A 47,294-nucleotide genomic window follows, 5' to 3' on the forward strand; every position below is an offset into this window, starting at 1 on the left:
CTCAACCACCAGCATTTCATGAGCGAAGCCGAACGCGTTCTTCGCATCCAGGAGAAGAAACTCGGCAGCGCCTGCCTGATCTCCATCGACCTCGATCACTTCAAGSAMGTCAACGACACACATGGCCACGCCATGGGCGACGTCGTGCTCAAGCGCACCGTAGCCATCCTCAAGCAGTTCCTTCGCCCGATCGACCTGTTCGGTCGCCTTGGCGGCGAAGAGTTCGCCATTCTCCTCGTCGGCTGCTCAAGCAGCCAGGCAGTGGCGACAGCCGATCGCCTGCGCGTCGCCATCGAAGCGACACCCGTCGAGGACGACGGGCGCGTCGTGTCGCTCTCGGCCAGCGTAGGTGTGGCCTCGACGGATCGATGCGGTTACGAACTACAGCGCCTCTGTCGTGAAGCCGATGCCGCGCTCTACCGCGCCAAGCGCGCCGGCCGTAATCGTGTCATCGCCGATTCCGAGAACGACACCGCTACGGCGGCCTGAGTCGCGCTAGAGTTTGCTGTGCTCCACCTGGCGCTCGCGTTGCATCAAGGTCCACTCCGCATGTTCCGTCAGTGCCGCATCGCCCAGCGACAGCAGGATGGCACGTTGTTGCACGGGGTCCTGGGTGCGGTCGAGGGCGGCCCGCGCGCTGGCGAAGATACGTTGCATGAAGCGGTACTGACGAATCAGCTCGCGGTCGGCTTTGCGATAGGAATAGGCTTCGCGCACGGCGGCGATGATCGATAGCACGGCCATGATGGTGACCAGGACCACTTTGGCTTCCTCGCCCAGTTTCAGGGCGAATGCGGCGAGAAATACGCTGATGGTGATGCCGCCCCACAGGCTAACGCGCCCGATGGTTTCCGTGATGTGGTGCACGCCGCTGCGTTCGGCACTCTTGCGCTCGTAGTAGTGGAGCTGTCCCGATGTTCCAGATTCGCCCACCCATTCGGCGATGACAGCGGCGAGATCCTCGTTGGTCGGGACATCCGGATGGGTCGACGGGTGGAGGCTGGCGGCGCGCATCACGTTGCGTATCCAACCCAGTTCGATGTTCTGCTTCTGCAGGAAATTGTCGTGCGCGAACTCATGGTCCGCACTCGCAACGATGCCCGCACGGCGCCAGCAGGACTGGATACGCAGGCCTTCCGCCAGCGCGCGATAGTCGAGGTACTTTCGATGCCACCCGCGTCGATGCGCGAGGATGGCGACAGCGCCGCCCGTGGCAAACATGACGAGGAACAGGTAGATCAGGAAGTTGTTTCCCAGCAGGTGCGCGTAGAAGGTAAAGGCGATACCCATGAGACCGGCCAGCGTATAGGTGAGGCGCATGGCCATGACGACGCGACGGCGGAAGTGCACTGCCAGCCAGTCGGCGGCGTGAAACAGCTGGTCGATCTCAGCCGTCGATCCGGTGGGTGCGCCTGCCATCTCGCGCGGTGCATCATCGATCGCCGCTGCGTGACGGGCGCACTCGTCGTTGAATTCCGCCATGCGCGAGAACATCAGCCGGAAGTCGTCCGGCAGCTTTGTCTGGAACGCCATGTTCTCTGCGCTGCGCCAGCCTGCCTGCAGCGGTTGGAGGCCCGACGCCGGTCCCTCGTCGTCGCGCGAGCAGACGATGTGATATAGCAAGCTCTCGTCGCTTCCCGTGAGCACGTGACGCGAATGAGCGTGTCGCAGCACCAGGCCCGGCGGTGTGCCGGTGAGGTGGTAATGCACGATCTGTGCGGTGCCACCGAGCCCGGCGGCTCCGTTGCCGTCCCAGATGGTGAGCAGCACGTGGCAGTGACTGGCAATGTAGACCCCCGCCTTGGCGTACTGACGGTCGCGTGCGGCGCCGCGGGAGCCGATCACATGGTGAGGCTGATCCATCAACCGTGGAAGAAGCACCACCTCGGCATGGCTACACAGGACATCGAAGTTGGCGCKGACGGCTGGCGTCGAGAAGTCGTCGACATACAGCGCCGGCGGTAAGGGAAGTGGGGCGATCAGGCGTGCGCCGGAGGACAAGGCCTCTTCGGCGATCAACTGGTCACCTCCCTCGGCCAGCGCCGAAAGCACCACCAGCGGCAGTTCGGGAAATTCCTCGCGTACCTGGGTAAAGAAGGCACGCACGCGCTGCCGGATCGGCTCGAGTTCGTCGGCGGGGATGTCGCGGTGGCCGGTAACGCCGATGACCAGCGGGGTCATGGCGGATTTTGCGTGTGCATGCTCCCCAGGCGGCGACCGTCGCCGGTCACCACCGAAGGAACCGATCGGGTCCCTGCCGCCTGGATCGGTGTGCTGTCGCATGGGCTCAGGTGTTCTTGATGCCCGGGTTAGTGGTCACCTTGGACGGGCCGCCTCCCCGCTCTTCGTCGGCGTCGTGCTCGCGCGAGGTCTCGGTCTCTTCGTCGAGGGGGTCGTTCGGTTCGTCCTGGTCTTGCGGGTTGCCAAGCTTGGACATGACGTACTCCCGTTGAGTGCATGGTGATGTGGGACGGCCCTGTTACTCCTTCTCTTGCAGTGGCTCGCCGCCGGTGGCCACGAGTAGTTCGTGCTGGAACGCCTGGTTGACCGGATAGTCGATGTGCTCGCGCCTGAGTACGCGCAACAGCCCTGCGTCGCGGTAGCCGCTGGCCCAGAGGCGTTGGATGACGGCTGTGGCATCCGGCCTGCGCGTCAGTGCCAACAACGTCTCGGCGCGAAGCGCCTGCAGGCGAGGGTCACCCTGACCGCTCTTCGCTGCCTGCACCCTATCCAGGGCTTCCGTACGGAGTTGCAGGGCAGCCTGCGTGTCCGTGGTGACGGCCGCGAGCGAGAGTCGTGCTGCGACACCCGCCAGTAGGGTCGAACGGTCGTCAGGCAGTTTTGCCATCAGCGGATCGAGCGCACGCAATGCCATCGCTGCGTGGTCGCGCGCGTCATCCTGCTGCCCGGCGTCACCGAGTTGCGCCGCGTGCTCCAGCTGGGCTTCGGCGTATTCACGCTGCCACGCGGCGTTATCGGGGTCATGCCGTGTCAGCTCGGCGAAGGTCGCGAGCGCCTTGGTGGTGAGCGCGGTGGCGGCAGGAAGATCGCCCGTGAGGCGGCGAAGGCGCGCCAGCTGCGTCGCATACAACGCCGCGTGATCCTGRAAGTCGGTATTGCTCGGGTCGAGCGCACCCAGTTGCGTCGCCATATCCACCGCTTGCTGCAGACGCGCCATGCCCGCGGCCACATCGCCGGTGAGCGCCTGTGTGCGTCCGAGGATGGCGTAGACGGTGAGCAGGTTGTCGCGGCGGCTCATGTTTTTCGGATCCGAGGCCGAGAGCCCGGACTGGATGCGCTCGTCCGCGCCGTACTGGGCGACCGCCTCGGCGAGGTCACCGCGCATGAGGGCGAGCTTGCCGAGGTTGTTGTAGGCGGAGCCGAGATACTCGAGCCAGTCGGGGTTATGCGGCTGGCCCGTCACCAGGTCCTGCATCTGGGCGAGCATGTGCCGATACTGGGCGGCGGCCTGGTCCAGCTCGCCACGCGCTTCCATGACGTGGCCGATATTGTTGTCGAGCGTGGCCCGCTGGAAGGCCAGCTGTGTATTTCCCGGCGCACGCACGGCGGCCCGTTGCAGCGTGGCCTGGGCGCTGGCGAAGCTTCGCTGGGCGTCATCGAGCTTGCCCTGTCGCCACTGCGTCATGCCGATGTAGGCCCAGACATCGGCGAGCGCCAGCTGCCGGTCGACGTTCGTCGGCGCGGCGTCGGCCAGACGCGTGGCCACGGCAAGCGCCGCCCGGTACGAGGTCATGGCGGCGGCCAGTTGGCCCTGGTCGAGACGTACGCTGCCGATCTTCTCCAGTGCCGAGGCACGCTGCTCCAGTGCCCGCTCGGTCACTTCGTCGAGCGGCTGGGCCTGGAAATACTTCATGGCCTGGTTGTCGACGGCTTCCATGATGTCCAGGCGCGATACCTGGGCCAGTTTGTCGTTGAGGTCGCCGAGCATGAAGCTGACCAAGTCCTCCGCTTCTTTCTGGCGACGTTCGGCGACATGGCTGGCGACCACCGCCGCATGCCGCGAGATGAAGGCGCTGATCGCCAGGGCCGTGGTCACGGCCATCACACAGAGGGCGACGGCGGCGAGGACGGTGGCGCGGCGCATGCGTCGGTGCATCTCGCGTTGCTTCAGGTCGTCGAAGCCGAGGCCGAGCATGCCGGCGACGAGTTTGATGAGGGCGTTGAGCTTGCCGTCGCTACCCTGCCGCACATCCGCGGCGATGGGCTCGATGGCCTGGCCATCCAGTCGATGGCGCAACGCCGGAACGAAGCATTCCTCGGCTTCGCGTCCCGGCAGGTCGGTGGCGTTCGGTTCGCCGGCGACGATAAGACAGAAGATCCGCTCGTCGCGGCCGAGGCGCTTGAACGAGAGCACTTCCTCGTTGACCCAGCGCGAGGACGCTGCCTGCGGCGAGCAGATCACCAGCAGGCATTCCGATTGCGCGAGTGCGGCGTTGACCGTGCGGCCGAGGTCGCCGGCACTGGCCAGTTCGTCGCGGTCACGGAACACAGGGGTAAGGCGTCGCGGGATGACACCCGCCGCCGTGAGCTGGCCGACGAGATGGTCCGGTATGGCGTAGGTTTCCAGGGCGCGGTGCAACCACGCCGCCCAGGCGGTGTCCTGGTGGCTGTAGCTGATGAAGGCGCGGTACCGGTAGTCCGGTCCCATGAAACCTTCGGTCGACACGCGCAGTACCCCGCAGGTCGGAAGCAGCCTCCCCCAGCGGCCCGAAAGCACACGCTAGCACCGAAGTGTGACGTAGCGCACATTTTCACGCCACCTGAACAACCCAGACCGTCTCCCTGCTTCCACGCCTTCGTCACGCAGCACCCTCGGCCAAAAACCGGCCGAACCCTGCTAGCCGGCCCCCCATGGCCGTCTGACACTCAGGTTGCCGTTGCACCCTCGCGACGGGGCGGAGTGGGGAAAGCAACATGGTTGGTATACGTCTGATCTTTCCGGTGGCCTGCGCCTTGGTTCTCGCCGCGTGTAGCGGACACGGCGCGGCACCCGCTGCCGGCCCGGCAGAGGTCGACGTGGCCGCGGTGGTCTACAAGCCGATCACCGACTGGCAGAGCTACTCCGGCCGCTTGCAGGCGATCGATCACGTGGACATCCGGGCCCTGGTCCCCGGCACCATCATGGCCGTCTATTTCAAGGACGGGCAGATGGTCAAGAAGGGCGACCCGCTCTTCCTGATCGATCCCCGCACGTATACGGCGGCGGTGGATCGCGCCTCCGCACAACTCGCTGCGGCGCACGCCCATGAGAAGTTCACCTCGGCCGATTCCCAGCGAGCGCAAAAGCTCCTGCAAGGCAACGCGATCTCCAAACGCGACTTCGACGACCGCTCCAATGCCGCCCTCGTCGCCACCGCCGACGTCAAGGCGGCCGAGGCCGCCCTCGAGGATGCCAAGGTCAACCTCGGTTACACGAGAATCTTCGCGCCGGTCGACGGACGCATGTCACGCGCGGAACAGACCGTCGGCAATATCGTCGCGGCGGGCTTTAGCTCGCCACCCCTGACCACCCTGGTCTCGGTCAATCCCATCTACGCCGGCTTCGACGTGGATGAGCAGACCTACCTCAAATACCTCAGCCAGGCAGGCGACCACGATGTCGCGGTGCGACTCGGGCTTGCCAACGAGACGGGCTTCTCGCGCACGGGCAAGATCGCCTCCGTCGACAACCAGCTCAACAGCACCACGGGCACCATCCGCGTGCGTGCCTCCTTCGACAACGCCGATGGCGTGCTGCTTCCGGGCATGTTCGCCCGCGTCGCCGTGGGCGGTGGCGCGGCGCATCCGGCCGTCCTGATCGACGACCGCGCGATCTCCACGGACCAGGCGAAGAAGTTCGTGCTGGTACTCGACGACAAGGACCACGCGCAGTACCGGGAGATTTTCCCTGGCCTGATGGTGGATGGCCTGCGCGTGGTCGATTCAGGCCTCAAACCGGGAGAGAAGATCGTGGTGAACGGCCTGCAACGCGTGCATCCGGGCGATCCGGTACACGCCAAGGTCGTTCCCATGGCGGGCGAAGATGCCGTGGCGAGTAGCCCCTGATGAATATCTCCCGCTTCTTCATCGACCGGCCCATCTTTGCCGGGGTGCTCTCGACGCTGATCCTCCTGGCCGGCGTGATCGCCATGTTCCAGCTGCCCATTTCCGAGTACCCGGAAGTGGTGCCGCCCTCCGTCGTGGTCTACGCCTCGTACCCGGGCGCCAACCCCAAGGTCATTGCCGACACGGTCGCCGCGCCGCTGGAAGAGCAGATCAACGGCGTGGAAGGCATGCTCTACATGCAGTCCCAGGCCAGCAGCGACGGCAACATGGCGCTGACGGTCACCTTCCGCCTGGGTATCGATCCGGACAAGGCCCAGCAGTTGGTGCAGAACCGCGTTTCGCAGGCACTCCCTCGCCTGCCGCCGGATGTGCAGTTGCTCGGCGTCACCACCATCAAGTCGTCACCCACGCTGACCCTCGTGGTCCACCTGATTTCACCCGACGCCCGCTACGACCAGACCTATCTGCGCAACTACGCCCTGATCAACGTGAAAGAGCGCCTGGAACGCCTCAATGGCATTGGCCAGGTGGTGCTCAAGGGATCGGGTGACTACGCCATGCGCATATGGCTGGACCCGAAGAAGCTGGCGGAACGTAGCCTCACGGCGTCGGATGTCGTGGCCGCTATCCGGGAACAGAACGTGCAGGTCGCCGCCGGTGTCATCGGCGGGTCGCCCATGGCCGGCGCGGTGCCTTTGCAATTGAGCATCAATGCCAAGGGCCGTCTGCAGAGTGAGCAGGAGTTCGGTGACATCGTGCTCAAGAGTACGAACGGCGCACTGACCCATATCCGCGATGTGGCCCGCGTCGAACTGGGCGCGGCGGAATTCGGCTCGCGTGCGTTGCTCGACAACAAGCAGGCCGTGGCGATGTGGATCTTCCAGCTGCCGGGTGCGAACTCGTTGCAGCTGTCCGAAGATGTTCGCACGGCGATGAAGGACCTGCAGAAAGACATGCCGCCGGGCGTCGAATACAGCATCGTCTACGACCCGACCACGTTCGTCCGCTCCAGCATCGAGGCCGTGATTCATACGCTGATCGAGGCGATCTGCCTTGTGGTGCTCGTGGTGATCCTGTTCCTGCAGACCTGGCGCGCGTCGCTCATTCCCCTGCTTGCGGTGCCGGTGTCGATCATCGGCACGTTCTCCCTGTTGTTGTTGCTGGGCTACTCGATCAACGCCTTGTCCTTGTTCGGCATGGTCCTGGCGATCGGTATCGTGGTCGACGACGCCATCGTGGTCGTGGAGAACGTCGAACGAAACATCGAGTCGGGGCTGTCTGCGCGAGAGGCCACTTACCAGGCCATGAGCGAGGTGAGTGGGCCGATCATCGCCATCGCGCTGACGCTCGTCGCCGTGTTCGTGCCGCTTGCCTTCATGTCCGGCCTCACCGGGCAGTTCTACAAGCAGTTCGCCATGACGATCGCCATCTCGACGGTGATCTCGGCGTTCAACTCGCTGACACTTTCGCCAGCACTGGCCGCCCTGCTGCTGAAGGGCCATGACGAACCGAAGGACTGGCTCGCCCGCGTGATGGATCGCGGACTGGGTGGATTCTTCCGCGTCTTCAACAAGGGATTCCACCGCGCGTCGGAAGGGTACGGCCATGGCGTAACCCGGGTCATTGCACACAAGGGCAGCATGCTCATTCTCTACGTGGTGCTGCTTGCCGGCGCGGTGATGATGGGACGAATCGTGCCGGGCGGCTTCGTACCTGCGCAGGACAAGGAATACATCATCGCCATCGCGCAGTTGCCCAATGGCGCCTCACTGGACCGCTCGGAAGTCATCACCCGGGAGATGGGCGAGATCGGCATGAAGCAACCGGGCGTGGACCACGCGGTGCAGCACCCGGGCCTGTCGATCAACGGCTTCGTGAACTCGTCCAGTTCGGTCGTGATGTTCCTCGCCCTCAAACCGTTTGCGGATCGCCACGGCACGGGCGAGTCGGCGGGCGCCATCGCTGCGGCATTGAACCAGAAGTACGCGGCTATCAAGGGTGCCTACATCGCCGTGTTCCCACCACCGCCGGTGCTCGGTCTGGGCACGCTGGGTGGCTTCAAGTTCCAGATCGAGGACCGGGGTGCGCAGGGCTATACGGCGCTCAACGATGCGGTAAAAGCCTTCCTGGCAAAAGCGGCAAAGGCACCGGAGCTCGGCCCCACGTTCACCAACTATCAGATCGACGTACCACAGCTTAAGGTGGACCTGGATCGCGACAACGCCAAGCAGCTCGGGGTGGCGGTCACCGATGTGTTCAACACCATGCAGGTGTTTCTCGGCTCGCAGTACGTCAACGACTTCAACCGCTTCGGTCGCGTGTTTCAGGTACGCGTGCAGGCGGACGCACCGTTCCGCGCCCACCCCTCCGATATCGGCCTGCTGAAAACACGCAATGCAGACGGAGAGATGATTCCCCTGGCGTCTCTGGTGAAGGTCTCGACCACGTTCGGTCCGGAATCCGTGGTGCGTTACAACGGCTATACCGCGGCCGACATCAACGGCGGCCCCGCACCCGGTTACTCGTCCGGACAGGCACAGGCCGCTGTCGAGCGCGTGGCCGCCGACACGTTGCCGCGCGGCTTCAAGCTCGAGTGGACCGACCTCACCTACCAGCAGATCATCGCCGGCAATGCCTCGCTGGTCGTCTTCCCGGTGAGCCTGCTGCTGGTCTACCTCACGCTGGCCGCCCTTTATGAAAGCCTGACACTGCCGCTGGCGGTGATCCTGATCGTGCCGATGAGCCTGCTCTGCGCGCTCATCGGCGTGTGGCTGGATCGCGGCGACAACAACATCTTCACCCAGRTSGGSYTGRTGGTGCTGGTGGGYCTSKCGKCGAARAACGCGATCCTGATCGTGGAGTTYGCCCGGGAGCTGGAGATACAGGGGCGCTCGATTGTCGATGCCGCGATCGAAGCGAGCCGCCTGCGTCTGCGACCGATCCTGATGACCTCGATCGCTTTCATCATGGGTGTGCTGCCGCTGGTGCTTTCCTCGGGCGCGGGCTCGGAGATGCGGCACGCCATGGGCATCGCCGTGTTCTTCGGCATGCTTGGCGTCACCCTGTTCGGCCTGATGCTGACGCCGGTGTTCTACGTGATCCTGCGCCATCTCTCCGGCGGCCATCGTCTCGAGGACAAGCACGGCAAGAACGGGCGCGTCATCGGCATCGAAGACGCCGGTCCGGGGAGTCCGACATGAAAACCCTGCCCACGTTCGTCTGTTGGGGTCTGCTGCTGGCTGGCCTGAGCGGCTGCTCCCTGGCTCCGAAGTACAGCGTGCCGCCGGCGGCGGAGTCGCAGGCATTCAAGGAAACCCTCAGCCCCGCCGAGGCCGGCACCTGGCAGACCGCCGTACCCGCCGAAGACGCCGCACGCGGGGAGTGGTGGAAGGTGTTCAACGACAGTCAGCTCAATGAGCTCGAAGGGCAAGCACTGGAGGCGAACCAGAACCTCGCCGCCGCCGCGGCGCGCGTACAGGAGGCGCGTGCCATCGAGGGCGTGACCGGTGCGGCGCGCTTTCCCAGCCTGTCCGCCGGCTTCGGTCCATCGCGCCAGCAGAACACGCCGGACTCGCTCGGCGTGCCGCCCGGTGGTCCGCGCCCCGACGCGCAGACGGTATGGCGTGCGCAGGCCAACATCTCGTACGAAGTCGACCTGTTCGGCCGCGTCGCTTCCTCCGTGCACGCGGCCCACGCGGATACGCAACAGAGCGAAGCCTTGTTCCGCTCCGTGCAGCTGGCCCTGCAAGCGGACGTGGCCCAGAACTACTTCAACCTGCGCGAACTCGATGCGGAACTGGCCGTGTATCACCGCGCCGTCGAGCTGCGTAACGAGGCGCTCACCTTCGTTCAGCATCGTGCGGAGGCCGGCGAGGTGAGCGATCTGGAACTTGCGCAAGCGAAGGCGGAACTCGCCTCCGCGACCTCGGACGCGATGACCGTGGAGCGGCAGCGTGCGGCGTCGGAGCACGCATTGGCCGTCCTGCTGGGCAAGGCACCGTCCGAGTTCTCGGTCGCGCCACGGCCGCTCGAGCCGGTGGTGATCCATATCCCTCCCGGCATGCCGTCGTCGCTTCTCGAACGGCGCCCGGATATCGCCGCCGCGGAACGGGCCATGGCTGCGGAGAACGCCCGCATCGGTGTCGCCCGCGCAGCCTACTTTCCTTCCATCGTGCTGACCGGCACCGGGGGTTACGAGTCGTCCGCCTTCAGCGATCTGTTCAAGTGGTCGAGCCGCAGCTTCCTGCTCGGTCCACTGGTCGGCACAGCCGCCAACCTGCCGATCTTCGACGGCGGCGTGCGCAAGGGCAACCTGGCCAATGCGAAGGCGCGTTACGAGGAGAATGTGGCGAAGTACCGCCAGCAGGTTTTGGTGGCCTTCCAGGAAGTGGAAGACAACCTTGCCAACCTGCGCATTCTCGAAGACCAGACGCGCGTGCAAGGCGACGAAGTGGCCGCATCGACGCGGGCGGCGGATCTCTCGAAACTTCAGTACGAAGACGGCTCCGTGGCCTATCTCAACGTCATCGATACGGAACGCGTGGTGCTCAACGCCCGGCTCACCGCGGTGCGCTTGCGCGGTATCCAGGCGACGTCGACCGTGAACCTGATTCGCGCACTGGGTGGCGGCTGGGGCGACGCGCCGACAGCAACCGCATCGCCCGCGACGGAATGATGCGACGCGGCAATGCCGATACCCCGATGATGTCCGTCCTATAATCAACGCATCCGCTTCAGGAGACCGCCACCATGGCTGCAACGACGTTGGGTGCGATGCTTCGAGTCACCGAGAGATGCGCGAAGGCCGACTGCCTGCGCGACCTCGAGCAACAAGCGAACCAGCAGGGTCCGTCCGCCGAGAAAGACCTTCGCCTGGTCCAGGAGTTTCTGGACACGGCGAAGACCCAGTTCACCACGCGGATCCTCGCCGGTACGGACGTTAAACCGATCCAGCTGGGGGCGGGCCAGAACACCACGGTCGCGCTGATCCTGCAGACGTTCCGCTGGGCGCCGGATTACGACATCCGCAATCCTTTGCACCCGTACAACGCCGCGTGGAAACCCTTCGTGACCTGGTGCGAGGAAAACGACCTCGAGCCGGTTCTTCGCAAGTACCACGACGCCAAGGGCAAGGAACACTGGTACACCCTCAGCGTGCGCTCCGCGCCGGAACGCGCGGCGGATCACGTCGCGGCCGCTGGTACCTGACGAGCGACCTTTCGTTTCCGACAAAACCGTGGCATTCGAGAAGGCAGCCGGGCGGACGGCGGCCACCATAAGCTGCGCGGCAAACCGTCGACGTCTTAAGGGGAGCATCATCGATGTACGCGATCGTCGTCTCGCTTGCCGTACTGGTGCTGGCGTGCGGAAGCCTCATCCTGGGTGGCTGGATCGCCCGGCGCATGCCGGAAGATCACCTCGTCTACGAAGCACAGAAAGCCGCCCAGTTCGGCATCAGCATGATGGCCACGCTGACCGCCCTGGTCCTCGGTTTCATGGTCACCTCGGCGCGTGCCACCTTCGACCGCGCCAATGACGGCATCGTCGGCGTGTCCACGTCGATCCTCCTTCTCGATCGCGCGCTCTCGGGCTACGGCCCGGAGACGGTGCAGATCCGTACGGACCTCCGTGCGTTCCTGGCTCATGCCACGGAGCGGGTCGCGCCCGATGGTGAGATGCAGAAGGTGGTTTTCCGCCTGCCGCATACCAGCCTCAGCCTGATCACCCAGCTGCAGGCTTCCATCCTCAACCTGAAACCGGATACAGACGCGAAGCGTTGGTTTCAGCGGCGTGCGCTCGACATTACCGCCGACCTCGGCAAGCAACGCATCCTGACCTCCGAGCACGAACGCTCGTCCGAACCCACGTTCCTGCTCGTCGTGGTCACGGCGTGGATCGTGCTGATCTTCATCGGCATGGGTACGTTCGCCATGCACAACGCGTCCGTTCGCCTCGTGTTGTTCTGCGCTGCGCTGGCGTTCTCCGGCTCGATCTTCCTGATCATGGAGCTGGAGGCACCGTATACCGGCGTTCTGCGCGTATCCGGCGAACCCCTGCTCCAGGCCGCCACGGAGCTTGCCCTGCCATGAAAGCCCTCCTGTCCGCCGCCTTCCTGCTTGTCGCCACCGGCGCCGCGTCGGATTCGCTCATGGTTCCGCAGGTGAAATTCAGTCCGCCCGTGGTCGCCACCTACCACTGCGCCACTGGCAAGCCGTTCACCGTGACCTACTGGAACGGCGATAACGGACAGAGCTTCGCCCTGATGCCGATCGCCGGCAAACCGAGGTTACTGGTCGACACGATGGCCGCCGATGGCGTGCGTTATGCCGCCGGGTCGATCGTGTGGTGGACCAAGGGCCGCGAAGGGAATCTCTACGATGCCCGCGTGGATCCGAACAAGCCCACGGTCGCAGGCTGCAGCTCGCGCTAAGCCAAGCCCGTAGAAGCCCAAGCCCGTAGAAGCCCAAGCCCCGCAGGAGCCCAACCCCCTGTGGGAGCCGCTTCAGCGGCGAAGCTTTACTCTTGCGCAAAAAGCCACGTATAAGCGAACCAGCCTTTCGCGAAAATCAACGATGAACATCACCCTCGACGAGATCCAGAACTTCATCGCGGTCGTCGATACCGGCTCCATCACCAAGGCGGCGCAGCAACTGGACCAGACCGTATCGGCGGCAAGCCGAACGCTCGGCCGGCTGGAAGAGAAGCTTCAGACTACCCTGCTCCGTCGCACCACGCGGCGCATCGAACTGACCGACGAAGGTGAGGCCTTTCTCGAACGCGCGCGCGATATCGTCGCTGCGGTCGAGAACGCCGAAGAGCAGATGGCGACGCGTCGCAGCCGTCCGGCCGGCCGACTGCGCATCGACGCCGCGTCACCTTTCATGCTGCACGTCGTGGTGCCCCTGATCGCTGGCTATCGCGAACGCTTTCCCGATGTCGACCTCGAACTGCACAGCAACGAGGGCTATATCGACCTGCTCGAACGCCGTACCGACGTGGCGCTACGCATCGGCAGGCTCAAGGATTCCACGCTGCACGCGCGCCCTATCGGCAGCAGCCGTATTCGCTGCCTGGCCAGCCCCGCGTACCTCGAAGCACGCGGCACGCCACGTAAGGTGTCCGAACTGGCGAAGCATTCGCTGCTCGGCTTCACCGAACCCGACACCTTGAATGACTGGCCGCTGCTGGACGAGAAAAAGCAGCCGGTACACATCAGGCCGACCATCAGCTCGTCCAGCGGGGAAACGCTGCGCCAGCTCGCGCTCGAAGGCAACGGCATCGTTTGCCTTTCCGACTTCATGACGCGCGAGGATCGCGACTCARGGCGTTTGGTGCAGGTGCTGCCAAAGCACACCATCGAGTATCGCCAGCCGATCAACGCGGTGTATTACCGCAACACGGCGATCTCGGCGCGCATCGCCTCACTGGTGACGTATCTCGTCGAAGCGATCGGCGAGAACGGCTTCGATCACTGACGCACCGGTGCTTCCCGAAGGACGGCTGACTCAAACGCCCGGCGGGTTCGAATCGATCACCTGCACCTTGCCACCCGTGGTTTCCGGCTGCACGCTTTCGTCCGTGGCCAGCAGCACGGAGCCCGGCGCCAGCAGGGGCACGATCTTCTCCATGAACTCGCGTGGCACGGAGACGCGGTCGACCAGCGCTTCATCGACCACCTTGCCCGCTTCGTCGCCGTGGCCGGGAATGCCGATGGTGATCCAGTTCGGCATGTGCAGCCCGGCGCGCTCCGGCGCGTCGGGCATATAGCCGGAAGCGACGATGAAGGCGTGCGTGCCGATCAGCGGATCCTTCACTTCGACACGGCTACGGCCGATCTCGATACCGTTGCGGAAGACGATGACGCGGCTGTCGGCCACGCTGAGTACCATCGAGATGGGACCGATGGGCGAAGCGTCCGGATTCCAACGGTACGGCACACCATCGGCCAGCGGTTCAAGTGGCAGGTCGCTGCCGTTGCGTGGGTCGATAGGGATCACCGCGCTGGGGTGAACCACGGTGACCGGCGCCGTCCCTGCCTCGGCGACGACCACCGTCATGCCCATGTTGGTCGCATCGAACAGCAGCCGCGCGAACTCGGTGGGCATGTGCACGCAGCCGTGCGATTCCGGGTAGCCCGGGAGGCCGCCCGCATGCAGCGCCACGCCGTCCCAGGTCAGGCGCTCCTGGTAGGGCATCGGTGCGTCGTCGTATTTCTTGGAGTGGTGGTCCTTGTCCTTCTGCAGGATGGTGAACACACCGGTTGGCGTTTCGTGACCCTTCTTGCCCGTGCTGACCGTGCTCACCCCGATGAGGATGCCGTTGCGATACGCGTACGCACGCTGCTCGGTGATGCTCACGATCACCGCCATCGGGCCGGGCGAGGCACCCCGCCCACCCCATATCCACTGCCCAGGCTTGAGGTCACCCGGACGGGTATCGGCGGGGCTGGACTGCCTGGCGCCCCAGACCGGAATGGGATTGGCGGCGAACGACGCCGTGGTGAGCGACACGAGCAGTACGACGGCGGCGGCAACGCGTTTCATCCGGATCTCCGAGGTTCCCCTTCGCGCAGAGCGTAAACCGAGTGTGGCCGAACGCGCGAGTATGGTTTTTTGCGCATCCTACGGAGCGGGAAGCTCCTGCGCTTGCATGTCCTCGCCTCCCGGCATTCGACGATGGCCAGCCTCGCCGGTGAGGATGCTCAGCATCGGCCCGCGCGCACCGGGCATCCTGCCCAGCGGTCCGAACAGCACATCGCGACACCAACCCAGCGCCGTGCGATCCGACTGGAACAGCGGTGTCAGCCAGCGGCTCATGCGCTGGTAGATGCGCACGTGACCGTGGCGATGGCGCCGGTAGATGTCCAGGGCATGATCGACGTCGTCGTGCTCGGCCAGCGCGTCGGCCAGCGCAGCCGCGTCCAGCAGGGCCATGTTCACGCCCTGCCCCAACTGGGGACTCATGGCGTGCGCCGCGTCTCCGATGACGACGAGACGATCGTGATGCGGCCGGCGCAGCACCACATCGCGATAGCGCGCACGGTTGAGCTGCTCGGAATGCTCCAGATGCGCCAGATGCGGTGCGAGCTCGGGCCAGATGCCGGCGACGGTGGACTTCATCGCCGCGACAGCGAGGTCGTCGAAGCTATCGACCCGCTCACCCGGCAGGCTGAAATAGAACGTCACCCACCGACCGTCATGGCCTGGACGCGTGCCGACCGGCAGCATGCCGATCATGGCGCGGGTGCCCGCATAACGTTGCAGCAGGTGGGTGGGCGTGGCCCAGTCGTCGATGCGCAGCAGGCACCACACGGCGCCCCACGGATAGAGCGATTCGCGGCTGACCTGGCTCTCGCAACGAGCGCGCAGCACCGAGTGCGCCCCGTCGGCTGCAATGGTCAGGTCGAAGGGGCCATGCGGCGTGCCGTCGTTGTCGACGACAAAGCGCGTCGCTGCGTCGTAGCCGGCGATGAAAACGCCCGTGCGCACCTGCGCTGCCTCGTGGTGCGCGTCGCGCAACAGCTCGAAGAGCGCACCACGCGTCATGCCCAGGCCGAAGCAGCCGGCGCGGCGGTCGCTGTAACGCATGGCCATGACCGGACGGCCCCGCGGCGTGGCGCCGTGCAACTCATCGATGCGTTGGCCCAGCGCCATGGCGCGGCCGGCCAGACCCAGGCGGTCCAGCACGGCGATGCCGGTGGGTTGCAGCAGGAAACCCGCGCCAACCGGTCCCAGCGTCGGGCTTTTCTCGAAAACGGTGACGTCGTGTCCCTGCGCGGACAGCAGGATGGCACTTGCCTGCCCTGCGGTTCCGTAGCCTACGATGGCAACTTTCATCCGTGGTCCTCCTTGATACCGGAGGATAGCAAGACCGATCCAGCGGCGATGCCCGCCGCGTGTCGAAATGCCCGCTTCCCGTTCGACGTGAAGAAGAAACCTGCGTTCACGTCCCCGACCGAGGTGCATGCGATGCCCCTGAAGCTCTACGCCCACCCCTTCTCGTCTTACTGCCAGAAAGCCCTCGTGGCCCTCTACGAGAACGGCACGCCGTTCGAGTGGAAGATGCTTTCCCCTGAGCAGCCCGAGGTTTACGCGGAGTTCGCCGATCTTTGGCCGCTGCGCCGCTTTCCGATCCTGGTCGACGGCAAGCGCACGGTCACCGAGGCGAGCACCATCGTCGAGTACCTCGACCTCTATCACCCGGGTCCTGCGCCGATGCTGCCGGAGGACCGCAAGGCCGCACTGGAGGTGCGCGCCATGGACCGGTTCTTCGACAACTACATTTCGACGCCGCAGCAGCGCATCGTGTTCGACGTGCTGCGCCCCGGCGGCCAGCGCGACCCCTGCGGCGTCACCGATTGCCGGCAGATGCTGGACACGGCCTATGCATGGCTGGACAAAGTCATGGCCGACCGCGAGTGGGCGGCGGGCGGGCACTTCAGCCTGGCCGACTGCGGCGCGGCCCCGTTCCTGTTCTACGCCGACTGGACGCACCCGATCCCGGATGTGCTCGCGCACGTGCACGCCTATCGACGACGCCTGCTTGCGCGCCCCTCGTTCGCCCGCGCCGTCGACGAGGCCCGCCCGTACCGGCCACTGTTTCCCCTTGGCGCACCTGACCGCGACTGATTCCGGAGAATGCTCATGAGCACCCAACCGCTCACGCCCGCCAGCGAACTGGCGAGCCGCAACACCGTCCGCATGCCGAACGAAAGCGACGAGTACCGCAGTGCGCGTAACGCGCTGCTTGCCGAAGAGATCGAATTGCGTCGGCACATCGAGCGTGTCGCAGCCATGCGCCGCGCACTGCCGCCAGGTGGTGAGGTGCGTGGCGATTACCGGTTTGAAGGCATCAACGGTCCGGTCGACCTCGCCGGACTGTTCGGCGACAAGCAGACCCTGGTCGTTTACAGCTACATGTTCGGCCCGGAACGCGAGCGCCCCTGCCCCATGTGCACTTCGTTGCTGAGCGCGTGGGACGGCGAAGCCCGCGACATGGAGCAGAACGTGGCGCTGGCAGTGGTGGCGCGTTCGCCGCTATCGAAGCTACTGGCCTTCAAGAAGGAACGTGGTTGGCAGCATCTGAAGCTGTACACGGACCTCAACGGCAGCTTCAGTCGCGACTATCACGCCATCGGCAAGGATGGCGGCGATATACCGGCGTTCAACGTATTCACCCGCCGCGACGGCACGATCCGCTTGTTCTGGGCCGGGGAAATGGGCGGTGACTCGGCGGATCCCGGCGAAGACCCGCGCGGCGCACCGGACCTCATGCCCCTGTGGACGGTGCTGGATTCGACGCCGGAGGGGCGGCGACCCACGTGGTATCCGAGCCTTGACTACACCGGCTGAAAAAACAGGAAGTCCATTCTGGACAATCCGTATCAAGGCCCCGATGATCGGCGCATGGTCGATTACCTTGCCCCCTACGTCCCCGTCGCCGACGCGATAGCCACCGTGTTCAAGCCGCATGCCGAGGTGGTGATCCACGACCTCGGCAGCGGGACGATCCGTCATATCGCCAATCGGATGTCGCCGCGGAAGGTTGGCGACGATTCGCTGGCCGAGTTGGAAGACCTTGGCGCGCTGGACGAGGCGGTGATCGGCCCTTACCCCAAGAGGAACGCGGACGGCCGGTCGTTGAAATCGATCACGGCCGTGTTGCGCGATGGCCGTCGTAAACCCATCGGCCTGCTCTGCATCAATGTGGACGTGAGCATGGTCGAGGCGATGCAGGCGATGTCGAAGGACTTCCTGCGCTTTGCCGAGTCAGCACCACGTCCCGCAGCACTGTTCCGCAATGACTGGCGCGAGGAGGTCAATGACATCGTCGGCCAGTTCCTCAGCGACCGGGGTACGACGCTAACCGGCATGGGTATCGTCGACCGCGAGGCCCTCATTACGCTGCTCGAGGAACGAGGCCTGTTCGATGTTCGCCACGCGGCAACGTACATCACACAGTTGCTCGGCCTTTCGCGCGCGACCTTGTACAAGACGCTCAAGGCCGTGCGCGAGGCGATATAGCCCTCAGGCTGCCTCATCCTCTAACACGAAGTAAGCCACCTCCTGCCGCAGGATCTCCGCGCTTTCGCGCATGGCGCGGCTGGCTGCGGCGGCTTGCTCCACGAGCACCGCGTTCTCGCGAGTGGTTTCATCGATGCCGTGGATGGCGCCGTTAACGCGGGCAATGCCGTCATTCTGGCTCCGTGTCGCGTCCATGACCGAGCCGACCAGGCCGGACAACTCGTTCACACGCTCGCCGATGCCGGTGAGCACGGCGCCCGCGCGGTCGACGGAATCCACGCCGGCCTGGACGGCTTCGTCGCTCTCGGCGATCAGGCTGCGGATGTCACGTGCCGCAGCGGCGCAGCGCTTGGCCAGATCACGCACTTCCGAGGCGACCACCGCGAAGCCGCGACCGTGCTCACCCGCGCGTGCGGCTTCAACGGCCGCGTTCAGTGCGAGCAGGTTGGTCTGGAAGGCGAACTGGTCGACCACGTCGAGCACTTCGGTCATGCGTTCGGTACTGCGACGGATCTCGCGCATGTTGCCGATGGCGTCCATCGCCACGCGGTGGCCTTCGTCGGTCATGGAGCGCGTCTGCGCTACGGCGCTATGCGCGGCCTTGGCATGGCTGAGTCCGCCGGCCACCGCGCTGGCCATGTCGTTCATCGATGCCGAGGTGGAACGCAGGTGCCCTGACTGGGTGCGCGTACGGTCGTTCAACGCATCGTTACCACGCTCGATACCGCTGGCCGCCTGGGCCACGTGGTCGGCGCGATCGCGCACCTGCACCACGACGTTGCCGAGCTGGGTATCCATGGCCGCCAGCGACGACAGGAGACTACCGATCTCGTCGCCGCGTCCCACGTCGATGCGGGCGCCCAGCGTGCCGCGCGCAATGGCGGCTGCGACCCCGGATGCCTGGCGAAGCCGACGGCCCAGCGAACGGATGATCGCGAGGTCCACGACGCTGGCCAGGAGCAAGGCGATACCGAGCAGGATCGCCGAGGTGATGCCACCGCGACGGATGTCCTCATGCTGCGCCTGGGCCTCGGCCTTGCCGCCATCCAGCGCCAGCGCGAACAGATTGGAAAAGTCGCTCTTGAGCGGACCCACGGCGGACTGCACATCGTTCGACAGCTGCAGTTGTGCGAGATCGTACTGCTCCGCCTTGAGCAGCTCGATCACGTCATCCACGGCCTTGTCCGCCGCCTTTCGGTGCTCGGCAGCGAGTGCCACTCCCTTGCTCTGCACCTTGCCCAGACCGCTGGCTACCAGCGATTTCCATTGCTTGTCGATGTCGTGGCGATCGCTGCCGATGGCGGTGACCGCATCATCGACCGAGGACGGCAGGCGGGTGAGCGTCGCATGCACGAGGGCGTCGAGCAGATCGTTGTAATCGTTCTGGATGCGGCCGACGTCGGCCACGGGCGCAAGCGTCTCGTCGACGACGGATTGCAGCCGCTGGTCGGCGGTGCGCAACTGCACGCCACCGACGATCCATAGGGCGAGAAGGAGAAGGATGGTGCCAGCCATGCGCATCAACAAACGGGCGCGGAGCGTCAGCACAGGCAACGGGATTCGGGGAAATCGCATGGCGTACTCGGGGGACGGGGATGCCTCCCTGTCGGCCGCCTGTTCGCCAACTTTAGCGTTATTTTTTGCAGGTTATGCTTTTATTTCAGTGGCTTGAATATCTCGTTACACGCCAACAGGAAGCTGCGCTTCGTAGGTCACCATGTGTAACCCGGTGCCCGTGTTTTTAGCCACGCGCTTCGCCGACGCCGCGAGACTCGCCACGGTCTCCGGGTCGACCGGATAGGCATCGACGAAGCACGCCACGCCGACCGCCACCGTGGTGACCGGAAAGAACCGCTGATGCCCGTGGCGATCCTCGCTGTCGATGCCCCCGCGCACGCGATCGGCCTCATCGAAGAGGTTGCCACTCATCGCATTGAACCGCAGGCGCATGCCTTCGCAACGTGCGACCCAATCGTCACCCTGGAAGATGACGAGGAAATCGTCTCCACCGATGTGCCCGACGAAGTCGGCATCCTGGCGAAGGTCGCCCGTGAGTGTGCTGGCGAGGAGGCGGATCATCTCGTCGCCGCGAAAGTAACCGTACTGGTCGTTGAAGGGTTTGAAGTTGTCGAGGTCGAAGTACGCAGCGGCGAACGGACGGCCTGTCTGCAATAGACGCACGATATGTTCGGTGACCGGCAGGTTGCCCGGGAGAAAGGTCAGCGGATTGGCATAGCGTGCGGCTTCCACGCGAATTTCGGTGACACGGCGCACCAGCGCTTCGCCGGTGCCCAGCCCGAGATAGCGCCCGTGCGAGGTAATGATGAAGCCGTCGCTCAGGTATCGCTGGTCTTCACCGCGCAGGATATCGGCCATGCTTTGCAACGACATCTCTTCGTCGCAGAGCAGTGGCTCCGGATGCATGAAGCTTGTGCATGGCTTGCGCCCGAACAGCTCGCGCGCAAACGGCTGCGCCATGCGCTCGGTAAACGTGCGCCGGTTGACGATGCCGACGGGGAGTCCTTCCTCGACCACCGCGACGGCATGCAAACGCGGATGGGCCGCGAACAGATCCACCACGTCTTCGTTTGATTGCGTCGGCGAAACACACGGTGCATCGATCAGCATGTGGCCGGCTGTGAACGGCCGTGCCGACACCGGACCGCGCGGCCGCGGCGGGACCGGCACGTGGGTGACGGACAGCGCAGCGATAACGTTCGCCGGTGCCTCGATGGTCGAGCCGGGGGACGGCCGCGCTATCAGGAAGCCCTGCGCATAGGGAATGCCGAGCTCACGAAGCATGAGAAGGTCCGCTTCTTCCTCGACACCTTCACCCACCAGCTCCGCGCCCAGCGTTTCAGCCACCGAGATCAGGGCACGCACAATGGCGAGGCGCTCGACGCTGTGTGCCAGGCCGTTGATGAGGTAGCGGTCGATCTTGACGATTTCCGGATGCACCTCGTTCCACATCTCGAAGTTCGAATGCCCGTTACCGAAGTCATCCAGCGCGACGCGAATGCCGCGTGCGCGCAGGAAGCCGAGCGCGTGGGCCAGCCTCGCCGGGTTATCGACGATGTCGCGTTCGGTGATTTCGATCGTTACCCTGCCCAGGTCGAAGCCCGGAATGGAGAGTGCTTCGAGCACGTCCTCGGCACGTACGCCGTCCYGCATGATCGCCTGGGCACTGAGATTCACGAGCAGGCGACCGGTGAGCGCACGCGCCGCAAAGCTCGTGGCGACGCAATGCGCCGCCGCGAGCTCGAACTCGCCGAGGCGCCCGCGCGCGCGCGCAAGGTCAAGCAGGTCCGGCGGGGTGAGGTTGAAGTGAGGCAAGGACGAACGAATCAGCCCTTCGTGCGCCACCACTTCACCCGTATCCACACGAATCACCGGCTGGAAAACCGCCGTCAGCGAGTCTCCCGCCAGGGCCTGCTCGATCAGCGACGGTTCGCGACCGCCGGTAGGGGTGTTCATAGGCATCGTCATCGGAGGGCCGGGGAACTGCGAGGGGTAACGGCCGAGCGCGACAATACTTTAGAAAAACCGTTTGCAATCAGTTATTTCGCTTTTATTACAAGCGACGTTACGCGTCGTCGTCCGCCGCGGCAATCAGGCGCCGACGAGCACCTGGCTGTCGACGTTCCAGCGGTCGACCACATAGGCCTCACTAGCGACGGTAAGCGGGGTGTACGCGCAGTTGCCATGGCGATAGCTCGCGTAGTCGCCGCCGCCGCGCAGTGCGCCGAGGAGCGCCGTCAGGCAATGACCATGCGTGATGACGGCGACGCGGCGATAAGGCAGCACATGGAGGGCCTCGAGGGCCGGCAGTGCGCGTTGTGCGACATCGCTCAACGATTCGCTGCCGCCGGCGGCAGCGAGCGGATCGTGACCGCGAACCACCTCTGCCCATTGCGCGTTCTCAACGAGCGCCTCCGCGACGAAACGGCCTTCGAGTTCACCAAAGGCGCGCTCGACGAAGCGTTCGTCGACGCTGACTTCGCAGCCGATGATCTCCGCAACGACTTCGGCGGTATGCAATGCGCGACCGAGTGTCGACGAGACGATGTGCTCAACGCCCTGTGCGGCGAGGTTGCGACCCAGAGCCTGCGCCTGCTCGATGCCTGCGGCGGTGAGTGGACTATCGGCCCGCCCTTGCGCGCGGCCCGCGATATTCCATTCCGTCTCACCGTGGCGGGCGAGGATCACATGTTCGAGCATCGCGCGGGTCGTCCGTGCAGGTGTGGGGAACGGCATAGTCTAGAGGTTTCAGCGCAGCTGGCTGTCTTTGCTGCCGCGGCGGTTGTAGCCGCTGAAACTGGCGTTATCGCGATCGGCCTGTTCCTGGCAGGCGACACACAGCCGCACGCCGGGCACCGCCTTGCGGCGTGCTTCGGGAATGGGCTTGTCGCATTCCTCGCAACGCTCGAGGCTCGGCCCCTTCGGCAGGTGGCTGCGCGCTCGCTTCACCGCGTCCTCGATGGTCGCGTCGATCTGGTCCTGCACGGCGGTATCGCCCGCCCATCCGGTTGCCATGGGTCACCTCCCGGCGGCTAGCCTCAGAGTACCGATATGGTGGCAAGCCGTTGGTTTCAAAGGGCGTGACCATGCCACCTCACCCGCGCGGTTCATCGTAAATGCCGAACTCGGTAATACCTGGCTGCTGCCCGGTCACACTCAACCTCACCTGGCTGGCCGTGGTCCGAGGCACCTCATGGAACTGGTAGTGCGAGGGCTTCTCACCCGACACCAGCGCGACCCACGCACCATCGCGCTCCACTTCAACTTTGTAGCTGGCGATGCGACTCGTCTCGCCGTATCCCTCCGCGCCCACCGCTTCGACGATGCACAACGTATTGAATGCCACCGGCTGCTCGAAACGCACTTCGATCCAGGCGTCGGTCTTGCCGCGGTCGGCCAGCCAGTAGCTGCGGAAGTTGTCGTCAAATGCCTGGTCGGGGCCGACGGCCTCATCGCTGGCACTGGCCCAGGCGGGCTTGCCGGCGGCGAGATCCGGCGTGGTGATCGTCACCGAGCGGCCGATCTTCGGCGCCGGACCCGTGTTTTTCCACAACTGGCCGATCTCGGCGAGGCGGGCCACCGCGTTGTCGTCGAAGCGGCCATCGCGGTTGGGCGCGACGTTGAGGATGAGGTTGCAGTGGTTGTCGTTGAACGGGACAAGCCACTCGTCGACGATGGTCTTCGCCGAAGCGAGTTCCGAGGTCGGATACGCCTTCTTCCAGAACCAGTCGCTCTGCAATGTCGTGCCCGATTGTGAGGGAACGGGGCTGTTCGGCGGAATCTTCTGGCCCGCGTGTTGTTCGTACTGCTTGATGTCCGTGTAGTAGAGGGCCGTACCCGGGTAGCTGCCCGCGTTGTGGTCGGTGACCAGGCAATCGGGCTGTAGCGTCTTCACCAGATCGTAGATGTCACGGTAAGGCAGCTCGGCGTAGGAAATGCGCGACCACGATGCGTTCCAGCCATCGAGGATGAGCGCCGTGAGCGGGCCGTACTGGGTAAGGATCTCGGTGAGCTGCGCCTTGATCAGCGCGATCTTCTCCGGCGTCACCGTGCGTGCGCGGATATCGGCACGCAGGTCGAGGATGGAAAAGTATAGGCAAACCTTGAGGCCCGCCTTGCGGAAGGAGTCCAMGTAGCGGCGCACCACGTCATGCGGGTACGACGACTGCATGACGTTGGCACTGCCGGTTTTCGTCGGCCACAGGCAGAAGCCGTCGTGATGCTTGGTGGTGAAGCACGCGTAGCCCATGTTCGCCGACTTCGCCGCCCGCGCCCACTGGTCGGTGTCGAGGTGCTTCGGATCGAACAGTTTGGGCGACAGCGCGGGGTCGCCCCATTCGCGCTCCTCGAACGTGGCCATGTTCAAGTGGATGAACATGCCGAAGCGCAGGTCGAGGAAGGCCTGCTGCAGCGTCTGCATCCGTTGCGGATCCACGGCGACATGCTTGCCTGCCGTCGTGGCGATCGCTCCTGCCGAGGCTGCGTCGGCCCGCGATGCGTACCACGATCCACTTCCGATGACACTGGCCACGGCCAGTGCCTTGGCGAACTCACGTCGATTCAACGGCCGCGCTCCACATGGGATGACGACCGACTTTCGCTGCCAGCGTCGCGCCTGTCAAACGGCAGCGATGCGTTCCGTGAACTCAGTGGAACATTTGCAACGCGACGACAGCCACCATGGCGAACAAGACGAACACGACGGCATAGAGCGTCCAGAAGATGCTTTTCGGCGCCTCTTCGACCAGGCCCGTGCGCTGCCAGTTGGCGATGCGGGTCAGCTGGCCTTGCAGGTAGAAGGTAGTGAAGAAGAACAGCGTGATGCCACCGATCGCCATGGGCAGCCCCCGTTCGATGCCGAAGCGCTTCAGCGATGCGGACATCGAGAAGTAGCCGATCACGACGAAAGCGACATCGATCAGCTGTAAGACGTAGTACAGCTGCGAGTCGGGGCCCGCGAAGGCGCCGCTGAGGCCGACGACCAGGCCGATGGCAAGGTACGTCGTCGCGCGGCTGGCCGGATCGATCTTCTTCACCCACGTCGACTGGATGAACATCCAGACCAGGATGAAGATGCCCAGCGTCAGCACACCGAACAGGAAGACCAGGCCCCAGTGAAGCGAGGGAGCGACGGGAGCGGTATCGCGTGCCGCGACGGCGACGACGACGGAGGCGCGAGGCGCGAGGCCCGGCGGAGGTACCTCGAACGAGGGAGGCTCGTTGAAGGACGCGGCGGCAACGTTCTCGCGCAGGAATGTCTCCAGCGGCGACCATTCGCTCATCCCCTCACGCCAGCACAGGCTGCCGTTGTCGAGCATGCCCTGCTGATGCCAGCGCTGAACGAGCGCCAGCGCATACGGCCCGAATCGTTGCCCGTTCAGGCCCAGCCAGATCTGTACGTCTTCCAATGCCCCGCCCCTGTTTCCGCGTGATGAATCACCGCGCGGCCATCATACAGAGCCACGACTGCCCCGTCAGAGCGTGTCGAAATGCGCTGGCGATCCGCCGTGGAAGTGTTCGACGAGCATGTTCACGAAGGCCGACACCTTGCCGGACACGTGACGCTGCGGCGGATACAGCGCCCACACTTCGATGGAGCGACCGTCCACCTCGCCCCACGATGCCAGCGTGCCGGCGGCGATGTCGTTGCGAATGAGTGAGGCCGGCATCATGGCCGCACCGGCACCTTCACGCACCGCGTCATACACCAGGGCCATGGAGGAAAGACGAACCACCTCGCGCGGCAGCATCGTCTTCGTCCGGCCTTCGGTGCCCAGCCGCCATGCCGACAGTTGACTGCCGCCGAGCACGATCGCCGGAAAAGAGCCGCCATCGGCAGGTTCGGCAAGCGATGGCGCCGCGGCAACCACGAGCCGGTCGCGAAGAAAGCATCGGCCAGCGAGCTCGGTCGAAGGCGCGGGGTTTGCACGAATCACGACATCGAAGCCCTCCTTGAGCGGATCGACGAAGCGGTCGTCCACCACCACCTCGAGGTGCACGGCCGGAAAGTTCATGGCGAAACGGGCGGCGAGACGTCCCAGGCCCCGGTGCGCGAAGAGCACCGGGGCGCTGACGCGAAGCGCGCCCTGCGGAGCGCCAGCACGGGCGACCAGTCCCTCGGCCACATCCTCGATGCGGCCGAGCATCGCGTGGGCCTCGGCGTGCAGGGTCGCGCCTTCCTCGGTCAGCCGGAACGGGCGGGCGCCACGCTCGATCAGGCGTACGCCGAGCGCGTCCTCGAGTTCACGGACATGCCGCGAGAGCGTGGCCTTGGGGCGCGCCGTGACGCGGCTGGCCGCTCCGAAGCCGCCGTGAAGCGCGACGGCATCGAAATCCGCGAGAGCGAGGAGGTCCATGGTCGTTCCACCGATGAGACGAGGTGTCCCGATTCTGCGGCTTTCGTCCCCCCGATGGAACGCCCAATCTTTGTCTCATCCACCCACACAAGGCCACTGATCATGAGCATTCTCGTTACTGGCGCCACAGGCAACATCGGCTCCGCCGTCACCGCGCGACTGGCCGAAGCAGGCGCCGATGTGCGCGCCCTCACCCGCAGCCCGGACACGCTGAAGGCACCCAAGGGCGTTCGTGCCGTGGGCGGCGACCTCACCGACATCCCCTCGGTGCGCGCCGCACTCGAGGGCGTCGATACCCTCTTCCTGCTCAATGCCGTCACCGCCGATGAACTGACGCAAGGCTTGGCGACCCTGGGACTCGCCCGTGATGCCGGCATCCGCCGCATCGTCTACCTCTCGGTCCTCAATGGCGACCGCTTCGCCGACGTACCGCACTTCGCCGGCAAGTACACGATCGAGCGCGCCATCGAGCAGTACGACCTGCCGGTGACGGTGCTGCGCCCGTCCTACTTCATGCAGAACGATGCGAGCCTGCAGGTGCCACTCACCGAGCATGGCGTCTATCCGATGGCGCTCGGTCAGGTCGGCGTGTCGATGGTGGACATCCGCGATATCGCGGATATCGCCGCCGCGGCCTTGCTGCGTCGTGAGCGGTCGCCGGGGGCACTGCCGCGCGAGGTCATCGAACTGGCGGGACCGGATGCACTCACCGGTGAGTCGGCTGCACGCATCTGGAGCGACACGCTGGGCCGTCCCGTCGCTTATGGTGGCGACGATCTCGATGTCGCCGAGGCGGCGATTGCCCGCAACGCACCGTCGTGGGCCGCGTACGACCTGCGCCTGATGCTCGCCCGCTTCCAGTCCGAAGGCATGCTGGCCAAAGCCTCCGCCACCGACATCATGACCTCGCTGCTCGGCCGCGCACCGCGGAACTACCGCGACTTCGCACGCGAGACCGCGGCCGCCTGGAAGCAGGCGTAACGCGAACGGCTCAGGCCGCCGCCTTCATCGCCGCGATGTCGATCTTCTTCATCTGCATGAGGGCGGCGACCGAGCCGGGGCTCTGCACCAGCGCCTCAATGTCGTCCGGCACGATCTGCCAGGACAGGCCGTACTTGTCCTTGAGCCAGCCGCAGGCCTGGGCGCTCGGATCGCCGCCGGCAGAAAGCTTGCTCCAGTAATGGTCGATCTCGGCCTGGTCGTGGCAGCGCACGACCAGCGACAACGCTTCGTTGAACGTGAAATGCGGCCCGCCGTTGAGCGCCGTGACCTGCTGGCCGTCCAGCTCGAAGGCCGCCGTCATGACCGAATCCACCGGTCGACCGGAGGCCTCGGACGACTCTTTCGTGTATCGGGTGATGCTCGTAACCCGTGAATTCGGGAAGATCGAGACATAGTAGTTCGCGGCTTCCTCGGCCTGGGTATCGAACCAGAGGAAGGGCGTGATGCGCTGGAAGCTGCCTGACATGGTGACCTCCTTCGTTGGGACGATCGGGCAGGCCCGGTGTCAGTCAGCCTGCTCGGCCTTGTGCTGCGGGTCGCCCGAACCGGTATTGACCGGCTCGACCGGCTTGGGACCCTCGGCGTGGCCGGGATCGCCGGATCCGGTGGTCGGTTCGTCGTAGGGGTCGCGCTCTTTCATGAGGGGCTCCGCATTCCGAACGCCCAGCAGACCACCACTGCCGTCAAAGCAACGTTCAAGGCGGCGGGCTCATGGTCGCGCTACGCTGTGGCGATGACTCCTCCCGAAAGCGAAGCCGCACGACGTTGGACCCTGGTCGCCGCGGTCGTCGGCTCGGGAATGGCCTTCGTCGACGGCACGATCGTCAACGTCGCCCTGCCGGCCATTCAGCGGGCCATGAATGCGACGACGGCGGACGCGCAGTGGGTGATGGAAAGTTACGCGCTGCTGCTCTCGGCCCTGTTGCTGGTCGGAGGCGTGCTGGGGGACCACTATGGACGGCGCCGGGTCTTTGTCATCGGCGCGGTGGTTTTCACCCTCGCGTCGCTGGGCTGCGCCGCGTCCGAAAGCATGACGTGGTTGATCGGCATGCGCGCGCTGCAAGGCTTTGGCGCCGCCTTGCTCATTCCGGGCAGCCTCTCGCTGATCACCTCGGCCTTTCCGAAAGAGCGTCGCGGCGCCGCCATCGGCACATGGTCGGCATTCAGTGGCATCACGGCAGCGATCGGACCCGTGCTAGGCGGCTTCCTCGTCGAGCATGTGTCCTGGCATTGGGCCTTTCTGGTGAATCTGCCTTTGGGCATCGTGCTCATCGCGATCTGTTACTGGCGGGTACCGGAAAGCAAGGGGGTCGATGCCGGTCACATCGACATCGTGGGCGCCGTGCTCGCGACGATCGGGCTGGCCGGCGTCATCTACGCGCTCATCGAAGCACCTCTGCACGGTTGGGTCTCGCCTGCCGTACTGACGTCCGCTGTCGTCGGCGTCGCGGGGCTGGCGATCTTCGTCGTGGTGGAGATGCGCATCGCCGCGCCTATGCTGCCCCTGGGCCTCTTTCGTGATCGCGACTTCGCCGGCGCGAACGTGCTCACCCTGCTGCTCTATGCCTCGCTCGGCGGCAGCCTGTTCTTTGTTCCGCTCAACCTCATCCAGGTACAGGGCTACGGTGCGACGGGGGCGGGTGCCTCCCTGCTGCCCTTCATCGTGATCATGTTCGCGCTGTCGCGATGGACCGGTCGGCTGGTCGACGTGGTCGGTGCGCGCCTCCCGTTGATCGTCGGGCCCACCCTTGCCGGCGCGGGCTTTGCGCTCTATGCGTTGCCTGGCGTCGGCGGTTCTTACTGGACCACCTTTTTTCCGGCCGCCTGCGTGCTGGGTCTCGGCATGAGCATCACCATCGCGCCGCTGACGACCACGGTGATGAATGCCTTGAATCCGGAGCTTGCCGGCACGGCGTCGGGGGTGAATAACGCGGTGTCGCGCGTAGCTGGCCTGCTGGCTATCGCGGTGTTCGGCATCGTGCTGACGCAGGGCTTCGACGCGGCACTCCAGGAAGGCCTTGCTTCGGGCATACCCGCGGACGTGGTGCAGAGCGTGATGGCGCAAAAGGCGAAGCTGGCCGGCATCGCGGTGACGAACGACGCAGCGCGGCACGCTATCGATGCGGCATTCGTCGCGGGGTTCCGGCGGGTGATGTTGCTTTCGGCGGGGCTGGCGGTGCTATCGGCCATCGCGGCCGGGTTGATGATCCGACCCTCCCCAAAACCAAAATCCATGTAGGAGCCGATTCATCGGCGAATGGGTACTCGCGGCACCCTGGCCCGCTGCCGCGGGATCGCCGATGAGTCGGCTCCCACGAAAGCGGGACGACGATCTCGATCAGAAGCCTTTCTGAATCTGCACCCAGGCGCGTGTATCGTGCGCCTCGCCGGCCAGCGCCGGGCGCACGCCGATCGGATGCGAAACATCGGCGCTCAACGACCACTGGTCGTCGCCCTGCCAACGCATGCCCAGGCCGACGTCCTGCATGTGCGCGCTGTTCGTACCCGGTGCGAAGCGATCCTTGTAGAGGTTCACGCGGCCGGCATCGGCGAAAGCCAGCGCCGTCCAGGTGCCGGGAAGACCCAGGTGCAGGCTGCGACGGAACTCGAGGTTGACCATCTGCCCCTGGGAGCCGGCCAGCACGCCGGTGTCGTAACCGCGAACGTTGTTGGCACCGCCCAGGTAGAACTGCTCGGCCGTGTCGAGGTTCTTGTTCGCCCACTGGCCCTGGAAACCGAGGTAGATCGCATTGTTCTCCGACAGCTGCTGCAGGCGCGCCACCGAGACGGTGTACTTCAGGTAGTGGCCCCGGGTCTGCGCACTGATCGCATCGATGAACTGCGCGAAGGCGTCATCGAAACCGAGCAGGCCGTAGGTCGCGGCGACATTGAAGTTGGTCACGCCATGCGCATCGCGCTGGTCGCCGGCCAGTGTCGCGGTCCAGCCGTAGGTGTGACGCAACGTCCGCACGCCGACGATGTCGATCGAATCGTTGAGATGACGGCGGTCGTAACCGAGCTGGCCGTAGAGGTTGCCGTCGGTGGAGCGGATGATCGGCTGGCTGACGAACAGGCTGGCAACCTGTGCCGTGCCGTGTGCGTCGAGCACGCGAAGGTCGCCCTTGAGCTTGTAGTCGAGCGATGAAACGGAAGCACCGACCACCGTGCCTTCGCCGTTGAGGAGATAGCGATAACCGAGGCGACCGTAGTTCATGTTCGAACCCGCCGAGAGCGCGGTCGCATCGAGCAGGTCGCCCTGGTGCAGCAGGCCGTTGACGTTGAACGTACCCGTCAGCCGCGCGCGGCCGGTGTACTGGTTACCGTAGTCGTCGAGCGCGACCAAGCCCGTGTAACGCGGACGGTCGTCCGTGCGTACGGCGAGGTCCGAGGTGCCCGGCTCGTCGCCCGGGCGAAGCGCCGAGGTTTCCATCACGCCCGGAATGTCACCCAGCAGGAGCAAGCTGCGATCGAAGCCGTGCGAGGTGATCGGCGCGCCACTCGTGAGCGGATCCAGCGTCGCCTTCAGGGGGCCGTCGTGCGTGACGCTGTGATTCTCGAGCACCACCTTGCCCAGGCGCGCTTCCTGCACGGCGATGCGTACCGTACCGCCGCTGAGCGTCTGGGCGGGCACGTAAGCGAGTGTCAGCGGGTAACCCTCGGCGCGATACTCGGCGGTGATCCGGTCGGCGAGCGCATTGAGCTCGCGCAACGTGATGTCCCTGCCCTCGCCCGACGCGACCAGTGCGTGCAGGGTCTCGACGGGAATCAGGGTCGCACCCGTGATCTGGATGGTCGTGACATGGAACGGCGCGCTGTCGCCCTGGTCGGCCGCGGCCTGCGGTACGACCTTGAGCCCCGTGTCGTCGGCCTTCTTCGGCTGCGGTGCCACCGGCACCTGGCGAAGCAGGTCACCGCTCTGTGGCGGGCGCACCTGTGCCGTGGCCGTGGCGGTCAGTGCGAGGAGGATGCATGCGCCAAGAAGGTTCGCGGCGCGCTTGGGAAGATTTGCCATGGTCATCAGGAAGCCGATACGAAAGAGTGAATGAGGTCATGCGCGACGGTGCGATGCGTCACTGCATCGCGTCCGCCGGGAGCCGCACGCCGCCATCGACGACCTGAAAGGAGAGGCCGGGCACGAAGTCCGCGCGCTGGATGTTCTTCTCGATCGGCTGGCGGGTCTTCTTGTGGTTACCCGAGAACGGGCCGACGGTCACGTTCGAGGCGACACCGTAAGGCGTCGCGATGACGTCCGGGCCCAGCACCGCGTCGAGCTGCGTCAACGCGATGGCCGATGCACCCTGCGACGAGCTCTGGTTGATGTTGGCGGTGGTCTGCGCCGAGGTGTTGAACGCGTAGTTACCGGCATCGGCGCCCGTGGCATAGATGCCATCGACCGAGACGGCCTTGCCGCGGCCCACCGCCGGGTCGCCGAACAGCGCAGTCGCTGCGCCGAAGGCGATCACGTCGCCAGGAAGGATGCCGTTGCTCGACAGCGTGGCGCGATCCGTCGTGTTGCCGTCGAAGAACTTGTCCGTACCCTGTGCGTCCACGATGACCGGGCGCTTGGTGATGCTGGCCGTGGTGGTGGGATTGACGACGAGGGTGTAGTTGCCCGCATCGCCACCGGCGATCGTGCCGTCGACGTTCACCGTCTTGCCATTGGCCGCATTCTTGTCGCTGAAGGTGCCATGGGTCGCGAGGCTCACCTGGTCCCCGCCGAGCACGCCGTTGAGCACACCGTGCGTCGCGGCGCCCGTATTGCCGTCGTAGACCTTGTCGTCCGCCGTGATGCCGACGCTTATGCCCAACGGCGTCACCGTCGCGATATGGTTTCCGCCGACGAGGGTGTAGTTGGAAGCGAGACCCGCACCGTCGTCGTTCAGCGCCAGCGAGCCGAGACCCGCCAACGGACGATTCGTCGCCACGTTCTTGCTGGCCAGCACGCCCTGGCCGCTGAGAATCAGGCTCTCGCCGGCCACACCGGCGATCACGCCCGCGCTGCCGAACATGCCGGACGAGGCCGCCGTACCGCCGTCGTAGACACGCGTGCCATCGAGGTTCAGCACGACCTTGTACACGTCGGCTGTCGTGGTGGCATTGGTGGTCAAAGTGTAGTTGCCCGCATCCGCGCCGGTGAGTACGCCAGCCACGTTCACCGTCTTTCCGTTACCGGCGTTCTTGTCCGCGAAGCTGCCACTGCTGCTCACGCCGAGCTGGTCACCACCGATCACGCCGGCCAGCGTGCCGCTGGTCTGCGCACTGGTGTTTCCGTCGTAGGTCTTGCTACCCGCGACGATGCTACCGACGATCGCCAGCGGCGTGATGTTGGCGGTGGTCTGCGCGACGTTGTTGAAGGTGTAGTTGCCGGCATCGGTGCCGCTGCCGACGATACCGCCGACCGTGACGGTCTTGCCGTTGGCGACGTTCTTGTCACTGAAGGTGGCCGGATTGCCGGTGAAGTTCACCGTATCGGTACCGAGGATGCCGGTACTACCGAGCGTTGCCACCGCCGAGTTATTGCCGTCGTAGACCTTGTTGCTCGCGCTGGCACCGACCACGATGTTCAACGGGGTAATGTTCGCCGTCGTCTGCGCCGCGGTGTTGAACAGGTAGTTTCCTGCGTCGGCGCCCGAGGCGGTGATGCCGTTGACGTCGACCTGCTTGCCGTTCGCCACGTTCTTGTCGACGAAGTTGGCCGAGCCCGCGGCGAAGTCCACCGTGTCTCCCGTCAGCACGCCGCTGCTGCCTACCTGGGCGTTGGCGGTCGTGTTGGCATCGTAGACCTTGTTGTCGGCGGTGGCGCCGACGACGATGGTCAGCGGCGTGATGTTGGCGGTGGTCGTCGCGGTGTTGACGAAGGAGTAGTTCCCCGCGTCGGCGCCGCTGGCCACGATATGGTTCTCGGTGACCGTCTTGCCATTGGCGACGTTCTTGTCGCTGAAGGTCGCTGGGTCACCGCTGAATACGACCGTATCGGTACCCAGGACGCCTGCGCTACCCAGGGTTGTGACGGCCGCGGTGGTGCCGTCGTAGATCTTGTCCTGCGCCGTGAGATCGAGCGTGATCGCCAGCGGTGTGATGTTGGCCAGGGCCTGCGCAACGGTGTTGAACACGTAGTTGCCGGCGTCCGTGCCGGTCGCCGTGATGCCGTTGACGGTGACGGTCTTGCCGTTGGCGACGTTCTTGTCGCTGAAGGTGGCCGGATTGCCGGTGAAGTTCACCGTATCGGTGCCAAGAATGCCGCTGCTGGCCAGGGTGGCCACGGCGGCGTCGTTCCCGTTGTAGACCTTGTTGTCGGCGGTGGCACCCACGACGATCGTCCGTGGGGTGACATCGGCCGTCGTCGTGGCATTGGCCGTGAAGGTGTAGTTACCGGCATCGCCGCCGGAAAGCGCACCGTTTACGGTAACGGTCTTGCCGGTACCGACATTCTTGGTATCGAACAGGCCGGATGTATTAAAGGCGACGACATCGCTGCCAATGACGCCGGTGAGCACGCCATGAGTGGTAGCTGCGGTGGTGGCATCGTAGATCTTGCCATCGGCCGTGATCGCGCCGGTGATCGCCAGCGGCGTGATGTCCAGCGTGGACGTGCCGATCACGTAGTTGCTGGCCAGGGAGCCGGCGAGGTCGCCCAGGGCCATGTCGCCGACGCCGTTGAAGCCCTTGTTCACCCCGACATTCTTGTTGGCAACGTTGGAGGTGCCGCTAAGCGTGAGCGTCTCACCGTTCGTGCCGTTGACCACGCCACTGCCGAACAGTAGCGAGCTGACATCGGTCTGGCCGTTGTACACGCGGCTGCTGTGCAGGTTGATCACGAAGGGCGTGATGTTCGCCGTGGCGGTGGTCGTGGTGTTCTGCAGGTCGTAGTTACCCGCGTCACCGCCGCTTACGGAGATACCACCGACATTGATCGTCTTGCCGTTACCCACGTTCTTGTCGGTGAACGCGACGGACGTGTCGCCAAGGGTGATGTTGTCACCGGCGATCGCATTGCTGGTCAGCTTGAGGCCAGGGTCGCTGGTCGTACCGTCGTACACCTTGTCCTTACCCTGCGCGCCCACCGTCAGGGCGAACTTGGCGATATCAGCCAACGCAGTCCCGTTGGTGAAGGTGTAGTTGCCGGCGTCACCCCCGGCGATATTCATGTTGCCGGTGACGGTCTTGCCAACGCCGACGTTCTTGTTGTCGAACGTTCCCACGGTCGGATTGGTCAGTGAGACCTGGTCGCCTGCAATCAGGCCACTCGTCAGCGAGCCGCCGGCCAGGACGAGTGCCGCATTGGCCAGCGTGGCAGCTGTCGTACCGTCATAGGTCTTGTCGTTGGCGTCGAACGTGGAGGTCAGCGCGCGAGGCGTGATGGTGATCCTGTCCGTACCGCCGACCAGCGTGTAGTTGCTGGAAAGGCCACCGTTTCCGCCGTCGCCGAGATTGAGCGTGCCGAGGGTGAAAACCTTGTTGTTGCCGACGTTCTTGTCGGTCACGCCGATACCCGCGAGGGTCAGCGTCTCGCCTGCGAAACCCGTCGACAGCACACCGCCGGAGGAAAGCAGGCTGGCATCGGCATCGGTCGTGCCGTCGTAGATGCGCGTCCCGCTCAGGTTGATGACGCGCTGCGTGATGTTCGCCGTGGTCGTCACCGTGGTGTTGTCGACCACGTAATTGCCGCCATCGGTGCCGCCGCTGGTGACACCGGTTACCGTCACGGTCTTGTTGTTGCCGACGTTCTTGTCGCCGAACGTGGCCTGGTTGAAGCCGAACGCGACGGTGTCGCCGGAAATCACACCGCCGCTGTGTACCGTGGCACCCGGATCGGCCGTGGTTGCGTCGTACTGCTTGTCCTTGCCCGTTGCGGCGACCGTGATGTGCAGCGGGTCGATCGACGCCGTCGTCGTGCCCTGGGTGAAGGTGTAGTTACCGGCATCATCGCCGGTGATCGACATGTCACCCGTCACCGTCTTGCCCGACCCGGCGTTCTTGTCCGAGAAATGCGCGGCGGTCGGATTGTTCAGCGTGACGAGATCGCCGCCGACCAGGCCATCGAGCGTGGCCGGACCGGTCAGTGTCGCGGCAGTGTTGGCGTCGTAAGTCTTGTCATTGGCGAGAAAATCGGCGGTCAGCGCCTTCGGGGTAATCGTCACCCAGTCGATGCCGCCGACCAGCGTGTAGTTGCTGGCCAGGCCGCCGTTACCCCCGTTGGCGAGTGCGAGGCTGCCCATGGCGAGGAACGACTTCTCGTCACCCACGTTCTTGTCGACCAGCGTACCGCTGCCCGTGACGCCGAGGGTCTCGCCGTTCACACCCTGCAGGACGCCGAACAGCGAGCTGTTGGCCGTCGCGGTGCCGTCGTACACGCGCGTGCCGGTAAGGTCGATCACCTTCGACTGGATCACGCCATTGTTGCCCGCGCCCGTGGTCGGCAGGATGTAGTTGGAAAGATCAGTCCCCGCGTTGGCGACGAAGTCGGAGGTCACCAGGGTGGATGCGACGCCCAGGCCGGTGCCGACATTCTTCGTGACGTAGTTGGCGGTAGCCGATTGCGGGATGGAAGCGCCCTGCGTGCCCACGAAGCCCTGCAGGTCGTAATCGGTCGCAATCAGCGTGGCCGAATCGGTGCCGTCGTAGACCTTGGTCGGGCTGCCCGTGATGACCGCGGTCAGCTGCTTGGGGTTGATCGTCGCGGTCAGGCCGGTCGGCTGCTGCAACTGATAGTTACCGGCGCTGCCGCCGTTCAGGGTAAACCCGCCGACCGTGACGCCCAGGTTGTTACCGGCGTTGGACGTGCCGAACTGGCCCGATGCGCTACCTCCGTCGAAGCCCACGGTGTCACCGGCAAAAATGCCGTTCAGCGCCGCATTGCCCGCGATCGTAAGCGTCGCACTGGCATTGCCGTCGTACGTCTTGTCGTTAGCCGTCACACCGCCGAGCGTGAGCGTGGCGCGGGTGATGTTGGCGATCAGGCCGGCGACCGGCTGCAGGATATAGTTCGCCGCCTCGCTGCCGGTGATACCGAAGCCGGCTGCTGTGACCGTCAGGCCATTGCCCACATTGCTCTGGCTGAAGCTGCCGGTCACACCGGACAGGTTCAGCGCGACCCTGGAGGCGTTACCGGCGTCGGTATCCACCAGACCGGCGAGGCCGGCCCTTGTCACGTTGAGCGTGTCGGCCGCGGTCGTGTCGTAGGTCTTGTTCGTCGCGAACACGCCGGTGACGAAAAGCGGCGCGCGGTTGATCGTGCCCGTGCCGGTGGCGACCAGATCGACGTTGTAGTTGGAAAGCAGCGTGCCGTTGCCGAGGACATAATTACCCGGCGTCAGCGTTGCGCTGATGGTACGGCCGTTGAGCGCGCTCGCATTGGCGCTGTCGTAGCTGGYGGTCGCGCTGGGATTGATCGTGCCGCTCTCGCCCGAGACCCAGCCGCCGACACTGAAGTTGCCCGAGGCCAGCGCGGCATCGATGCTTCCGTTATAGGTCTTGGTCGGATTGCCCACGATCGATACTGTCAACTGTGCCGGCGTGATGTTGCCGATGCCCAGCACCGGTGTGTTGATGGCGTAGTTCGAGAGGTTGGTGCTGCCACCGGGCGTCAGATCGGCCGTGGAGAGCTCGGCCGATAGCGGAAGGTCCGTGCCCACGTTCTTCTGGCCGAAGGTGCCATTGATCGTGTGCGATACCACGCCACTGTCACTGCCGACCCACCCGCTCAGAGTGAAGTTGGCCGGCAGCAAGCCGATGTTGAAGTTGCCGTCGTAGACCTTGCTCGCGTTGACAATGCCGACGTTGAGCACGGTGAAGGCACCGGTCAGCGGCGCCGGCGTGATCGAACCCGAGCCCAGGTAACTGGTCGGCAGGATGTAGTTGCTCAGCAGCGTGCCGCTACCGGCCGTGAAGTCCGCGCCGGGAAGTACTCCCGCGGTGGCACCGCGCGCGCCTGCGTTTGGATTGTCGTACTGGCCCGGCACCGTGCCGCTGAAGCTGGCAGTGATGCTCTGGCCCGACAGCAGGCCAAGCACCTGCAGGTTCGACGCCGCCAGGGCGGCGTTGGTGTTGCCGTCATACACCTTGGTCGGGTTACCGACGATCTGGCCGGTCAACTGCAGCGGGTTGATCACGCCCAGGCCAAGGCCGGTCACGGTCCGTGCGAACGTGTAGTTGGACATCGAGGTGCCACCGACCGGCACGAAGTCCGACGGCTGCAGGGTGGCGGTGACATCGATGCCATTGCCGGCATTGGCGGTGGCATAGGTGGCCGAACTCTGGCCCACCGTGCCGCCCTGCCCGGAGACAAACCCGCTGATGGAGAAGTTGCCGCCACCCAGCGTGACGGCATTCGTGCCGTCATAGGTCTTGGTCGGATTGCCGGTCATGACGATGGTCAGCAGCTGCGGCGTGATGCTGGCCGTCAGCACGGGCGCGGCCAGCATGTAGTTGCCAGCGGCTGTTCCCGCCAGCGAGAAACCGCTGGCAGTCACGGCAAGGCCGCTGCCGACGTCGGTCTGGCCGAACGTGGCGGTGGCACCGGCCGTGTTGAGCGTCACGTTGTCGCTGCCCACCGTGCCGTCCAGCGTGGCGGCGCCCGTGTTCAGCGTGGCGGTTTTGGTGTTGTCGTAAATCTTGTCGTTGGCGGTGACCTGGTCGATGGTCAGCGTCTTGGGTGTGATATTCGCGCTCAGGCCGGTCGGTGCCTGCAGGACGTAGTTGCTCGCCTTGTCACCGGTCAACGCATAACCGCCGACTGTCACGCCGATACCATTGGCGACGTTGGGTCCGGCGAAGTTGCCGAAGATGCCGGTGGTGTCGAGCTCCACATGGCCACTGTCCGGCTGGATCACACCGAACAGCTTGGCGCCGCCGAGAAGGATCATGTCGCTCGTCGTGCCGTCGTAGATCTTGTTACTGGCCAGCAACCCGCTGATCAACAGCGGCGCCCGGTTGATCGTGCCCATGCCGGTGGCGACCGTCGGCAGGATGTAGTTCGCCAGGTTGGTGCCGCCGTTGGCGGTGAAGTTGGTTACCGAGAACGTGGCGTTGAGCGCTACGCTGCCCGCGTCGGAGCCGGCATAGGCGATCGAACTGGGCTGCTTCACGGTGACGCCTTGCCCACCGACGAAGCCGTCGACCTCGTAGTTGCCTGAGCCGAGCGTGGCCGTGGTGGTGCCGTCGTAGGTCTTGGTCGGATTGCCGATAATCTGCGCGGTCAGCGGCGCAGGCGTGATACGGCCGACCTTCGCGCTGACGACCGAACCGCCCAGGGCGTAGCCGTACACGGCGATCGCGCCCGTGCTGTCGGTGATGCTGAAGTTGCCGATCGCGCCCGGCGAGGTCACCGAGATGTTCGAGGCGGCGTTGACCGTCGCATAGGTGCCGCCGGTGGCACCGGTGATCTTGTTGCCGTCGACCAGGCCGGTGCTGGTGAAATTCGCACCCGAGAAGCTGGCAGCGTTCGTGTTGTCGTAGACCTTGGTCACCGTGCCGGTCAGGCCGGTGATGGCGAGCGTCGGCGCCAGCCTGTAGAGGAACCCGTTACCGTTGCCCAGCGGCGAGGCGCCCGCATTGGCCGCGTACTGGATGAACTGCGGGGCGAGTCCGCCGCGCGTATCCAGCGACGGGTCCGAGGAGTAGACCAGCCACTTGCCCGAGGTCGAACTCAGCGCGGCGGCGCCGGCGTTGTTGATGAAGTTGTTCGCTGCGGTCAGCGTCACGCCGGTGCCACCGGCGATCGTGCCGCCGCCGGCAAGCGTGATGTTACCGCCGGTACCGCCCGTGCCGTTGGCCTTCAGCACGACGCCACCCGCACCGGAAATCGCCGCGTTGACGTTAATGCCACGGTACGCGTCGAGGGTGAGCGTCGTGGCCGCGTTGTTCCATGAGATGGCCGAGTTGACGTTGATGTCGCCGACGCCGGAAGCGTTCTGGATGCCGTCGCCGCCGGCACTGTTGGCCGATGTCGTCTCGGTGACGTTGGAACCCCCGTTGAGCGCCGCCGAGATGGTCGCCGCCGCCGTCGCGTCGATGGTCAGGTCATACGGATCGACGAGCCATGTGCCGGCCTTGCCTCGGGGTGCGCTGGCATTGATCGATGCCACGCCGATATGCGCGAAGGCCGCCGAGGTTTCGATGCTGCCGCCGTTGCCGCCGTTCGGTGCGCTCGCATCGAGCGTCCCTTCGACATTCACGTGACCGGCCTGCATGCCACCGAGCAGCACGATCTGGCCGTTGTGGTTTTCCACCGTCTGCGCACGGACGACGCCGGTGTTGTTGACCGTGCTGGCCAGCAAGGAATCCGCCGCGCCCGCCGTCATGAACACACGGCCGCCATCGGCCTGCACCAGCTGGCGGTTCTCGACGAGGTTATCCAGCGTGCTGCGGTCCACCTGCAGGTGAAGCAGCTGGCTGCCGTCGAACGTCAGCGTGACCGCACTGCCGCCGCCCATGGCGACGGTGCCCAGTTGCGCACTGATCGTGCCCTGGTTGGATACCGTGTTGCCGAGCAACGCGACATAGCCGCCGTTGGCCGCGCGGATCGAACCCTTGTTGACGATGCTGCCTTTGCCGTTACCGCTGAAGCTGCGTGAGTTCGACGAAAGCGAGTCGTCGGAGGTGTCGAGTGTGGATGCCACCAGGCCACCCACGTTCACCTGCGAGCCCTGGCCGAACAGCACGCCGTTCGGATTGATCAGCCACACCTGGCCGTTGGCGTTGAGATGACCGTAGATCTCCGACGCGCTGTTGCCGAGGATCCGGTTGACCGCGATCGCATCCCTGCCCGGCTGCACGAAGTTCACGGTCTCGTTGGGCGCGATGTCGAAGGTCTGCCAGTTCAGCGAGAGGTGCTGGCTGTTCTGGTTGATCGTGGTGATCGCACCGTTCTGGTTGATCGCACCGCTGCCGGAAACGACCTGCCCGCCGGTCTGGCCGGCATGGACGGTGCCAGCGGCGCCGAGCGCCATTGCGATGCTGGCGGCGATCGAGGCGGCGCGAAGGCCCTTCGACGCCGAAGCGGACCGCGCCGCGGGACGGCTGTTGCGAGCAAGTTCGCTGGCAGCGACCCACTGCGAAGTGGCGGCATTCCAGCACAGACGGTAGATACGATTCATTCGAGCAACCTTCGGTCGTGAGCGCGTGCGATAAGCAGAGGCGTACCCAGCGTCAGCCGAGTCGAGATGGTTGCTATAGGGCCCCCCTGCGGGCCGCGCCGTGCCGTTTCGACACATGCGCGTTTGCGGCATGCTAGCCGATAAGTGTGATGTGCATCACATTTAAGTTGTGAAGAAGGTCGCGTTCTTCATGTATTTACCCGGATGTAATGGGTAGCCAGTGACCGATGTGGCTCAGTGCGGGGACGCGAGCTCGACGCAGAAGTCGACGAAGGCCCGCACCTTGGGCGGCGAGTTTTTCCGCGAGGGGTAGAAGGCGTACAGGGGAAAACGCTCCTCTGCCCAGTCCGGAAAGAGTTCCACCAAGCGACCATCGGCCAGGGCGTCCTGCACGCTCACCGCGAGCACCTGCGCGATACCCGCGCCGGCAATGCACACGGCGAACATGATTCCCGAGTCGGTGACCAGTAGGGGCCCGGTCGTTTCGACGGGCACGACCTTGCCCTTCCGATGGAACTCCCATTCGAAGGGACGCCGCGTGACCGGGTCGCGGAACTGGATGCAGCGGTGGTTCACGAGATCCTTCGGTGCCGCCGGCCGGCCATGCACGGCCAGGTAGGCCGGTGCCGCGACCGTGAGCACCCGGGTTTCGAGCAGCTTGCGGCCGATCAGCGACGAAGAGGGCGGGACGCCAAAACGGACGGCCACGTCGATACCCTCGGCGACGAGGTCGCCAAGCTCGTCGCGGGTGACGATCTCCAGCTCCAGGGCCGGATGGCGGGCCAGGAAGGCGGCGAGCTGCGGCGCGATGACCTGTCGAGCGAACATCGCGTCCAGACTGACCCGGAGCCGGCCACGCACGGCTTGCGAGTCGCCGGCGGCGGCGAGGGCCGCGTCCTCGATGCCCGACAGCAACGGTCCCACCTGCGCATACAGACGCTCGCCTTCATCGGTCAGGGTCACCGAACGGGTGGTCCGGTGAAGCACGCGCACGCCCAGCCGCTCTTCCAGCCGACTGATCGCGCGACTCACCCCCGAGGGGGAAAGCCCGAGGGCGTCGGCCGCACGCGCGAAGTTGCCCGTCTCGACGACGGAGACGAGAACGCTGAGGTTGCCGAGCAGGCGGCCATCGGAGGACATAAGGGGACGACTCGTGATCGTGAGTCACGAAAGATCTGCCTCGGCGCATATTCCGTCAATAGATCGCGGCGTCTAAGCTGTCCATCATCCCTTCCCCGGAGTCTCCCCATGAACGCCTCACACGCACGTATCGCTCTTATCCTCGGCGCGAGCCGCGGCCTGGGGCTCGCCCTGGTCGAGGAATACCTGCGCCGGGACTGGCATGTCGTCGCGACCGTTCGTGGCGACACCCCGGCCGCGCTAGCCGACCTCGTTACCGCGTCGGATGGCCGCCTTCGCGTCGAGCACGCCGATATTGCGCGTGGCAGCGACATCGATGCGCTGCGCCGCACGCTGGACGGGACGGCCTTCGACCTGGTTTTCGTCAATGCCGGCGTGATGACCCAGGCGCGCGACGCGAACGGCGCMAACATTTCCGACGAGGAGTTCGCCCATGTGATGGCGACGAACGTGCTCGGTCCAATGCGCGTGCTCGAGGCGTTCGAATCCCTGGTGCCTCGTTCGGGCACGCTCGGCGTGATGTCGTCCGGGCTGGGCAGCATCGAGAACAACGTGGACGGCGCCTGGACGGTGTATCGCGCCAGCAAGTCGGCCCTGAACCAGATGCTGCGGAGCTTCGCCAATGTCCGCAAGGGCGACCCGCGGGCGGTGCTTGCCATCGCGCCCGGTTGGGTGCGTACGGACATGGGCGGCGCCGATGCGGCGTTGTCGATCGAGGAAAGCATTCCGCGCGTGGTCGACGTGATCGAGGCACACCGCGGCAAGGCCGGCGCGCATTACGTCAACTACCAGGGCCAGACCCTGCCCTGGTAAGGGCTCAGAGCCAGAAACGGATGCCTGCCACCCAGCGACGGTCGGTGATACGACGACCGTCGTTGCGCGCCAGGTCGGCGGTGCCGCTGGTGAGATGTTCCCAGGACACGCCAACGTAAGGCGCGATAGTGCGGCGGATTTCGTAGCGGAGGCGTAAACCGCCTTCAACGCTCGACACGCCCGAGCGAAGCTGCCGCTGCTCATCGTCCTTGCCGTACGCGTTCACTTCAAGCTCGGGCTGGAGAATCAGGCGCTGGGTAAACAGCAGCTCGTATTCCGCGCGCACGCGTGCGGCGGTACGACCGCCCTCCCCCGCATACGCTGTCGCTTCCAACTCGAACCAGTACGGTGCGAGACCCTGTACGCCGAACGCGGCCCAGTTTCGTTTCGGACCTTCGCCGACATCGCGCCGCACGCCCAACTGGGTGTCCCAGAACGTCGCCACCGCGTGGCTCCAGAACAACTCGGCATCGCCGTCGCGCAAGCGGCGCCCTTCGCGATCACCCTCGCTACGAAACCAGAGCTTGTCACTGTCGTTGCCGTACCAGCCCTCGGCTTCCCAGGACTGGCCGTGACCTCCCTGCCCCGCGAACGACTCCAGGCGATCGAGCAACAGCATGCCAACGGGGGCGGTGTCGTCCATGTCGTTCATGGCCATGCCGTGCATGCTGCTGGACGGCACACCGTCGGACCAGTCGGGGCTGCGCGCGTCGGCGGGCGCCTTGCCACCCTGCATCGGTCCCATCGTCATACCGGACATGGGTGCCATGTCGTGCTGCATGCCGGGCATCTCCTGCATGCCTTGCGCATCCTGCGCCATCACCGATGCCATCGCACCCATCGTTGACAGGGCAAAGACGAAGCGCTTCACGACACCACCACTTCGCGGAACATGCCCGCTTCCATGTGATACAGCATGTGGCAATGGAAGGCCCACCGCCCCGGATTGTCGGCGTTCACCGCATAAGTCACCTGCTGGGCGGGCTGCACGTTGACCGTGTGCTTGCGCACCTGGAAATCGCCATCGGGCGATTCGACCTCGCTCCACATGCCGTGCAGGTGGATCGGATGGTTCATCATGGTGTCGTTGACCAGACGCACGCGCAGGCGCTCGCCGCGACGAAAATGCACGGGCGTCGCCGCGGAATACTTCACCCCGTCGAACGACCACGCGAAGCGCTCCATGTTGCCGGTGAGGTGAAGCTCGATCGTTCGTCCGGGCTCGCGCGTGTCGAGCGCACCGCCGACGGTGTGAAGGTCGGCATAGGTGAGTACGCGGTGGCTGCGCTCGCGAAGCCCCACACCCGGATCGTCGAGGTTGGTTCGCGGCATGTCGACGTGCATGTCCGTGCCCGGACCGTATTCGGTGCTTGCGTGATTGGCCATCACCATCGTGCCGCCGGCATCGCTGTCCTCACCCATCGAGCCCATCATGTCGCGCATGGCCAGACGCGGCCGTGGATCGAGTGCCGGCACATCGGCCCGCATGCCTTCGCGCGGCGCAAGCGTGGCGAGCGCGAAACCGGAGCGGTCGATCGACTGGGCGAAAATCGTGTACGCCTTGTCTTCGCGCGGCTCGACGATGACATCGTAGGTTTCCGCCGCCGCCAGACGCAGCTCGTCCACCCCTACCGGCTCCACGTCCTGGCCATCGGCGGCCACGACGCTCAGGCGCAGTCCGGGGATGCGCAGGTCGAAGATCGAATTGGACGAGCCGTTGATCAAGCGCAGGCGCACCCGTTCGCCGGGCTTGAACAGGCCGGTCCAGTTGCCCGCCGGCGCGGTGCCATTGACCAGATAGGTGTACGTCGCGCCCGAGACGTCAGCGAGGTCGCTGGGATTCATCCGCATGCGATTCCACATGCGACGCATCGCGATAGCGTCGCCGAAGCCCTTCGCACGCGCGTCGCGCAGGAAATCGGCAACGGTGGGCTGGCCATAGTTGTAGAAGTCGCTTCGCGAGCGAAGCCGGGCGTAGACGCGCTCGGGGTCTTCGTCGGTCCAGTCGCTGATGAGGATGACGTGCTCACGATCCGCAGCCTGTCGCTCACCGTCCTTCGGCGCGATGACGATCGCGCCATAAAGACCACTCTGCTCCTGGAAACGACTATGCGCGTGATACCAGTACGTGCCTGATTGCCTGACCGGAAACCGATAGGTGAACTCGCTCCGCGCCGGTATGCCGTCGAAGCTCAGGCCCGGCACGCCGTCCTGGTCGAACGGAACCACCAGACCGTGCCAGTGAATCGACGAGACGGTGTCGAGCTGGTTGCGCACGCGCAAGGTGATGGACTCGCCCTCTCGCCAGCGCAGGGTCGGACCAGGCACGCCACCGTTCACCGTGACGGCGGTGCGGGCGCGACCGGTAAAGTCGACGGCGGCCTGACGAATGTGGAGCGTCATGTCGGGGCCGGCCAGCTCGCCGGCATGCTGCATCGGCTCTGTCGCGGACGCCGGACGGACGACGCCGAATCCGAGCCCGACGCCGGCAACCGCCAGTCCCTGAACGAATCGGCGGCGCGGTAGATGGATCGTCGGTTCGCCGTGGTCGCGCATATCGTTTTCCGGGCCCGCAACGCTGAGAAGAAGCCGAGCGTAGCGACCATCGTCGGTAGGCGACAACTCTGGAGGAGGCTCCGTGCGGCCTATCGGTAGCTCACGTTGACCACGATGGAGGCATTGGCCTCGCCGGGCGCCACCGTCTGGCCGACGCGGCGATAGCGGGCGCGAAAGCCGTAGCTGCGTCCTTCGCGCACCGCTGGCAGGACAAGCGGTGACGGGCTATTGGGTATGACCTGTGCGTCGGGTTCGTCGCTACGCAACTCCACCGCGACACCCGTGGCGGGATGGGCACCCGTGACTTTGAAGAGCGAGCTGTCCTGGTCGTCCGCAAGAGCGCTGAAGCTCATGAGTATCTGGGTGGCGTTCCTGCAACCTGTCGAGATCAGCGCCTGCGTTACCCAGGGGCTACTACCCGCCACGAGCAGATCGCGACCGTCGACCTTGTTCAGGGCGAAGGTCAGTCGGAGTGTGACGAAGGCACACGTGGGCCGTTCGGGTTCGATCTGCGTGTTGGCGAGGTCCACCCAGACCTGGGCGTGATCGTCATAGCCGCCGCGCGCCAGCGTTCCCGGGGTCAGCAGGCCGCCGACATCGACCGCGTCCGTCTTGATGAGCTGCACGCGGTAGTGCGTGTTGGCGAGGGTCGCGTCGAAGATGAAAGGGATGGACGCACGCTCCGGGACGATCCGTTCACCGTGGTTGCCGTTGTCGAAATAGGTGCGGATGCCGATGCCGGGCAGGTTGGTCTGGTAAATACCGTCGCCGCGCGCGCTGGGCGTAGTGAAGAGGCCGAGACTCGAGGTGCGCGTCGGGTAGAGGCATTTGAATTTGGACGAGGTCCATGCCGGCGTGAGCTTTTCCGCAAGCACCGTGCCGACGGGCGCGTCGACAGGCACACGAACCGTGCCAAAGGAGAGCATCTGTGCGACACCCTGGGAAGGGTAGCCAAGACACCCTGCATGGGCCGGCGCGGCAAACGACAGGATAAGCAGGCAGGCGAGGCGGACGACGTAGCGGCTGGGCATGACGGTGGCTTCGAGGGGGGCTGCGTCGAGTCTGCTGGCGGCGCCACGCGGTGCCCATCGGAGGATTCTGAAAAGGCGCCGTCAGCGCACCACGAGAGATGCACGGCTTATTCACCGTATCCCGCCAATGATCGCGCCATGAGCCTGCAGGAATATCGCCGCAAGCGGAACTTCGCCAAAACACGCGAGCCCTCGCCCGAGGGCTCCTCGCGCGGAAAAGGGCGGGCGATCTTCGTTGTCCAGCTTCACCATGCGTCGCGTCGGCATTTCGACTTCCGGCTGCAGGTCGGCGATGTCTTGCGAAGCTGGGCCGTGCCCAAGGGACCGAGCTTCGACCCGAAGGTAAAAAGGCTCGCGGTGGAAGTCGAAGACCATCCCGTGTCCTACGCCGATTTCGAGGGCGATATCGACGAGGGCTACGGCAAGGGCCATGTCGACACGTTCGACCGCGGCGTGTGGTCCACCAGCGGCGACGCCGAGGCGCAGCTGCGTAAAGGTCATCTCACCTTCGAACTGTTCGGCGAACGGCTGAAAGGGAGCTGGCACCTGGTGCGCAGCGGAAAGAAGGAGCGCCAGCCCTCATGGTTCCTGATCAAGGCGAACGACGCTTACGTGAGCGATGTCGAAGCCGATGATCTGCTCGACACGACGATGCGCGAGAGCACACGTCGTGCGACGAAGAAGGCCCCGGCCAAGGTCGTTGCGAAGAAGGCCCCGAAGAGCCGTCGTGTACCGACGGCCACCCTGACCCGGGCCGCAGGCGCGCTCGACGGCGCGCGCAAGGCGAAAGCGACGACCGCGTTCTTCGCACCCCAGCTCGCGCGTCTGCGCGAGGCACCTCCGCAAGGCGACGCCTGGCTTCACGAGGTGAAATGGGACGGCTATCGCATCCTCGCCGGCGTAGCCGGAGGCAAGGTGGCGCTGTGGTCACGCAACGCCCTGTCCTGGAACGATCGGCTGCCGGAAATCGTTGCCGCCATCGAAGGACTCGGGCTGGAGAGCGCGCGCCTCGACGGCGAACTCATCGCGCTCGATGCGCAAGGCCGCAGCGATTTCAACGCACTGCAACGCACACTGTCCGGCGAAATGCAGGCGCCGCTGGCATATATGCTTTTCGATATGCCCTACCTGCAGGGCTACGATCTCAGCAAGGTCGTGCTCACCGAACGCAAGGCCTTGCTCGAAAGGTTGCTTTCGCATGCACCCCAGCTGCTGTCCTACAGCGCACACAACCTCGGCGACGGCGACCGGGCGTTCGCCATGGCGATGGAGCAGAAGCTCGAAGGGATCATCTCCAAGCGCGCCGATGGTGGCTATCGCAGCGGACGCAACGACGACTGGCTGAAGATCAAACGGTTGGAAAGTGACGAGTTCGCCGTCGTCGGCTACACGCCGGCAAAGGGTTCGCGGCTGACCTTCGGCTCGCTGCTCCTGGCCCGGCCCGACGCCGACGGGGGCTGGACGTATGTCGGACGCGTCGGTACGGGCTTTACCGATGAGATGTTGCGCGAGCTTGGCAAGACGCTCGCCAAGGGTGGATCGACAAAGCCCACCGTGCGTATCGACGCCATCGACCCGACGCTGCGTGGCGCGCTCTGGGTACCGCCGACGGCAGTCGCGGAGGTCTATTACCGCGGCATCGGCTACAAATCCCTGCTACGCCAGCCCAGCCTCAACGCACTGCGCGTGGAC

The 47,294-nt window shown here is 65.1% G+C and carries 35 protein-coding genes; 15 read left to right on the top strand and 20 right to left on the bottom strand.

Annotated features, from left to right (window positions below; genetic code table 11):
• Window positions 1-489: GGDEF domain-containing protein (locus AC1DT2_RS00230; RefSeq protein ID WP_477293312.1), on the top strand; the 489-nt coding region annotated here is incomplete at its 5' end.
• Window positions 490-495: 6 nt separating this feature from the next.
• On the opposite strand, the gene AC1DT2_RS00235 is transcribed toward AC1DT2_RS00230, so the two are convergent.
• The 3 genes from AC1DT2_RS00235 to AC1DT2_RS00245 all read right to left on the bottom strand — a co-directional run bounded on the left by AC1DT2_RS00235 (window position 496) and on the right by AC1DT2_RS00245 (window position 4,687).
• Window positions 496-2,181, bottom strand: coding sequence for a hypothetical protein (locus AC1DT2_RS00235; protein WP_477293314.1), 1,686 nt, complete (start codon window positions 2,179-2,181; stop codon window positions 496-498).
• A gap of 106 nt (window positions 2,182-2,287) precedes the next feature.
• Window positions 2,288-2,437: a hypothetical protein gene (locus AC1DT2_RS00240; protein ID WP_477293316.1), complete on the bottom strand. Its 150-nt coding sequence runs from the start codon at window positions 2,435-2,437 to the stop codon at window positions 2,288-2,290.
• A 42-nt stretch (window positions 2,438-2,479) separates the two neighbouring features.
• Window positions 2,480-4,687 carry a toll/interleukin-1 receptor domain-containing protein gene (locus tag AC1DT2_RS00245; RefSeq protein ID WP_477293318.1) on the bottom strand — a complete coding sequence of 736 codons (2,208 nt, stop codon included), beginning with the start codon at window positions 4,685-4,687 and terminating at the stop codon, window positions 2,480-2,482.
• A 248-nt stretch (window positions 4,688-4,935) separates the two neighbouring features.
• Here AC1DT2_RS00245 and AC1DT2_RS00250 point away from each other — a divergent pair, with 248 nt between their 5' ends.
• The 7 genes from AC1DT2_RS00250 (at window position 4,936) to AC1DT2_RS00280 (ending at window position 13,541) form a co-directional block, all read left to right on the top strand.
• Entirely contained in the window at window positions 4,936-6,066 is a 1,131-nt protein-coding gene (locus tag AC1DT2_RS00250) for an efflux RND transporter periplasmic adaptor subunit (protein ID WP_477293320.1), read from the top strand.
• The gene (locus AC1DT2_RS00255; RefSeq protein WP_477293322.1) at window positions 6,066-9,266 is read left to right on the top strand and encodes an efflux RND transporter permease subunit; all 3,201 of its coding nucleotides are present in this window, start codon (window positions 6,066-6,068) and stop codon (window positions 9,264-9,266) included. Before AC1DT2_RS00250 ends, AC1DT2_RS00255 begins: the two co-directional genes overlap by 1 nt.
• On the top strand, window positions 9,263-10,741 hold the full coding sequence (locus AC1DT2_RS00260) for an efflux transporter outer membrane subunit (protein WP_477293324.1): 1,479 nt from the start codon (window positions 9,263-9,265) through the stop codon (window positions 10,739-10,741). The genes AC1DT2_RS00255 and AC1DT2_RS00260 overlap by 4 nt, the downstream gene beginning before the upstream one ends.
• A gap of 74 nt (window positions 10,742-10,815) precedes the next feature.
• A complete protein-coding gene (locus AC1DT2_RS00265; protein ID WP_477293326.1) occupies window positions 10,816-11,274 on the top strand; it encodes a hypothetical protein in 459 nt (152 codons plus the stop codon).
• Between the two features lie 113 nt (window positions 11,275-11,387).
• Window positions 11,388-12,155: a bestrophin-like domain gene (locus tag AC1DT2_RS00270; RefSeq protein WP_477293328.1), complete on the top strand. Its 768-nt coding sequence runs from the start codon at window positions 11,388-11,390 to the stop codon at window positions 12,153-12,155.
• Window positions 12,152-12,496: an MliC family protein gene (locus tag AC1DT2_RS00275; protein WP_477293330.1), complete on the top strand. Its 345-nt coding sequence runs from the start codon at window positions 12,152-12,154 to the stop codon at window positions 12,494-12,496. Before AC1DT2_RS00270 ends, AC1DT2_RS00275 begins: the two co-directional genes overlap by 4 nt.
• A gap of 142 nt (window positions 12,497-12,638) precedes the next feature.
• Window positions 12,639-13,541, top strand: a complete 903-nt coding sequence (locus tag AC1DT2_RS00280; RefSeq protein ID WP_477293332.1) for a LysR substrate-binding domain-containing protein — start codon at window positions 12,639-12,641, stop codon at window positions 13,539-13,541.
• A 30-nt stretch (window positions 13,542-13,571) separates the two neighbouring features.
• Here AC1DT2_RS00280 and AC1DT2_RS00285 read toward each other — a convergent pair whose 3' ends face one another.
• Window positions 13,572-14,609 (bottom strand): L,D-transpeptidase, encoded by a 1,038-nt coding sequence (locus AC1DT2_RS00285; protein WP_213949916.1) that lies wholly within the window; start codon window positions 14,607-14,609, stop codon window positions 13,572-13,574.
• A 78-nt stretch (window positions 14,610-14,687) separates the two neighbouring features.
• Entirely contained in the window at window positions 14,688-15,902 is a 1,215-nt protein-coding gene (locus AC1DT2_RS00290) for an FAD-dependent oxidoreductase (protein WP_477293335.1), read from the bottom strand.
• A gap of 132 nt (window positions 15,903-16,034) precedes the next feature.
• Here AC1DT2_RS00290 and AC1DT2_RS00295 point away from each other — a divergent pair, with 132 nt between their 5' ends.
• The 3 genes from AC1DT2_RS00295 to AC1DT2_RS00305 are packed head-to-tail and all read left to right on the top strand — an operon-like array spanning window position 16,035 to window position 18,089.
• Window positions 16,035-16,694, top strand: a complete 660-nt coding sequence (locus AC1DT2_RS00295; protein ID WP_477293337.1) for a glutathione S-transferase family protein — start codon at window positions 16,035-16,037, stop codon at window positions 16,692-16,694.
• A gap of 15 nt (window positions 16,695-16,709) precedes the next feature.
• Entirely contained in the window at window positions 16,710-17,417 is a 708-nt protein-coding gene (locus AC1DT2_RS00300) for a DUF899 family protein (RefSeq protein WP_477293339.1), read from the top strand.
• Between the two features lie 54 nt (window positions 17,418-17,471).
• Window positions 17,472-18,089, top strand: coding sequence for a helix-turn-helix transcriptional regulator (locus tag AC1DT2_RS00305; RefSeq protein WP_477293341.1), 618 nt, complete (start codon window positions 17,472-17,474; stop codon window positions 18,087-18,089).
• Window positions 18,090-18,092: 3 nt separating this feature from the next.
• Here the strand turns inward: AC1DT2_RS00305 and AC1DT2_RS00310 are convergent, their stop codons facing one another.
• The 7 genes from AC1DT2_RS00310 to AC1DT2_RS00340 form a co-directional block, all read right to left on the bottom strand.
• Window positions 18,093-19,664, bottom strand: coding sequence for a methyl-accepting chemotaxis protein (locus AC1DT2_RS00310; protein ID WP_477293343.1), 1,572 nt, complete (start codon window positions 19,662-19,664; stop codon window positions 18,093-18,095).
• 105 nt (window positions 19,665-19,769) lie between these two features.
• Complete coding sequence (locus AC1DT2_RS00315) at window positions 19,770-21,563, bottom strand: GGDEF domain-containing protein (protein WP_477293345.1); 1,794 nt, start codon at window positions 21,561-21,563, stop codon at window positions 19,770-19,772.
• 135 nt (window positions 21,564-21,698) lie between these two features.
• On the bottom strand, window positions 21,699-22,307 hold the full coding sequence (locus AC1DT2_RS00320; protein ID WP_477293347.1) for a histidine phosphatase family protein: 609 nt from the start codon (window positions 22,305-22,307) through the stop codon (window positions 21,699-21,701).
• Between the two features lie 48 nt (window positions 22,308-22,355).
• Window positions 22,356-22,622: a DksA/TraR family C4-type zinc finger protein gene (locus AC1DT2_RS00325; RefSeq protein ID WP_477293349.1), complete on the bottom strand. Its 267-nt coding sequence runs from the start codon at window positions 22,620-22,622 to the stop codon at window positions 22,356-22,358.
• A gap of 79 nt (window positions 22,623-22,701) precedes the next feature.
• Entirely contained in the window at window positions 22,702-24,171 is a 1,470-nt protein-coding gene (locus tag AC1DT2_RS00330) for an alpha-L-fucosidase (RefSeq protein ID WP_477293351.1), read from the bottom strand.
• 82 nt (window positions 24,172-24,253) lie between these two features.
• Entirely contained in the window at window positions 24,254-25,015 is a 762-nt protein-coding gene (locus AC1DT2_RS00335; protein WP_477293353.1) for a DUF4339 domain-containing protein, read from the bottom strand.
• 66 nt (window positions 25,016-25,081) lie between these two features.
• On the bottom strand, window positions 25,082-25,963 hold the full coding sequence (locus AC1DT2_RS00340) for a LysR family transcriptional regulator (RefSeq protein ID WP_477293355.1): 882 nt from the start codon (window positions 25,961-25,963) through the stop codon (window positions 25,082-25,084).
• A gap of 102 nt (window positions 25,964-26,065) precedes the next feature.
• On the opposite strand from AC1DT2_RS00340, the gene AC1DT2_RS00345 reads away from it, so the two are divergent.
• A complete protein-coding gene (locus AC1DT2_RS00345; protein WP_477293357.1) occupies window positions 26,066-26,944 on the top strand; it encodes an NmrA family NAD(P)-binding protein in 879 nt (292 codons plus the stop codon).
• A 10-nt stretch (window positions 26,945-26,954) separates the two neighbouring features.
• Here the strand turns inward: AC1DT2_RS00345 and AC1DT2_RS00350 are convergent, their stop codons facing one another.
• Together AC1DT2_RS00350 and AC1DT2_RS00355 are read right to left on the bottom strand one after the other, a co-directional pair.
• Window positions 26,955-27,431: a VOC family protein gene (locus AC1DT2_RS00350; RefSeq protein ID WP_063571296.1), complete on the bottom strand. Its 477-nt coding sequence runs from the start codon at window positions 27,429-27,431 to the stop codon at window positions 26,955-26,957.
• Between the two features lie 39 nt (window positions 27,432-27,470).
• On the bottom strand, window positions 27,471-27,605 hold the full coding sequence (locus AC1DT2_RS00355; RefSeq protein WP_255548713.1) for a hypothetical protein: 135 nt from the start codon (window positions 27,603-27,605) through the stop codon (window positions 27,471-27,473).
• Between the two features lie 93 nt (window positions 27,606-27,698).
• Here AC1DT2_RS00355 and AC1DT2_RS00360 point away from each other — a divergent pair, with 93 nt between their 5' ends.
• Complete coding sequence (locus tag AC1DT2_RS00360; RefSeq protein ID WP_477293360.1) at window positions 27,699-29,204, top strand: DHA2 family efflux MFS transporter permease subunit; 1,506 nt, start codon at window positions 27,699-27,701, stop codon at window positions 29,202-29,204.
• 99 nt (window positions 29,205-29,303) lie between these two features.
• On the opposite strand, the gene AC1DT2_RS00365 is transcribed toward AC1DT2_RS00360, so the two are convergent.
• The 3 genes from AC1DT2_RS00365 to AC1DT2_RS00375 all read right to left on the bottom strand — a co-directional run bounded on the left by AC1DT2_RS00365 (window position 29,304) and on the right by AC1DT2_RS00375 (window position 41,202).
• The gene (locus tag AC1DT2_RS00365; protein ID WP_477293362.1) at window positions 29,304-30,977 is read right to left on the bottom strand and encodes a ShlB/FhaC/HecB family hemolysin secretion/activation protein; all 1,674 of its coding nucleotides are present in this window, start codon (window positions 30,975-30,977) and stop codon (window positions 29,304-29,306) included.
• A 58-nt stretch (window positions 30,978-31,035) separates the two neighbouring features.
• Window positions 31,036-40,062 (bottom strand): YDG domain-containing protein, encoded by a 9,027-nt coding sequence (locus AC1DT2_RS00370; RefSeq protein WP_477293364.1) that lies wholly within the window; start codon window positions 40,060-40,062, stop codon window positions 31,036-31,038.
• Window positions 40,063-40,296: 234 nt separating this feature from the next.
• A complete protein-coding gene (locus AC1DT2_RS00375) occupies window positions 40,297-41,202 on the bottom strand; it encodes a LysR family transcriptional regulator (protein WP_063571570.1) in 906 nt (301 codons plus the stop codon).
• A 108-nt stretch (window positions 41,203-41,310) separates the two neighbouring features.
• Between AC1DT2_RS00375 and AC1DT2_RS00380 the strand changes: the two genes are divergently transcribed.
• Window positions 41,311-42,015, top strand: coding sequence for an SDR family NAD(P)-dependent oxidoreductase (locus AC1DT2_RS00380; protein ID WP_477293367.1), 705 nt, complete (start codon window positions 41,311-41,313; stop codon window positions 42,013-42,015).
• Window positions 42,016-42,019: 4 nt separating this feature from the next.
• Here AC1DT2_RS00380 and AC1DT2_RS00385 read toward each other — a convergent pair whose 3' ends face one another.
• From AC1DT2_RS00385 to AC1DT2_RS00395, 3 genes are all read right to left on the bottom strand, one after another.
• The gene (locus AC1DT2_RS00385; protein ID WP_477293369.1) at window positions 42,020-42,886 is read right to left on the bottom strand and encodes a copper resistance protein B; all 867 of its coding nucleotides are present in this window, start codon (window positions 42,884-42,886) and stop codon (window positions 42,020-42,022) included.
• Window positions 42,883-44,571, bottom strand: a complete 1,689-nt coding sequence (locus AC1DT2_RS00390; RefSeq protein WP_477293371.1) for a copper resistance system multicopper oxidase — start codon at window positions 44,569-44,571, stop codon at window positions 42,883-42,885. The genes AC1DT2_RS00385 and AC1DT2_RS00390 overlap by 4 nt, the downstream gene beginning before the upstream one ends.
• 89 nt (window positions 44,572-44,660) lie before the next feature.
• Window positions 44,661-45,602, bottom strand: a complete 942-nt coding sequence (locus AC1DT2_RS00395) for a fimbrial protein (protein ID WP_477293373.1) — start codon at window positions 45,600-45,602, stop codon at window positions 44,661-44,663.
• Window positions 45,603-45,740: 138 nt separating this feature from the next.
• Here AC1DT2_RS00395 and ligD point away from each other — a divergent pair.
• Window positions 45,741-47,294: non-homologous end-joining DNA ligase (gene ligD, locus AC1DT2_RS00400; protein ID WP_477293375.1), on the top strand; the 1,554-nt coding region annotated here is incomplete at its 3' end.

The organism is Luteibacter sp. P4_E6 (assembly GCF_056401535.1).

Bases quoted from the DNA above. Each gene is read 5' to 3' on its own strand.
- AC1DT2_RS00340 (WP_477293355.1), bottom strand. From the start codon at position 25,963: ATGGACCTCCTCGCTCTCGCGGATTTCGATGCCGTCGCGCTTCACGGC.
- AC1DT2_RS00310 (WP_477293343.1), bottom strand. From the start codon at position 19,664: ATGCGATTTCCCCGAATCCCGTTGCCTGTGCTGACGCTCCGCGCCCGT.
- AC1DT2_RS00285 (WP_213949916.1), bottom strand. From the start codon at position 14,609: ATGAAACGCGTTGCCGCCGCCGTCGTACTGCTCGTGTCGCTCACCACG.
- AC1DT2_RS00290 (WP_477293335.1), bottom strand. From the start codon at position 15,902: ATGAAAGTTGCCATCGTAGGCTACGGAACCGCAGGGCAGGCAAGTGCC.
- AC1DT2_RS00270 (WP_477293328.1), top strand. From the start codon at position 11,388: ATGTACGCGATCGTCGTCTCGCTTGCCGTACTGGTGCTGGCGTGCGGA.
- AC1DT2_RS00295 (WP_477293337.1), top strand. From the start codon at position 16,035: ATGCCCCTGAAGCTCTACGCCCACCCCTTCTCGTCTTACTGCCAGAAA.
- AC1DT2_RS00320 (WP_477293347.1), bottom strand. From the start codon at position 22,307: ATGCTCGAACATGTGATCCTCGCCCGCCACGGTGAGACGGAATGGAAT.
- AC1DT2_RS00360 (WP_477293360.1), top strand. From the start codon at position 27,699: ATGACTCCTCCCGAAAGCGAAGCCGCACGACGTTGGACCCTGGTCGCC.
- AC1DT2_RS00395 (WP_477293373.1), bottom strand. From the start codon at position 45,602: ATGCCCAGCCGCTACGTCGTCCGCCTCGCCTGCCTGCTTATCCTGTCG.
- AC1DT2_RS00275 (WP_477293330.1), top strand. From the start codon at position 12,152: ATGAAAGCCCTCCTGTCCGCCGCCTTCCTGCTTGTCGCCACCGGCGCC.
- AC1DT2_RS00250 (WP_477293320.1), top strand. From the start codon at position 4,936: ATGGTTGGTATACGTCTGATCTTTCCGGTGGCCTGCGCCTTGGTTCTC.
- AC1DT2_RS00365 (WP_477293362.1), bottom strand. From the start codon at position 30,977: ATGGCAAATCTTCCCAAGCGCGCCGCGAACCTTCTTGGCGCATGCATC.
- AC1DT2_RS00300 (WP_477293339.1), top strand. From the start codon at position 16,710: ATGAGCACCCAACCGCTCACGCCCGCCAGCGAACTGGCGAGCCGCAAC.
- AC1DT2_RS00375 (WP_063571570.1), bottom strand. From the start codon at position 41,202: ATGTCCTCCGATGGCCGCCTGCTCGGCAACCTCAGCGTTCTCGTCTCC.
- AC1DT2_RS00390 (WP_477293371.1), bottom strand. From the start codon at position 44,571: ATGCGCGACCACGGCGAACCGACGATCCATCTACCGCGCCGCCGATTC.
- AC1DT2_RS00240 (WP_477293316.1), bottom strand. From the start codon at position 2,437: ATGTCCAAGCTTGGCAACCCGCAAGACCAGGACGAACCGAACGACCCC.
- AC1DT2_RS00350 (WP_063571296.1), bottom strand. From the start codon at position 27,431: ATGTCAGGCAGCTTCCAGCGCATCACGCCCTTCCTCTGGTTCGATACC.
- AC1DT2_RS00355 (WP_255548713.1), bottom strand. From the start codon at position 27,605: ATGAAAGAGCGCGACCCCTACGACGAACCGACCACCGGATCCGGCGAT.
- AC1DT2_RS00345 (WP_477293357.1), top strand. From the start codon at position 26,066: ATGAGCATTCTCGTTACTGGCGCCACAGGCAACATCGGCTCCGCCGTC.
- AC1DT2_RS00325 (WP_477293349.1), bottom strand. From the start codon at position 22,622: ATGGCAACCGGATGGGCGGGCGATACCGCCGTGCAGGACCAGATCGAC.
- AC1DT2_RS00265 (WP_477293326.1), top strand. From the start codon at position 10,816: ATGGCTGCAACGACGTTGGGTGCGATGCTTCGAGTCACCGAGAGATGC.
- AC1DT2_RS00305 (WP_477293341.1), top strand. From the start codon at position 17,472: ATGGTCGATTACCTTGCCCCCTACGTCCCCGTCGCCGACGCGATAGCC.
- AC1DT2_RS00260 (WP_477293324.1), top strand. From the start codon at position 9,263: ATGAAAACCCTGCCCACGTTCGTCTGTTGGGGTCTGCTGCTGGCTGGC.